This is a genomic window from Neorhizobium sp. T25_13, from assembly GCF_002968675.1.
Taxonomy (GTDB): domain Bacteria; phylum Pseudomonadota; class Alphaproteobacteria; order Rhizobiales; family Rhizobiaceae; genus Neorhizobium; species Neorhizobium tomejilense.
Genome location: NZ_PVBI01000024.1, coordinates 1 through 41,122, shown reverse-complemented (window position 1 = coordinate 41,122; position 41,122 = coordinate 1). Strand labels below are relative to the sequence as shown.

Below are 41,122 nucleotides of genomic sequence, written 5' to 3'. Positions count from 1 at the left end.
GGAGGGGAGCCTGTATATCGCGGCAAACGGGGGAGCAAAGCAGCTATCACCATCTCTCCTCCGCCAAACCCGCAAACCCCGTCATCTTCAGTTCCCTTGCATTCTCAAGCCCCAGCGGCTGATGGGTCGCCGCCAGCACGATACCACCGGTCGCCAGATGCGCGTTGATCAGCCCGGTAAACGCCCCCTCCGCACTGATATCCAGCGCCGCGGTGGGTTCGTCCAATATCCAGACCGGGCGATAAGCGACGAGCAGCTTGGCAAACGCCATGCGGCGCTGCTGGCCGGCGGAGAGATAACCGAAGGGCAGGTGGAGGATGCCGCCGAGGCCGGCGGTTTCGGCGGCCTCGGCCGGAGAGATGCCTTTGCCGCCATCCAGGTCGCCAAAGAAGCTCTTCCAGAAGGCGAGGTTTTCAAACACCGTCAGCTCCGCCTTCATCGCGTTGCGGTGGCCGAGATAATGGCAGGCCTCGGCGGCGCGCATTCCCGAATCGGTACTCTCCGAAACCCAGGCGACGCGGCCGGTTTCCGGATGCAGCAATCCGGCCACGACGCGCAGCAGCGTCGATTTCCCCGATCCGTTGCGGCCGGTCAGGACGAGGCTTTCACCGGCTCCGAGGTCAAAGGAGATATCCGTGAAAATCAGGTCTTCGCCGCGTCTTGCGCTCAGGTTTTCGGCCAAAAGCCGCATGCTGGAGACCTTCATTAAGATTTTAATCATCGCGATCCGAAAATTTATTCGGAATGGGCGCCAAGCGTCTGGAACCCTTCTTAGAAATTATCTATAAGCACTGCAACCACGCCAGCGGCCGGCGTGATTTCAATCTTCCGCCGGACCTGAAGATCCCAAAAAATCTTCTCGTGCGGACAGCGGAAATGGTCGTACCCGCATCCTGATGTGCATGAAGTGCATAGGCGTCCGCACGCGCGTGTTGGCTCTTTAATCAGCGGGGTTTATTCCGTGGCTAAGTCTCTCGACAGTTTCAATTGTCGCTCCATCCTTACCGTAGGCGGTAAGGATTACGTTTACTACAGCCTTCCGAAGGCTGAGCAAAACGGCCTTGCCGGCGTTTCGAAGCTGCCCTTCTCCATGAAGGTGCTGCTCGAAAACCTGCTCCGCTTTGAAGACGGCCAGTCCGTCACCAAGGAACAGATCCTCACTGTTGCCGAATGGCTGAACAACAAGGGCCTCACGGAAGCGGAAATCGCTTACCGTCCGGCCCGCGTGCTGATGCAGGACTTCACCGGCGTTCCCGCCGTCGTCGATCTTGCCGCGATGCGCGACGCGATGGTGTCGCTCGGCGGCGATCCGGAAAAGATCAACCCGCTGGTACCGGTCGACCTCGTCATCGACCACTCGGTCATCGTCGACGAATTCGGCACGCCGACCGCGTTTGCCAAGAACGTCGAGCTCGAATACGAGCGCAACGGCGAGCGTTACCGCTTCCTGAAGTGGGGCCAGCAGGCATTCAAGAATTTTCGCGTGGTTCCCCCGGGCACCGGCATCTGTCACCAGGTGAACCTGGAATATCTCGGCCAGACCGTGTGGACCAAGGAAGAGGATGGCGAAACGATCGCCTATCCGGATACCTGCGTCGGCACGGACTCGCACACCACGATGATCAACGGCCTCGGCGTTCTCGGCTGGGGCGTGGGTGGCATCGAAGCGGAAGCTTCCATGCTCGGCCAGCCGGTCTCGATGCTGCTGCCTGAAGTCATCGGCTTCAAGCTCACCGGCAAGCTGAAGGAAGGCGTCACCGCGACCGACCTGGTGCTGACCGTCGTGCAGATGCTGCGCAAGAAGGGCGTGGTTTCCAAGTTCGTCGAATTCTTCGGCCCGGGCATGGACAACATGCCGCTCGCCGACCGTGCGACGATCGGCAACATGGGTCCGGAATATGGCGCGACCTGCGGCTTCTTCCCCGTAGACGGCGAAACCATCAACTACCTGACGATGTCCGGCCGCACGCTTGAGCGGATCGCACTGGTCGAGGCCTATTCCAAGGTCCAGGGCATGTGGCGCGAAGGCGACGGTTCCGACCTGGTCTTCACCGACACGCTGGAACTCGACCTCAACGACGTCGTGCCGTCGATGGCCGGCCCGAAGCGTCCGGAAGGCCGCATCTCGCTCGACAAGATCGCCTCCGGTTTCGCCGGTTCGCTCGATACCGAATACAAGAAGCCCGGCCAGCTCGACAATCGTTATCCTGTCGAAGGCACGGATTTCGATCTCGGCCATGGCGACGTGGCAATTGCCGCGATCACCTCCTGCACCAACACCTCCAACCCGTCGGTGCTGATCGCTGCCGGCCTTCTTGCCCGCAACGCGGTTGCCAAGGGCCTGAAGTCCAAGCCGTGGGTCAAGACTTCGCTTGCACCGGGATCCCAGGTCGTCGGCGAATACCTTGCCAAGTCCGGCCTGCAGGCCGATCTCGACAAACTCGGCTTCAACCTGGTCGGTTTCGGCTGCACCACCTGCATCGGCAATTCCGGCCCGCTGCCGGCGCCGATCTCGAAGACGATCAACGACAAGGGTCTGATCGCCGCCGGCGTGCTCTCGGGCAACCGTAACTTCGAAGGCCGTATTTCTCCCGACGTCCAGGCGAACTACCTCGCTTCGCCGCCGCTCGTCGTTGCCTATGCGCTCGCCGGTTCGGTCCAGAAGGACCTGACCTCCGAGCCGCTCGGCGAAGACCAGAACGGCAACCCGGTCTTCCTCAAGGACATCTGGCCGACCTCGAAGGAAATCCAGGAATTCATCCTGAAATACGTCACCCGCGAACTCTACGAAACCAAGTATGCGGACGTGTTCAAGGGCGACGAGAACTGGCAGGCGGTCAAGATTCCTCCGGGCCAGACCTATGCCTGGGACGACGATTCGACCTATGTGCAGAACCCGCCCTATTTCGTCGGCATGGGCAAGACAGGCTCGGGTCTCAAGAACATCAAGGGCGCCCGCGTCCTCGGTCTCTTCGGCGACAAGATCACCACCGACCACATCTCGCCTGCCGGTTCGATCAAGGCTGCTTCGCCTGCCGGTGCGTACCTTACGGGGCATGGCGTCGGCGTTGCCGACTTCAACCAGTACGGCACGCGCCGCGGCAATCATGAAGTGATGATGCGCGGCACGTTCGCCAACATCCGCATCCGCAACTACATGCTCGGCCCGAACGGCAAGGAAGGCGGCTACACCTTCCACTATCCGTCCAAGGAAGAGATGTCGATCTACGACGCGGCCATGAAGTACAGGGAAGAGGGCGTACCGCTCGTCATCTTCGCCGGCGTCGAATACGGCAACGGTTCGTCGCGCGACTGGGCTGCGAAGGGCACCAATCTTCTCGGCGTCAAGGCGGTCATCGCCCAGTCCTTCGAGCGTATCCACCGCTCGAACCTGGTCGGCATGGGCGTCGTTCCCTTCGTCTTCGAAGAGGGCACGACCTGGGCCAGCCTCGACCTCAAGGGCGACGAGACCGTCGAGATTCTCGGTCTCGAAGGCGACATCAAGCCGCGCGAATGGAAGATCGCCAAGATCACCTACGGCGACGGCACGGTGAAGGAAATCAACATCCTCTGCCGTATCGATACGCTCGACGAGGTCATCTACATGAACAATGGCGGCATTCTGCAGACAGTTCTGCGCGACCTCGCCGCCTAAGCGATAAAGGCCACCCGCAGGCTTAGCCTGCGGGTGGTTTTTTGCACAATTCCATCGGTCCTCATTCCTGTGCTCGTCACAGGAATCCAGCCAGCCCAAGTCCTTGGGCTGAAAGAGTCTCCCGACCCGATAGACATCGGGTCACTGGATTCCTGTGACAAGCACAGGAATGAGGGAGGTGGAGGCCCTCGATCCCAGCTGTCCCAAGGTCCCGCGCCCTTGACCGTCGTCATCCTCATCGGAATGGCCGTCACCGTTTTCCTGACATCGCTGCTTTCGGGAATTTTCGGCATGGCGGGCGGGCTGATCCTGCTCTGGGTGCTGCTTTTCCTCTTTCCCGTCAGTACCGCGATCGCCATCCACGGCGTCATCCAGATGGTCTCGAACGGGTCGCGTGCCTGGTTCTCGCGCGCCTATATCGACTACCGCATTCTCGGCATTCTGGGCCTGGGCCTGGTCATCTCGAGCATCATCCTGCTGATCGTCGACTATCAGCCGGACCTGATCGTCGTGTCGATCGCCATCGGGCTGATGCCGATCCTGGTCTGGATGCCGGTATCGAAGCTGCGGCTCGATGCTTCGAAGCCGCTGCATGCATTGGCCTGCGGGTTGATCGCCGGCGCGTTGACGGTCGGCGTCGGCGTATCGGGGCCGACGATCGATATCTTCTTCATCCGCACGACGATGGACCGGCGCAAGGTGATCGCCACCAAGGCGGCGGTACAGGTCGCCTCGCATGCCACGAAGGTGGTGTTCTACTGGAATGCGGCCTCGGAACTGCCGACCACCGAATGGATTGCGGTGCTGGTCGCGGCGCCGATCGCGATCCTCGGGGCGCGGGCCGGCAACGACATATTGCAGAAGATGACCGACCAGAATTTCCGCGCCTGGACGCGCTGGATCGTCACCGGCGTGGGTGCCGTTTATTTTACTCAGGGCCTGCTCAAACTGATTTGACCTCGGCGCGTTTTTCGCGAAGTTTGACATCCAGCGAAACGCATTCGGAAACCGATCAATTATCCGGTCTTCACCCCTTCGTGACTTTCTCTTGAGGGTGCCCGGTGGTTACTTTCCGCCATCCCTTGCGTTAGGCCCTTGATCGCCGCGAGCAATCGTGGATAACAGTTACCCTGATAAAAAGGTCTGCCACCCATGCCCTTTCGTTTTCGCTCCGTACTCCTTGTTGCGGGCCTGTTTTATGCGGGCGCTGCATTTGCGGGAGAGGTCAGGGCGCCGAAGGGCGTGATCGAACTTTTTACCTCCCAAGGCTGCTCCTCCTGCCCGCCTGCCGACGGCGCTCTGGGTGAGCTGGTGGCGCAGGGAGACATGGTCGTGCTTTCCTACCACGTCGATTACTGGAACTATCTCGGCTGGACCGACACGCTGAGCTCCAGGGAAAATACCGAGCGGCAATATGGCTATGCCAAGACGCTGGGGCGGAGCGGCGTCTATACCCCGCAGGCCGTCATCAACGGCCGCGATCACGTCAAGGGCACCGACCTCACGATCATCAACGACAAGGTGAAGGCACTCGGCCAAACCGGCAAGGGGCTCGACGTCCCGGTCACCGCGGCGATGCGCGGCGACGAAATCGAGATCGAGATCGGTGGCGGCAAGGGGCAGGCGGACGTCGTCGTCGCCTATTTCACCAAGCGCCAGCTGGTGGATGTTACCAAGGGTGAAAACAGCGGCAAGACGATGGAATATTGGCATGCCGTCTACGACGTGCAGTCGGTCGGCACCTGGAACGGTCAGAGCATGAAGCTGACCCTGCCGGGCAAACTTCTGGGCAAGTCGAAGAAGGATGGTTGCGCGATCCTACTGCAGACATCCGGCCCGGGCGGCGAGCCTGCGGCAATTCTCGGTGCGACCGTGCTGATGGCAGGCCGCAAAAAATACTGACCGCGGTCGCGGTTCCTGGCTTGCCGGATTGAGCGTGAACTGTTGTTGGCGGCCCGATCCAATAACATTGGGGGGCTGGGGGTAAGGGTCAATGCACCAGACCGGGCCATATGGCGCTGAAAACGGCGCCAACCAACGATGCCAATCTCGCTTCGAAATCGGGCACTCTTTTGTTCGAAATGGGGCAAGAATAAAATCGTGCGGTTCGTTTCCGGCAGGATTGCCAGGGTTGATTTTTGCCACCTCTCAGGCACACTGTCATATCTCTGACATTTGACGATTTGGGAGTCTTGATGACAGATCAGCCGGATTTGCCGGGGAGCCAGAGACCCCGGGACGCAGCCGTCGTCGTCGATCTCAGTGAATATCGGCAGAACCGCGATCCCGCGCCGGTCACCTTCCACCGGCGCGAACTGGATGCGATCTTGAGGATCTACGGCCGAATGGTCGGCGAGGGAGAGTGGAAGGACTACGCGATCGACCACCTCAAGGACCGAGCCGTGTTCTCCGTGTTCAAACGCTCCGGCGAAAGCCCGCTCTTCCGAATCGAGAAGAACCCGAAGCTCGCCGGCAAGCAGGGCGCTTACTCCGTGATGAACACCCATGGCATGATCATGAAGCGCGGCCATGAGCTGCCGCAGGTGCTGAAAGTGTTCGACAAGGTGCTGAAACTGATCGACTGAGGCGGCGCCCTATTCGGTAAACAGCGAGCCGGGATAGACGCCTGGATCCGGATCGGTTTCATTGCCTTCGCCGAGCGAGACCTGCATCAGCACCGTATCCTGCCACTTTCCGTGCTTGAAGCCGGTGCCCTTCAGGGTGCCCGTCAGTTCGAAGCCGAGGCCGCGATGGAGCGCCACGGAGGCGGGGCTTGCACCGCCGATGACGGCGACCATCTGGCGGAAACCCAGCGCCTCGCAGCGCACCAGCAGTTCCTTGAGCAGCGCCTTTCCGACGCCCTTGCCGCGCGCTTCCGGCGCCAGGTAGATCGAATCCTCGACCAGCCAGCGATAGGCGGGGCGGGTCCGGAAGGCGGATGCGTAGGCATAACCGAGCAGGGTGCCGTCTTCCTGTTCCGCTGCGATATAGGGGTAACCCTTGACCCGGATCGCCTCGAAACGGGTCGTCATCTCCGCCTGGTCGGGGGCCAGGATCTCATAGCTCGCGGTGCCGTTCAGCACGCTGTCGCGATAGATCTCGGTGATGGCGGGAAGATCGGCGGGGGAGGCGTCGCGGAGATGGAATGTCATTGAGATTTCAGGCCGTTGAAAGGGATCGCCAAGCCTATGCCGTGGCGCGAGGCCGAGCAATAAAAAAGGCGGCCCGGAGGCCGCCTTTTCCTATTCGAATTCCTCGAGATCAGTTGTTCCGGTTGCCCAGGAACTGGAGGAGGAACGTGAAGAGGTTGATGAAGTCGAGGTAGAGGGTCAGAGCGCCCATGATGGCCTTGCGGCCAGCTACCGCGACGTCGTCGCCGTCAAAGTACATTTCCTTGATCTTCTGCGTATCGTAGGCGGTGAGGCCAGCGAAGATCAGCACGCCGATCGCGGAAATCGCGAAACCGAGTGCGGAAGACGCCAGGAAGATGTTGACGATCGAGGCGATGATCAGGCCGAACAGGCCCATGATCAGGAACGAGCCCATGCCCGACAGGCTTCTCTTCGTCGTGTAGCCGTAAAGCGACAGGGCGCCGAAGGAGGCGGCCGTGATGAAGAACGTCTGCACGATGCTTTGCGACGTGTAGATGAGGAAGATCGACGACAGCGAAAGGCCCATCAGGGCTGCGTAGCCCCAGAAAGTGGCCTGTGCCGCGCCGACGCTCATCTTATGAACGCGGAAGCTCAGGAAGAACACCACCGCGAGCGGCGCGAGCATGACGACCCAGCGAAGCGGCGAACCGTAGATCGCAGCGCCGAGGCTGGTCAGCAGGATGCCGTTCGGAAGCCGGGCGACAGCTGCAGCCGCATCCGTCGTCGTTGCGAGGGCCGAGATACCATAGGCGGCGATACCGGTGATAGCCAAGCCGACAGCCATCAGGTTGTAGACCTTGAGCATGTAGGCGCGCAGGCCTTCATCGATCATCGCGCCGGACTGGGCGCGACCCTGCGCCGCCCGGGTCTGGTAGTTGTTAAAGTCAGCCATTGTTTCCTCTTTAAGCTCCGGAATTATTCACGGTGTCGGGCCCCCTTTTTTACGGACCCAGGCGCCGCTGCGGAGCTCCAGCAAGCCTGCGCATAAATATGATGCGAGATCGTTTCACATACAAGAGGTGTGACAAGCGAAAAACGCAAGCTATCGGGGCTCTTTAGCAACCTATGGGACGCTCTGACGGGAATTTGATCAGAGAGTTAACGGGAAATACTACCTGTGGTCGAATTAGAGCTCGCGCAGCACCGGCGCGGCCTTCTGCCCTAATATGCGCCATGTGCCGGCGAGGCCTATTCCGACGGTCAAAACCAGAGAAACGGCGAGCGTCAGCACTGCAATGTCGGGCAGGAAGACCGACTGGAGCCGCATGATCCGGCTGACCACGAACCATGCGGAGAGGCCGCCGGCGAGAAGCGCGAAGAGCGCCGTTGCCGTTCCGAGGATCATGTATTCGTAGCTGAAGGCGCGCATCAGCATGCTGCGCGTGCCGCCGAGCGTCTTCAGGATGACGGCGTCATGGGTACGGGCCCGGTTGCCGGCCGCGAGCGCACCGGCAAGCACCAGCACGGAGGCGATCAGCGCAACGGCCGCCGCGGCCCGGATCGCGGCCGCGAGCTGGCCGACGAGCTGGTCGACGATATCGATCGCGTCCTTGACCCGAACGCTGGTGATGGTCGGATAGGCGTTGGTAACGGCGCGCAGGATCGAGGCTTCCTGCTGGGCGGTGACCTTGGGATCGCTGAGCGTCGCGAGCCAGGCATGCGGTGCACCGCGGAAGGTATTGGGCGAAAAGACCATCACGAAGTTGATCGAGAGTGATTCCCACTGAACCTTGCGGAAATTGGCGATGCGGGCGGTGATATTGCGGCCGAGCACGTTGACGGTGACGGTGTCGCCGATCTTCAGGCCGAGTTCGCCGGCCTCTTCCGCCGAGAAGGAGACCAGCGGTTCGCCGGTATAGTCGGCGGCCCACCATTGTCCCGCCGTCAGCGCGGAGTTGGAAGGAAGTTTCTCCTCGTAGGTGATGCCGCGGTCGCCGCGCAACACCCAGCGGCCGGCGGGCGGCACATTCATCTGCGTCACGTCCTGGCCGTTGAAAGCGAGAATTCTTCCGCGCAGCATCGGCACCTGGGTGATCGCACCTTCCGGCGCCTGTTGTTTCAGGATGTTGACGAAACCGTCGCGCTCCGGTCCCTGGATATCGACGAAGAAGAAATTCGGCGCCTGCTGGGCGATGCTGCCGGTCAGTTGGCGACGCATGTTGCCGTCGATCAGGGCGAGCGTCACGAGGAGCGCAAGGCCGAGGCCGAGCGACAGCACGACCGACGGCGTCAGCGCGCCCGGCCGGTGGATATTGCCGATCGCCAGCCGCAGCGCCGGCGAATTGACCCGCGGGCTTCGTTTGGCAAGCGCGGCGATCAGGGCCGCAACAAGGCGCAGCAGCACGAAGGCGCCGGCGACGGCGGCGAGGAAAACGGAGGCGATGAAGCGCTCTTCCGCAGAGACGATCGCAAGTGCCGCCAGGGCCGCAAGCGCCAGACCGGCCGCAAGAAGATAGGGCCAGGAGGGAAGGCGGGTGTTGTCGAAGCTTTGTTCCCGGAAAAGCGCGGTTGCCGGCACCTCGCGGGCATGGCCGAGCGGCAGAACGGCGAAGGCGAAGGTGATCAGGATGCCGAACAATGCGGCAAGCGCCAGCGCCGAGGGATAGAAGGTGACTTCCTTCGGAACCGGAAGCACGCCTTCGAGGAACTGCAGCGCGACGAAGGGCGAAACCGCGCCGATGACGAGGCCGATCAGGATGCCTATCACCGCGAGCAGCATGATCTGGATGAGATAGATCATCGTCACCACCGAGGCCGGCGCGCCGAGGCACTTGAAGGTGGCGATCGTGGTGCGCTTGGCGTCGAGGAAGGCGCGCACCGCATTGGCGACGCCGACGCCGCCGACGATCAGTGCCGTCAGGCCGACGAGCGTCAGGAACTGCGAGAAGCGGTCGACGTTTTCGGTGAGCGAAGGGGCGGCACGGTCGCTGGTGCGGACCGACCAGCCGGCGCTCGGGAACTCGCGATTGGCGCGGGCGGCGAGCGTCGAGCGGATTGCCGGGTCGTCGAGCCGCACCTTGTAGGCATGTTCGACGAGGCTGCCGGTGGTGATCAGGCCGGAGGCCGCGAGTGCCTCACGGCTAACGATCAGGCGCGGGGCAAAGCCGAAACCGTCGGAAAGCGCGTCGGGCTCGGCGGTGATCGTGCCACGCAATGTCAGCCGGGCATTGCCGAGCAGAAGCTGGTCGCCGTCCTTGAGGCCGAGGCGTTCCAGCAGAAGTGGGGCTGCCAGTGCACCAAACGTCTCTCCCTGCTTGCCAAGCAGGTCGGGCAGCGGCGCGGAAGGTTCAGCGCCGAAACTGCCGTAGAGCGGATAGGCGTCGTCGACCGCCTTGACCTCGACCAGCGCCTGTTCGGAACCGTCAGGCTTGCGGGCCATGGAGCGCAGGCTGGTGGACAGGGAGACCTTGCCGAGGCTGGTGAGGAACGCGCGTTCCTGGTCGGTGGCTTCGCGGTTGTTCAATTCGAAACGGATGTCGCCGGCAAGGATTTCCTGGCCCTGGGAGGCGATGGCGCCGGTGATCGCCCGCGATACCGAATTGACGGCTGCGATCGCCCCGGTGCCGAGCGCGATACAGGCGAGGAAGATGTAGAAGCCGGCCAGGCCGCCGCGCATTTCGCGCAGCGCCAGGCGGAAGGAGATCGAGAGGCGCGGAAAGGCCGGCCTCATGCGGAGACTGCCTGGACGGACGGGTGGGCGCTTTCGCTGTCGCCGACGATCTCGCCGGAACGGACGCGGATCTGGCGGGAGCAGCGAGCGGCAAGCGCATTGTCATGGGTGACGAGCAGCATGGTCATGCCGCGCTCCGCCTGTTTCGAAAATAAGAGGTCGGCGATCTGTCGGCCGGTCTCGGTGTCGAGATTGCCGGTCGGTTCGTCGGCGATCAGCACGGACGGCGAGGGGGCGAGGGCGCGGGCAATCGCCACGCGCTGCTGCTCGCCGCCGGAAAGCTGGCCGGGATAGTGGCTCAGCCGCTCGCCGAGGCCGACGGCGGTCAGTTCCCGCCTGGCGATCTCGAAGGCATCCCTGACATTGGCGAGTTCGAGCGGAACGGCCACGTTTTCGAGCGCCGTCATGTTGGCGATCAGGTGGAAGGACTGGAAGACGATGCCGATATTGCGGCCGCGGAAATCGGCAAGCCTGTCTTCGGAAAGTGCGTGAAGGGGAGCGCCGTTGATGACGATCTCGCCGCTGTCGAGCCGTTCGAGGCCGGCCAGCACCATCAGCAGCGTCGATTTGCCGGAGCCCGAAGGCCCGACGATGCCAACGGCCTCGCCTGCGCGGATTTCGAGGTCGATCTGCTTCAGCACATGCACCGATGCTGCCGCGCTGCCCAGGGTCAGATCGGCTTTCTTCAGTGTGATGATGGTTTTAGTCAAATCGAACCGTCCTATATTAGGCGTGAAGCGTAACCTGAGTACCGCATTGCGGTCGCGCTCAATCTAGGAGACGGATCGTGAGTTTTAAAGCAAGCCTGCTTCACTTCATCGTCATGTCCGTGCTGGGGCTGGCCGCATTGCCGGCCGCCGCGCAGGATAGGGCGATCCAGATCGTCGGTTTCGGCGACAGCCTGATGGCAGGCTACCAGCTTGCGCCTTCCGAATCCTACACGGCACAGCTCGAGGCGGCGTTGAAAGCCGCGGGGCAGAATGTCGTGGTCGCTAATGCCGGCGTGTCCGGGGATACGACGGCCGGCGGGCTTTCGCGCATCGACTGGTCGGTGCCCGACGGCACGGACGGCGTGATCCTCGAACTCGGCGCCAACGACGCGCTGCGCGGCATCTCCCCGGACCAGTCGGAAAAAAATCTCGATGCGATCCTGGCGCGGCTGAAGGAACGGAAGATCCCGGTCTTCCTGATCGGCATCCTGGCGCCGCCGAACATGGGCGGCAATTACGCTGAAAAGTTCAACCCGATCTACAAGCGGCTGGCCGACAAATACGCCGTGCCGCTCTATCCGTTCTTCCTGGATGGGGTCACGACGATTTCCAGCCTGCAGCTCTCGGACGGCATGCATCCGAACGCCAAAGGGGTGGCCGTGATGGTCGAAAAGACTGTTGGACCTGTCAAAAGCTTCCTGGGGGCTATTAAGGATAAGGGAAAATAACACCTTGCGCGGAACTCCGTTGCATGATTCGCTGTTAGCATCTGCAAAAGATTCGAGGAGGTCCCTATGCCGAGACTTTTCACCGCCCTCGAAGTTCCGCGCAATGTAGCGATGAGCCTGTCTCTCCTGCGCGGCGGGATCCCCGGTGCCCGGTGGATCGACGTGGAGAACTATCACATCACGCTGCGCTTCATCGGCGATGTTGACGGCCGCACCGCCGACGAGATCGTCGACCGGCTGGACCGCATCGACCGGCCGGAATTCCAGGCGACGCTGACCGGGATCGGCTCCTTCGGGTCGAAAAAGCCGCATTCCATCTGGGCCGGCGTTTCGCCCTCCCCGGAAATATATGCGCTGCAGGCGGAGATCGAACGGATCTGCCAGCGCATCGGCCTGCCGCCGGATCCCCGCAAGTTCACCCCGCATGTGACGCTGGCACGGCTCAAGAATTGCCGGCTGGACGATGTGGTCCACTACCTTTCCGGCCGCGGCAACTTCTATACAGCGCCCTTCACGGTGCCGCGTTTTGTGCTGCTGTCGTCGAAGGAATCGGTCGGCGGTGGGCCTTATCTGACGGAGGAAATCTTCCCGCTGCAGGAGACGAGCTACGGCACTGCCTATGCTGGCGACATGGAGCCGGCTAAAAGCCTCCTTTGACCTGAAGCAGCCCCTTTTTCCGAAGGAGCGTTGGACGATGAACTACGAAAAGCTGGATACGGCGGGCGTCGAGCGCGAGTTCGCGACGCTTGACGGCTGGGACCTGAAGCCGGAAGGCGATGCGATCTTCAAGAGCTTCAAGTTCAAGACCTTTATCGAGGCCTTCGGTTTCATGGCCGAATGCGCGCTGTCCGCCGAGAAGCTCAACCACCACCCGGAATGGTCGAACGTCTATTCGCGGGTCGACGTGCTGTTGACCACCCATGCGACCAAGGGGCTGACCGACATCGACTTCAAGCTTGCCCGGGCGATGGACAAGGCATCCTCGCGCCGCAATTGAACTTCATGGTCGAGAGCCCAATATTGGATGGGCACACGTTGAGCGAACGGAGCGACCATGGACGACGTGAAGATCGGCGAAATTCTGCTGCCGGGTGACGAGGATACGCAGGGCCGCCGCGAGCGGCAGGTCCGGACAAAGTTTTGGCCGACCCTGAAGCGGGCCGTCCGGCAGGTGCCGTTCAGCCGCGACCTGATCGCCGCCTATTATTGCGCCATCGACCGCCGGACGCCGACCCGTGTGCGGGGAGTGCTGCTTGCGGCGCTCGCCTATTTCGTGATGCCGATCGATTTCCTGCCGGACATGTTCGTTCTTGTCGGCTTCACCGACGATGTCGCGGTGCTCGCGGCAGCTTTCCGGATGATCCAGGGGCACATTGCCGACCGCCATTACGAGGCTGCCGATCTGGCGCTCGCGGACAATCCGGACATCGCCGACGGCGTCCGCGGCAAATAGTCTCAAGAAGCGTTATCCCTCCGAAGGATCGTCGAGAACCCGCCGCAAACGCTCGAAAGCGAGCCGGATTCGCGATTTCACCGTACCGAGCGGAAGACCCGTGGACGAGGCGATTTCCGAATGGGACTGGCCGAGGAAGAATGCCGCCCGCACCAGTTCCATCTGTTCGCCGGGGATATCGGCAAGGGCTGCGCGCACCTGGGCATCGCGTTCCTCGCCTTCGAAAATCGTATCGGCTCCCGGCGCCTCGGTGACGAAGAACAGGGGTTCGTAGACGTCCACCGGCCTGTGCCTCGTCCGGCGTTCCGCGTCGATGCGGCGGTTGCGAGCGATACGGAAAAGCCAGGTGGACAGGGAGGATCGGGTGGGATCGTAGAGGCCGGCGCGGTGCCAGAGAACGGCCATCACCTCCTGGACGAGTTCCTCCGCATCGTCCGGTCGCATCGACCGTTTCACCAGCCAGGATTTCAAACGCGGCGCATAATAATCGAACAGCACGGTAAAGGCTGCCTGATCGCGCTCATCGGCCACTGCCCTTACCAAGCCGGCGAAGTGGTCTCTTTCGTCTACATTCATTTACGCTGCGCAAAGTTTCCGATGAGATTCGCATCATATTCGACCATTCTAATGTCATTGTGAGAGTTAGGAAAAGGACAAACTCTTGCCCCAATCCTTGTGTCACTGATTGACGAAACGCATGGAAATTCTGCTGGTTGGGTCTTTGGAGGCATGGCGGTGAGTGCTATTCCTACCATCCAAGGGCCAGGGCAGGAGATTCAGCAGATTCTAATGGTCTGGTTGACGGTTTGGTAACCAGGATCAAGTCAAAATGCGCCGAATCAGGATCATGCCTGGCAAGGCTTGCCCGCTCGGGCCGTTGAACGAACAAAACCGGCAGGAGACCATGTCTGTAAGAACAATCGCAACCGCATTGGCAATTTTGGCTGCAAGCGCCGGCCTGGCATCGGCTCAGGCGCCGAAGGCCACTGGCCCGGCCAAGCCGCAGCAGGCCCAGGCACCGGCAGCAGCGGCCGCAGGTCCCACCCGCATCCAGCAGTTCAAGGCATGGGGCGCCTATTCCTACAAGTCGGGCGCCAGCAATGTCTGCTACGTGCTTTCGGTGCCGACCACCAAGGAACCGGCCAGCGTCGATCACGGCGATATCTTCTTCATCGTCTCGCAGCGGCCCGGACAGAACATTTCCTACGAACCGCAGGCGATGGTGGGATACGTGCTGCAGCCGAATTCCAAGGTGACCGTGACGATCGACAAGAAGAACTTCACGATGTTCACCAAGGACAAGGCGGCCTGGGTCGAGAACGCCGCGGAGGAGCCGGCGCTCGTCGCAGCGATGAAGACCGGTCAGAACATGAGCGTCAGCGCCGTTTCCGGCCGTGGCACCAAGACCTCCTATGCCTATTCGCTGCAGGGCATCGCGGCAGCGCTGAAGCAGATCGAAACCTGCAAGTAAGCGCCCGCGCGCAGCAAGAGCTCGAAGGCCGGTCCCGTGACCGGCCTTTTGCATTTCCTGAAGAATAGTGACGCGGCGGCTATTTGATGATAAAGCCCGCCTCAACAAAGGTCCGGCACATGTGCCCAATGGGCCGATACAGGTTTCACGCATTCAACATGCCCTGACTTTCCCGCTGATCGAATGTGGGAAAGCTGCATGTGTTCGAACGGGATAAAAGAATGTCAGTCTCAGAGGCTCTGGCGCCGGTCGCCATCAAGAAGCCGCTCGTCGCCAACCCGGATCTCTTCGGCACCAAGCCGTCGCTGATCGGGCTGACGCGCGAGGACATGGCGCAGGCGCTGAAGGAAAAAGGCGTTTCGGAAAAGCAGGTACGCATGCGCGTCAGCCAGCTCTGGCACTGGCTCTACATCCGCGGCGTCTCCGATTTCGACGCGATGACCAATGTCGCCAAGGACATGCGCGAGATGCTGAAGGCGCATTTCACCATCGCGCGTCCGGAGATCGTCGAGGAACAGGTTTCCAATGACGGTACCCGCAAATGGCTGTTGCGCTTTCCGCCGCGCGGCGCCGGCCGTCCGGTCGAAGTCGAGACCGTCTACATTCCCGAAGAGGGTCGCGGCACGCTCTGCATTTCGAGCCAGGTCGGCTGCACGCTGACCTGTTCCTTCTGTCACACCGGCACCCAGAAGCTGGTGCGCAACCTGACCGCCGAGGAAATCCTGTCGCAGTTGCTGCTGGCCCGTGACCGGTTGGGTGACTTTCCGGGCACCGACACGCCGCCCGGCGCCTACGTGCCGACCGGCGACCGTAAGGTCACCAACGTGGTGATGATGGGCATGGGCGAGCCGCTCTACAATTTCGAGAGCGTCAAGACCGCGCTGTTGATCGCGACCGACGGCGACGGGCTGTCGCTGTCGAAGCGTCGGGTCACGTTGTCGACTTCGGGCGTGGTGCCGGAAATCTACCGGACCGGCGACGAGATCGGCGTGATGCTGGCGATCTCGCTGCATGCGGTGCGCGACGAACTGCGCGACATGCTGGTGCCGATCAACAAGAAATATCCGCTGAAGGAGCTGATCGAGGCCTGCCGCAACTATCCGGGGCTTTCGAACGCTCGCCGCATCACCTTCGAATATGTGATGCTGAAGGACGTCAACGACAGCCTGGAGGATGCCAAGGCGCTGATCCAGCTCTTGAAGGGCGTTCCGGCCAAGATCAACCTGATCCCGTTCAACCCCTGGCCGGGCACGAACTATCAGTGTTCGGAATGGGCGCAGATCGAGAAGTTCGCCGACTTCATCAACCAGGCCGGTTACGCCTCGCCGATCCGCACCCCGCGCGGCCGCGACATCCTCGCCGCCTGCGGCCAGCTGAAGTCGGAGTCGGAGCGGATGCGCAAGACCGACCGCCTCGCCTTCGAGGCGATGATGATCGCCGGGCACGGCGAGGACGACTGAGGCTGCCGGAAATATTTCACGGGGCGCATGTCGATCGGCTTGCATCCCGTTCGTTATCGGTCACCATCGCAATGGAGCGGTGGCTGAACCGAGGATACGGACATGAAATATATGGCGCTGATCTACACGAACCCGGCAACGATGACGCCTCCCGATTCTCCGAATTTCGGCCGAATGATGGAGGGCTACAAGCTCGCCAACGAGACCTACAAACGCGACGGCGTCTATGTTTCCGGCGATGCGCTGCAGCCCGCGACGACCGCCACCACCGTGCGCGTGCGGGACGGCAGGACCGAAACGATGGATGGTCCTTTCGCTGAAACCAAGGAGCAGCTTGCCGGCTTCTACATCCTTGATTGCCCTTCGCTCGACGATGCGATCCGCTATGCCGCGATGATTCCCGGCGCGGCTCACGGTGCAGTGGAAGTGCGGCCGATCATGGTCTTCGACCGCTGATGAACGGCCCTGCGGCGAGGGCTCCGATTGCCGAGGCGATCGACAGGATCGCCCGGCAAGACGGCGGCCGCCTTCTTTCCAGTCTCGTCGGATCGCTCCGGGATTTCCAGCTGGCTGAAGACGGCCTGCAGGATCCGCTCGAGTCCGCATTGATCCATTGGAACCGGAACGGTTTGCCGGCATCGCCGAACGCCTGGTTGATGCAGGTTGCTCGACGCAAGGCCATAGACCGGCTGAGGCGCTCGGCCAATTTTCACGCAAAATCGGCGGAGATTGCGCATCTCATCGAACTGGAGAACAGATCTGCCGTAGCAGACGAGCCCGATCCGATCGGCGACGAGCGGCTGAAGCTGATCTTCGCCTGCTGCCATCCGGCGCTCGACAAAAAGACCTGCGTGGCTTTGACCCTGCGTTCGGTCTGCGGGTTGAAGACCGAGGAGATCGCGAATGCCTATCTGGACGGGCACGAGGCCATGGCCCAGCGGCTGGTGCGTGCCCGTCACAAGATTGCCAAGGCCGGCATTGCCTATGAGGTTCCGGGACCAGACGGCTGGGCCGCAAGGCTCGAAAGCGTGCTCGCGGTCGTCTATCTCATCTTCAACGAAGGTTATGCCTCTGGAAGCGGCCATCATATCCGCGCCGATCTCTGCGAGGAGGCGATCCGCCTCGGCCGGCTGCTGACCAGGCTCAAGCCCGACGAACCCGAGATCGAGGGACTGCTGGCGCTGATGTTGCTGCATCATGCCCGGCGGGCGGCGCGGATCGGGGCCAGCGGCGAGATTTTGACACTTGAGGCTCAGGATCGACGTTTATGGGACCGGGCCGAGATTTCGGAAGGCCTTGCTCTCATCGAACAGGCGCTGTGCCGCCGGCGACCCGGGCCCTATCAGATACAGGCGGCGATCATCGCCGTGCATGCCGAAGCGCCGAGTTTTCCCAGGACGGACTGGCAGCAGATCGCCTCGCTCTATGCAGAACTCACCCGTACCGCCGACAATCCCGTCTATGAGCTCAATCGGATCGTTGCCGTGTCTTACGTAGAGGGGCCGGGCGCGGCTCTGGCCTGCCTCAAGCCGATCGCCATGGCGCTGGTGGAGTACCAGCCTTTTTATGCCGTTCAAGCCGACCTTCTGGCCCGGGACGGGCAAATAGATCAAGCAAGGCTAGCCTACCGCCGGGCAATCGAACTTTCCCAATCCGAGGCGGAAAAGCTGTTTCTTTCCGAACGGCTGGATGGTCTTCCTACCGGGCCTGCGTGAAGAAAATCTTCGCCGCGAAGACCGAAAAGACGCCGGCGAACGTGTAGTCGATGCCCCGCAGGACCTTCGGGTTGGCCTGCAGCCAGCCCGAAAGCCAATCGGCGGCCAGAACGACGATCAGGTTTACCGGCATGCCGATGACGATGAAATAGAAGCCGAAAAAGATCAGCTTGCCGGTGACATGCGGATCGCCGGCCGTCACGAACTGCGGCAGAAAGGTCATGAAGAAGATGATGACCTTCGGATTGAGGATATTGACCCAGAAGCCAGTCGATATGTTGGCGAGCGGACTGCTCGCGGTCTTTTCAACCTGCTCGACGGAAAAGTTCGAGCCGAAGCGGATCGCCTGGATCGCCAGCCACAGGAGATAGGCTGCCCCGCCGGTCTTCAGGATGAAGAAGGCGGTCGGCGATGCGGTGATCAGCGCCGAGATGCCGAAGGCGACGAGCAGCGTGTGGCAGACGACGCCAAGGCTGGTGCCGAGCACCACGAACAAAGCCGGGCGGCGGCCGTGGCCGAGCGCGCGGCTGATCGATAGCGTCATGTCAGGCCCGGGCGTCAGGGCCAGAAGCAGGCCGGCGGCGGTGAAGGCAAGCAGGGCGGCAAGGCTCGGCAGGAATTCCATGGGTCACGCTCGAATAGCCGGGTAAAGGAGTGCTCCATTTACCCGGCTTTCGCAGCTATGCCAATCAGGCGCTCAGCGTTTGGAGATGAATTCCTTTGATGCATCCGCAAAGTCCGGATGCCAGCGCGACAGCGGCGGACGGTTTTCGATGATGTCGCCGATCGCCCAGGCCATGCGGCGTTCGTCTGTCGCCCGATCCACGTCGTTGTCTGGGCAGAGGATATAGAAATCGCCGCGCTCGAGGCTGGTGAGCATGAACTCGACCGTCTCTTCCGGCGTCCAGGCGCCGGCTGGCTTTTCGTCGCGGTCGCCTTTCGTCAGGCCGGTAAACACGAAGCCGGGGATGAGCAGATGGGCCGATACCTGGCAGTCGGGCGTGTTGCGAAGCTCGTGCTGGAGCGCTTCGGTGAATGCCTTCACACCGGCCTTGGCGACATTGTAGGCGGGATTGCCCGGCGGGGTCGTGATCCCCTGTTTCGAACCTGTGTTGACGATCAGCGACGGCTCGCCATGGGCGATCATGGCCGGGCCGAACGTTCGCGTGCCGTTGATGACGCCGAGGAGATTGACGGCGAAAATGCTGTCCCAGTTGACCTGAGGCCCGAATATCGAGCTCCCTGGGCCGATGCCGGCATTGTTCATCAGCACATGCACCCGGCCGAAACGCTGGATGACGGCGCGTTCCAGCGCCTCGATCTCGTCCGGCTTCGAAACGTCGGTGCCGATGGCGGCGACATCCGCCTCGCCATCTTCGGCAAGAGCCGCGACCTCGCGGCAAGCTTCCGCGAGTTTGTCGCCCTCCAGATCGGCAAGGACGACCGAAAGGCCCATCCTGGCAAACTCCTTCGCGGCGGCAAGGCCGATGCCCGATGCGGCGCCGGTAATCACGGCGACGTTGTCCTTTTTCAGAGCGGGATGAGTGATGGTCATGGCAGATCTCCTCTGGGGCGCTGCTGTTCAAAGGTCGGGCGGGATATGGTACCCTCATCAAAACCTGTCAACATGACAAGGGCGTCACAAGTGAGGGCGTCGTCATTCGCGTCCTTCACCGGCGAACGAATATCGGCGGCCATCTCTGATCGGCTTTGCCGGGTTTTTCTTGCGTGCCTCAGGAAACTCGCTAAAAGTGCCGCAAATCCCGACTTGGCAGTTTCAACAACCGCTTCCACCCGCAGACGGACGTAAATCGACATGGCACTCCCGAAAGACGTAAAGAAGGTCGTTCTCGCCTATTCCGGCGGTCTCGACACCTCGATCATCCTGAAATGGCTGCAGACCGAACTTAACGCCGAGGTGGTGACCTTCACCGCCGATCTCGGCCAGGGCGAAGAGCTGGAGCCGGCCCGCAAGAAGGCCGAGATGCTCGGCATCAAGGAGATCTACATCGAGGACGTGCGCGAGGAGTTCGTGCGCGATTTCGTCTTCCCGATGTTCCGCGCCAATGCCGTCTATGAAGGCGTCTACCTGCTCGGCACCTCGATTGCCCGCCCGCTGATCTCCAAGCACCTAATCGAGATCGCCAAAAAGACCGGCGCCGACGCGATCGCCCACGGCGCCACCGGCAAGGGGAACGATCAGGTCCGTTTCGAGCTTTCGGCCTATGCGCTGAACCCGGATATCAAAGTCATTGCGCCCTGGCGCGACTGGGCTTTCAAGAGCCGCACCGATCTTCTGAAGTTCGCCGAGGAAAACCAGATCCCGGTCGCCAAGGACAAGATGGGCGAGGCGCCGTTCTCCGTCGACGCCAACCTGCTGCACTCGTCGTCCGAAGGCAAGGTTCTCGAAGATCCGGCCATCGAGGCTCCCGAATACGTGCATATGCGCACGATCTCGCCGGAAGCTGCTCCGGACAAGGCGACCGTCATCAAGGTCGGCTTTAAGAAGGGCGATGCGGTTTCCATCAACGGTGTCGCCATGTCGCCGGCGACCCTGCTCGCCGCGCTCAACAATTACGGCCGCGACAACGGCATCGGCCGTCTCGACCTCGTCGAGAACCGCTATGTCGGCATGAAGTCGCGCGGCGTCTACGAGACCCCCGGCGGCACGATCCTGCTCACCGCCCACCGGGCGATCGAGTCGATCACGCTCGATCGTGGTGCCGCGCATCTCAAGGATGACATCATGCCGCGTTACGCGGAGCTCATCTATTACGGCTTCTGGTTCTCGCCGGAGCGCGAAATGCTGCAGGCACTGATCGACAAGAGCCAGGAGCATGTGGAAGGCGAAGTGACGCTGAAGCTCTACAAGGGCAATGTCATGGTCATCGGCCGCGAGAGCGAAAAGTCGCTCTATTCCGACAAGCTGGTCACCTTCGAGGACGACCAGGGCGCTTACGACCAGAAGGATGCGGCTGGCTTCATCAAGCTCAATGCGCTGCGCCTGCGCACTCTCGCCAAGCGCAATCTGGGCAAGTAATTCCCGATAAACCCGATTAGCGAAACCCGCCTGCCCGAAAGGGGAGGCGGGTTTTTTCATGCCCGGCGGCTGGCGATCCGGAAACCGATGTAACCGAGCACGGCGATCAAGTGCATGGCGGGAATGACGATGCCGAAGGCCGGCAGCGGCGAGCCGATCGAGGCGGCGGCGACGCCGCCCACGAAGCCCGCGCCCATCTGGATGAAGCCCATCATTGCCGATGCGGACCCGGCAATATGCGGGAAGGGAATGAGGCCCGCCGCGGTCATGTAGGGCGACACGAAGGCGATCCCGAAGGCGCACATGGCAACCGGCACCATGACCGACAGAAACGACGGCGGCAGGTAGTGGACCGAAAGGGCCATGACGAGGCCGCCGCTGCCGCTGAAGATCAGCCCGACCAGGGGTGCGCGTTCGGCGGGCAACCACCTCGATATGACCCGGAGGCAGACTGAGCCCATCAGGAAGAAGCCGGATTGCATCAGCATGCTCAGGCCGAACTGGGTCGGCGTCAGCCCGACCTTCTCGATCAGGATGAACGGCAGCACGGCCGCCTGGGCATACATGGAGCCCACGGCGCCGGCGAGAACGACCGCGGTGAACAGGAAGCGCGGCAAGGCGACGATTTCCGCATAGGCCTGGACGAGCCGCAGCGGCTTCAGCCGGCTGCGATCCGGCACGGTCGTCTCCTTGAGGCAGACGGTGGAGAGGAAAACGAGCAGGGCGCCGAAGCCGACCATCAGCAGGAATACCGATCGCCAGCCGAAGGCGGCGAGTGCAAGGCCGCCGATCGTCGGACCTAGGGACGGCCCAATTGCCAGGATGATGCCCATCGTGTTGATGATCCGCGCCGCGTCGCCACCGTTGAACTGGTCTCGCACGATGGCGCGCGACACGGTGATGCCGACCGAAGCGCCGATACCCTGGATCAGGCGGCCGGCGAGCACCCATTCGACCGTCGGAGCAAAGGCCGCAAGCAGCGAACCGGCAAGATAGATGAGGAGGAAGCTCAGCGAGGCAGTCTTGCGGCCGAAGGCATCGGAGACGGGGCCGGCGACCAGCTGCGCCAGCGCAAAGCCCGCGAAATAGAGCGACAGCGACATCTTGATCGCCGCTTCCGTGGTGTCGAAGGCGCGCACCAGTTCCGGCATCGCCGGCGTGTAGATCGCCATGGAAATCGGCCCGATCGCCGTCAGGAGGGCGCCGATGATCGTGGTTCGGCGCTCGCTCATCCGAGCGGGGATAGGCGGCATGTTATCGGCTTTCATCAGGTGCAGTCTGCAGTGCGGCGGAGGGGACGGCGGCTTGCAGGTTGGCGTTGAACAGGGCCAGCGCCTCGCGCAGGATCCGGTTGTTTTCCTCGCTGAGGCCTTCGGTTGCCTGGCCAAGGATGGCGTTCAATTCGTTGCGGATCGAACCGATCATCTCGCCGGAAGTCTCGGTGAGATTGATCCGCTTGGCGCGCCGGTCAGCGGAGCATTGCTGCCTTTCGACCAGCCCGAGCGCCTCCAGCTTGTCGAGATAGGCGCAGAGCGTCATCGGCTCGACGCCCATGCGGGCGGCGATGTCGAGCTGGCGGCTGCCGTCGAGAGCCGCGATGTTGATCAGGGCGCGGGCTTCGCCGGGTGTCAACCCCAGGCCTGCCTGGGCGATGCGGCGCTCGAAGGCGGCACGCAGCAGTCGGGCACTGTCGACGATCAGGAACCCCAGAATGTCCATATGCTTTTCGGCACCCTTTGCCTCGTCGTCGAATTTCATAAGGCACGCTTACTATCTTTCGGGTGAGAGGCAAACGGAAAAGGGGGGCACTGGTTGCATTGACACCGGTAAAACCGGAGGCGAGATTGTCGCAGCCTTCCGACGGAGACCATCATGTCATCATCGCTGCTTGCCGGCGCCTTTTTCGCGGCGCTTGCCTATACGCTCATTCCCGGGCCGGCATTCCTGGCGCTGCTCGGCATCGGTGCCGGACAGGGAAGGCAGGCCGGCGCCTTCTTCATGGGTGGCCATCTGGCGGGGGACATCCTGTGGTCCGGTCTGGCGCTGGTGGCGATCATCGGCGCCAAGACGGTCGGCACCACCCTCTTCGACATACTCGGGGTTTTCTGCGGGCTCTATCTCGGCTGGATCGGCTGGAGCGCATTGCGGGCGAAGCCGAAGAAGGATGGTGGCGCTCTGGTGACGGTCGAAAAGCCGCTGCGGCGCGGGCTGATCTTCGGCCTGACGAACCCCAAGGGGTATCCGGTGGCGCTGGCGACGTTCACCGCGCTGCTCGCAAGTTCTGCCGATGCACTGGATTTCAGCGCGCTGCCGGTGCTTCTCGCCGTGTCGCTGATCGGGTTCCTGACGGCCGATCTGGTGCTGATCGGGATTATCGGCGCCGGCGTGGTGCGGCGGTTCTATCGGAGACACGAGAGGGTGATCGTCCGGCTTTCCGGACTGCTGTTCATCGGCTTTGCGGTGCAGGCGCTCTGGCACTCGGCACCGGGCCTGTTCGGCGACCGGCGGGCCTGAAAGTGGGACGCGGTTAGGTTCGGCCGATCAGACTTCGATGAAAGCCATGACCGCGCGAAGCACGTTGGCGCGGGACGTGTCGCCGAGCGACATGGCGATTTCAAGCTGGTTGCGGTAATAGTCGTGGAAGTTGAAGCCGGTTTCGTCGGTAACCTGCGACAGGTCCATCAACTGTCCCTGAGCATCGACGGCGTGTGTTGGAAGTTCTTCGGACAGCGTTATGTATGTGTCCTGGTCGATCTTGCCAGCCTGATAGTTTTCAAGCGCGAGCGCGCGCAGATCGCGCGGGGTGATCGCCGAAAAATCAATCGGCGATTCATCCGCGTCGGGCACCTGAAAGGTGATCTGGCTCTGCCGACTTCCATGCTCGGAAGATTTCTCGACCTTGTTGTTTCGAGAATGGTCTCTTTGCAGTAAGTTGGTAGACCAGCGCAAGGAACTGATTTCCATGGCTATATCCTGTTTCATCGGATACTGGGCCAAAACTACCTTTGATTACTGCACTGCGTCAAATGGTTAATAACCGTTAATTGTTGTGTATGATTTCTTGCTGAAAAACGAAAATGGACGGGCGCATACCCATTCCCGCCGCCTTCTCCTATATGAATGGCGAAGCATCGTTATGAAGGAATATATTCATGTCTTCTAATCTTCTGGTGAACCCCGCTCTGGTGGACTGGAACGGTCATCACGGCCTGCCGCGCTTCGATCAGGTGAAGGACGAGGACTTCGCCCCCGGCTTCGACGCAGCGCTTGCCGCCCACGAAGCGGAGATCGATGCGATCGCCAACAATCCGGAAGAGCCGACCTTTACCAACACGGTCGTTGCCCTGGAGACCGCAGGCGATGCCCTGTCGCGCGTTTCGGGGCTGTTCTGGGGCAAGGCCGGCGCCCATACCAACGAGAATATTCAGGCACTTGAGCGCGAGATCGCGCCAAAAATGTCCCGCCATTATTCGAAGATCGGCATGAATGCGGCGCTGTTTGCCCGCATCGATACGCTCTGGGACAATCGCAAGGAACTGGGCCTGACGCTCGAGGAAGAGCGGGTGCTGGAACGTCACTGGAAGGGTTTCGTCAAGGCCGGCGCCAAGCTTGCCAAGGCCGAGCAGGAACGGCTTGCCGATATCAACGAGAAACTTGCCGGGCTCGGCGCCAAGTTCGGCCAGAACGTTCTGGGCGACGAGAAAAGCTGGTCGCTGAAATTGTCCGACAAGGGCGAGCTCGACGGCCTGCCGGCGTTCCTGCGCGATGCCATGGCATCCGCGGCCCGCGAACGCGGCGAGGCTGACGGGTATATGGTGACGCTGTCACGCTCGATCATCGAGCCGTTCCTCACCTTCTCGACCCGCCGGGACCTGCGCGAACAGGCTTTCAGGGCCTGGGCGGCGCGCGGGCAAAACGGCGGCGAGACCGACAATCTCGGCATCGTGCGCGAAACGCTGGCGCTGCGGGCGGAAAAGGCAAAACTGCTCGGATACGAAAATTTCGCGGCCTACAAGCTCGACAACACGATGGCGAAGACGTCCGATGCGGTGAATACGCTGCTCCGCCAGGTCTGGGACAAGGCGCGCTCCAAGGCGCTGGAGGAAGAGGCGAGCCTTGGTGGCCTGATCGCCGAGGAAGGCAAGAACCACGAGGTCATGCCGTGGGACTGGCGTTATTATGCCGAGAAGCTGCGGCAGCGGACCTTCGATTTCTCCGAAACGGAGCTGAAGCCCTATCTGCAGCTCGAAAAGATCATCGAGGCCTGCTTCGATGTCGCCGAGCGCCTGTTCGGCGTCAAGGCGGTCGAAGTGAAGGGTGTTTCGGCCTACCATCCGGATGTGCGGGTGTTCGAGATCCGCGACCGGGACGGTTCTCTGAAGGCGCTGTTCCTCGGCGACTATTTCGCCCGGTCCTCGAAGCGCTCCGGCGCCTGGATGAATTCCCTGCAGTCGCAGCATAAGCTGCCGCTGAAGAACGGCGCGACAGGCGAGCTGCCGATCATCTACAACGTCTGCAATTTCGCCAAGCCCGCCGAAGGCAAGCCGGCCTTGCTGTCGATCGACGACGCCCGCACCCTGTTCCACGAATTCGGCCACGCGCTGCATGGCATGCTGTCGGATGTCACCTATCCGTCGGTCTCCGGCACCGGCGTGTCGCGAGATTTCGTCGAACTGCCGTCACAGCTTTACGAGCACTGGCTGACCGTGCCGGAAATCCTGGAAAAATATGCCGTTCATTTCGAAACCGGCAAGCCGATGCCGAAGGCGCTGCTCGACAAGGTGCTGGCGGCCCGCACCTTCAACGCCGGTTTCGCGACGGTGGAATTCACCTCCTCGGCGCTGGTGGACATGGCATTCCATACCCGCGGGGCGGTCGAAGATCCGATGGCGGTGCAGAAGGAAGTGCTCGACGAGATCGGCATGCCGGCCTCCATCGTCATGCGCCACGCGACGCCGCATTTCCAGCACGTGTTTTCGGGCGACGGCTATTCGGCGGGCTACTATTCCTACATGTGGTCGGAAGTGCTCGACGCGGACGCCTTCTCCGCCTTCGAGGAAACCGGCAACGCCTTCGATCCGGTCATGGCGCGCAAGCTCAAGAACAACATCTATTCCGTCGGGGGCTCGATCGATCCGGAAGAGACCTACAAGGCGTTCCGCGGAAAGTTGCCGGACCCGAAGGCGATGCTGAAGAAAAAGGGCCTTGCGATGGTCGAGGAGCTTTCCGGCAGCGACGCCTGAGCGCATTGCGATCCCGGTCTTACGGGAGTAAAACAGGGCCGAAGATTTGCCGATCATCGGCCTGTCATGCGGCGGCCGTAATACCGTAGCGCCGGATCGCAACATCGATCTGGCGGCAGTCGCGCGAGGGGGTCGATCTGGCTCGGCGTGGCCATGGCCTTCATTGTAATCGTGGCGACCGCCTTCCTGCCGCTCCTCTTGGCCACCTCTTGAGGCGCAGCGGGCTGGTGGCGAAACAGCCATCAACCATCATCGCGCTCACCCCTTTCGCAAATGCGAAAAACAGGGTATGAGGCCGCAAAACGAATTGGGTGCCGCCTCCCGATGCCGCGCCAAGAGCTCAGAGATTCAAAACATGAAAATGCGAAATATCGCGATCATCGCACACGTCGACCATGGGAAGACCACTCTTGTCGACGAACTCCTGAAGCAGTCCGGCTCGTTCCGTGACAACCAGCGCACCACCGAGCGCATGATGGACAGCAACGATCTCGAAAAAGAACGTGGCATCACCATCCTTGCCAAGGCGACCTCGATCGAGTGGAAGGGCGTTCGCGTCAACATCGTCGACACCCCCGGCCACGCCGACTTCGGCGGCGAAGTCGAGCGCATCCTGTCGATGGTGGACGGCGCGATCGTTCTCGTCGACTCCTCCGAAGGCCCGATGCCGCAGACCAAGTTCGTGGTCGGCAAGGCGCTGAAGGTCGGCCTTCGCCCGATCGTCGCGATCAACAAGATCGACCGTCCGGACGGCCGCCACGAAGAAGTCATCAACGAAGTCTTCGACCTGTTCGCCAATCTCGACGCCACCGACGAGCAGCTTGATTTCCCGATCCTCTACGGTTCCGGTCGCGATGGCTGGATGAACGTCAATCCCGAAGGCCCGAAGGATGAGGGTCTTGCCCCGCTTCTCGACCTGGTGCTGAAGCACGTTCCCGAGCCGAGCGTCGGTGAAGAAGACGGCGCGTTCCGCATGATCGGCACGCTGCTCGAAGCCAACCCTTTCCTCGGCCGCATCATCACCGGCCGTATCCATTCCGGCTCGATCAAGCCGAACCAGCCCGTCAAGGTGCTCTCCCAGGACGGCAAGACGGTCGAAACCGGCCGTATCTCCAAGATCCTCGCCTTCCGCGGCATCGAACGTACGCCGATCGACGAGGCGCATGCGGGCGATATCGTCGCCATCGCCGGCCTCTCAAAGGGCACTGTCGCCGACACGTTCTGCGATCCCTCGGTCACCGAGGCGCTGCATGCGCAGCCGATCGACCCGCCGACCGTTACCATGTCCTTCCTCGTCAACGACAGCCCGCTTGCCGGTACCGAAGGCGACAAGGTGACGAGCCGCGTCATCCGCGACCGCCTGTTCAAGGAAGCCGAAGGCAATGTCGCGCTGAAGATCGAGGAAGCCGAGGGCAAGGATTCGTTCTACGTTTCCGGCCGTGGCGAATTGCAGCTCGCCGTCCTGATCGAAACCATGCGCCGCGAAGGCTTTGAGCTTGCCGTGTCGCGTCCGCGCGTCGTCATGCACAAGTCCGAGGACGGCACGCTGATGGAGCCGATCGAGGAAGTCGTCATCGACGTCGATGAGGAGCATTCCGGCGTCGTCGTGCAGAAGATGTCCGAGCGCAAGGCCGAAATGGCCGAGCTGCGTCCGTCCGGCGGCAGCCGCGTTCGCCTGGTATTTTTCGCGCCGACCCGCGGCCTGATCGGCTACCAGTCGGAACTTCTGACTGATACCCGCGGCACGGCGATCATGAACCGCCTGTTCCACGACTACCAGCCCTACAAGGGCGAGATCGGCGGCCGCACCAACGGCGTGCTTCTGTCCAACCAGGCCGGCGAGGCCGTTGCCTATGCGATGTTCAACCTGGAAGACCGTGGCCCGATGATCATCGAGCCGGGCGAAAAGGTCTATATGGGCATGATCATCGGCATTCACAGCAGAGACAACGACCTTGAGGTCAATGTCCTCAAGGGCAAGCAGCTGACCAACATCCGTTCGGCCGGCAAGGACGAAGCCGTCAGGCTGACCCCGCCGATCCGCATGACGCTCGATCGTGCGCTGTCCTGGATCCAGGACGACGAGCTGATGGAAGTGACGCCGAAGAACATCCGGCTGCGCAAGACCTATCTCGACGCCAACGACCGCAAGCGCTTCGGCAAGGCGAAAATCGCCTGATTTCGACAGCATGCTCTGAGCCTTTCAAAACCCGGCAGAAATGCCGGGTTTTTTTCTGTGCCTGAGACCCGGCCGCCCTTGTCGCAAAGGTTAAAAACACGTTAACGTTGCCGCGTCGTCCACATGAGAAGTCTGTGGGCAATCCGCTCTACACACATTGGTGGAATGGCGGATTGCCAGCATCAGGGCCTAGAGTAAACGTTATGAAAACGTTATCGATCGATGTCCGGCGGGCCGAACCGCAAGACGCTCGCGCCATTTCCGAGGCGCACCGCCAGGCATGGACCCAAGCCTATGCAGGCCTCATTCCCCACAAGCCGCTGACCCAGATGCTGGAGCGTCGCGGCGAGGCATGGTGGCGCAAGGCGACCCGCGGTCCTGCAACGCTGCTGGTGCTCGATGTCGCCGACCAGGTCGCCGGTTACGCCACGATCGGCCTCAACCGGGCCCGTGCCCTGCCTTATGACGGCGAGGTCTACGAGATCTATCTTCGTCCCGAATTTCAGGGCATCGGCCTTGGCCGCCGCCTGTTCGGCGAAAGCCGCCGGCTCCTGAAGTCGCTCGGCTGCGAAGGTCTCGTCGTCTGGTGCCTGGAGGACAGCGAGCATGCGGCGCGTTTCTTCCGCCGGCACGGCGGTGTGGACCTTGCCGAAGGCATGGAGGATTTTGGCGGCACTCAGCTTCGCAAGATCGGTTTCGTCTGGTCCTGAACGGTCGGCCTTCAACACCCTGAATTTGAACGATTTCTCATGTTGCGGCGCGCAGTGCGGTTCAACATTGGCGTCAAAGCCTTGTTGCCTTGCAGCATGATTCCCGCTATCGACGCTTAACTTTGTTGAACCTCATCGGGGACCAGAATGCGTATCGATGCAATTTCCGTTGGCAAGAATCCGCCTGAAGACGTCAACGTCATCGTTGAAGTGCCGGTCGGCGGCCAGCCGATCAAGTACGAAATGGACAAGGAAGCCGGCGCTCTCGTCGTCGACCGCTTCCTCTACACGCCGATGACCTATCCGGGCAATTACGGCTTCGTACCGCACACGCTCTCGGAAGACGGCGACCCGATCGACGTCCTCATCTGCAACACCCGTCCGCTGGTTCCGGGCTGCGTCATCAACGTGCGCCCGATCGGCGTGATGATCATGGAAGACGACGGCGGCAAGGACGAGAAGATCATCGCCGTGCCGGTTCCGAAGCTGACCCAGCGCTACGACAAGATCAAGAACTACACCGACATGCCCGAGATCACGCTGAAGCAGATCGAGCACTTCTTCGAGCACTACAAGGATCTGGAGCCCGGCAAATGGGTGAAGATCGGCGGCTGGCAGAATGTCGACGTGGCAAAGATGCTGATCATCGAAGCCATCGAGCGCTACAAGGCCCAGAAGTAAGCCGTCAGGCCTTCAGGACCTTTTTGAATTTCTCTTCCAGATCCTCCGGGTCGCCATCGATCCGGAGGATTTTTTTACGCGCGGTTTCGCCCGACAGGATCGAAATGGAGGATTTGGGAAGGCGGAACGTGTCGGCCAGCAGCAGGATCAGCGCCTTGTTGGCCTTGCCGTCCTCCGGCACGGCGGTGACGCGTGCCTTCAGGAACACCTCGCCATCGGCGGCGGTCTCAATGCCCTCGACAGCATTGCGGCCCGAATTCGGCGTAAGCCGGACTGCGAGCCGCAGATGGTCGGAATGTTTGCTGTAGGCGCCGCTCACGCAACCAGCGGATAGATCGACGTCCACATCAGCGAGCGAATGAAGAAGATGATCAGGAGCAGGATGACGGGCGAGATATCGATGCCGCCGAGGTCCGGCATGATGCGACGGATGGGACGCAGCGCCGGTTCGGTGACGGCGAAGAGGAAACGGCCGATCGCATCGACGAACTGGTTTCTCGAATTGATGACGTTGAAGGCATAGAGCCACGAGAAGATGGCGCTGGCGATCAGCACCCAGGTATAGAGGTTCAAGGCCAAGTCGATGGTCTGAAACAGGGCGAGCATTAACGTCTCCATTTCTTTGTTGACAGACATGTAGACATTGGCGAACTAACGGGCAAGTGCCGCGCCCGCGCCTCATCCGATTCATGTTTAACGGGCGACGGGCACGCTGCCGGCCTCCGGCTCCGCTGAAAGTGTTGCCTCATGTCCATTTCTGCCTCGGGCGATCGTTTCGCCGCCTTCCGGCACTCATCTTATACTCGCTTCTTCTTTTCCCGACTTTTCTCGGCTTTTGCGATCCAGATCATCAGCGTCGCGGTCGGCTGGCAGATGTACGACGAGACCAGCAATCCGCTCTATCTCGGCCTGATCGGCCTTTTCCAGTTCCTGCCGTCGCTGCTCCTGATCCTCGTCACCGGTTCGGTCGCCGACCGTTATAACCGACGCGCGATCATGGCGATCTGCATGGTGGTCGGAGCGCTCTGCGCCGGCGCCCTTCTGGCTCTCACCGTCACCCATTCGTTTTCGCCCTGGCCGGTGTTCGGCATCCTGATCGTGTTCGGGATCGAACGGGCCTTCATGGGGCCGGCGGTCCAGTCGCTCGGTCCCAACCTGGTGCCGGAACAGGACCTGCCGAACGCAGTCGCCTGGAATTCCTCGTCCTGGCAGACGGCGGCGATCCTCGGCCCGGTTGCCGGCGGCCTGCTTTACGGCATCAGCGCGATTTCCGCCTATTCGGTCGCACTGGTCTTCCTCATCCTCGCCGCCGCCCTGGTGTTCATGATCCCGAAGCCTCCGCAGCGCAACGCTGCGGAAAAGGTGAGCTGGGGCCAGATCCTGGCTGGTTTCCACTTCATCTCGCGGGAAAAGATCGTGCTCGGAGCGATCTCGCTCGATCTCTTCGCGGTCCTTCTCGGCGGCGCGGTCGCGCTGATGCCGATCTTTGCGCGCGACATTCTCGAACTCGGCCCCTGGGGCCTCGGCATGCTGCGGGCAGCACCGGGCGTCGGGGCGATCGTCGTCGCGATCTACCTCGCCTTCTATCCGATCCGCCACCATGCCGGTCTGGCGATGTTCATCGGCGTCGGGCTGTTCGGCATCGGCACGCTGGTCTTCGGTCTCTCAGTGACGCCATGGCTGTCGATCTCGGCGCTGATGCTGATGGGAGCGTCCGACATGATCTCGGTCTATGTGCGCGAGACGCTGATCGCGCTCTGGACGCCGGACGAGGTGCGCGGCCGGGTCAACGCGGTCAACATGGTGTTCGTCGGAGCGTCCAACGAGCTCGGGGAGTTCCGCGCGGGTACGATGGCGTCGATCTTCGGCGCCGTGCCGGCCGTGGTGATCGGCGGTATCGGCACGCTGGCCGTCGCAGTCATCTGGGCCATGGGCTTCCCGAAGCTGCGCAGGATCGACAGTCTCGATGCGCCGGACCGGGAAGAGAGATCGGTTCAGCCGGCCTGAAGCGCCGGTTGCCGGCCGTATCCGATCTGTTCGCCGCCCGCCTGCTCGCCGCCCGCCTGCGGCTCGAAGACGAGATCGAGGAAATTCCAGAGCCATTCCTTGAGCGGCGCGTCGAAGATCATCCGGCCCTCCAGATGGTCGCGGCCGGCCTGTGCATTCGGCATGGTGAAACGCTCGGCGCCATGCACGACCCAGCGCTGCATCATGGCCCGTGTCAGTTCCGCATGGAATTGCAGGCCCCAGGCATTGTCGCCGTAGCGGATCGCCTGGTTCGGATAGGCGTCGCCTTCGGCAAGCAGTTGCACGCCGCGCGGGATGTCGAAGCCTTCGCGATGGAAGTGATAGGCCATTTTCGGCCATTTCATCAGCAGCCTGCCGTGTTCGGTGGCGCGTAGCGGATACCAGCCGATTTCGGTGAGGCCGTTTTTCTCCGCGGCGACCGTGCCGCCGAGATGGCGCACCATCATCTGCGCGCCGAGGCAGATGCCGAGATAGGGCTTGTTCTCCCTGAGCGGAACGCCGATCCAATCGATCTCCGTCTTGACGAACGGATCCGGATCGTTGGCGCTCATCGGCCCGCCGAAGATCACCGCGCCGGAATGATCGGCCATGGTGTGCGGCAGGGGATCGCCGAGCACGGGGCGGCGGATATCGAGAGGGAAACCCTTGTCGGAAAGCATCTGGCCGACGCGCCCGGGCGACGAGCGCTCCTGGTGCAGCACGATCAGCACGGGAAGTTTTCGGGTATGACGGGAGGGAAACATCAGCATTTCAACAACGTCCTCAGTCTCCTCCCTCATCTCCTCCGGTTGCACGGGCGGCGGCCTGCTGGCGCTCCAGAACCCTGTCGCGCGCCGAGACGCCCAGAAGATCGGCGATCCTCCAGATCACGTGATCTTCGATCTCGCTGCGCTGGCCGTCGGCATAAACGATATCCCAGAGGATGCCGAGAAGCTCGACGCGGTCCTCTTCGTCGACGAGATGTTTTCTAAGATCGGAAGTGAAGCGGTAATAGTCAACCGCCTCGCTGCCGGCCTGATGGCCGACCTCGATCAACGCCTTCAGGCGATCTTCGCTCAAGTCGTAACGTTCGCGCAGCAGGTCGCGAAACTTCTGCTGTTCCCGGGGCGAGACGTTTCCATCCGCCTCCATCACCTGGAAACAGAGCGCGACAAACGCCACCCGGGGGTCATCGGAGGCGAATTCTTGCGTATGGTGGGACCCTGTCAGAGTTTGGAGGAAGGCCTGAATGCGATCTAACATCTATCTCCAGGCCCTCGCCATTCTAGAACAGCCGGAGCCTCGTTGCGGGCTGCGCGGCATCGGGATCTTTCACACCCGGATCATCCGGCGGGCGGCCAAAAAAGGGAACGGGCTCCTCCTCATTTTCAGGGGATTTTCCGTCCTTCGGCGTCACATTCGCCGGGGCTGGTGTTTTTGCTGCAACAGCTAACTCCTTCTGAGGGGGCTTTGCCTCCTGCGGGGCCGGCTTGACCTCGACCAGAATAGGCTTGGGGGGCTCTTCTGTCGCCGTGTCGGTCTTCGCCTCGCTGACCGTGACAGGCGGCAGGCTGGCGATCGCGGTATCGGCCGCAAGCGAACCTTCCTCGACCGGGCCTTCGAGCTGGTCGAACGGCGCCTTCCACTCGAAGGCATCGAGCCGGCCGGTCACCGGGGAGAGCGGCAGCCACTTTTCCGAGACGAAACCATCGGCGACCCAGGCGGGGTCCCGCGGTGCGCGCAACGCCTGCGCCATCCAGTGGCGAACGCGGCCCTGATCGCCGGTTTCGGCTTCCTCGATATCGGCGAGCAGCAGGTAGACGGCCTCGCGCGGCTGCATGCGGGCGGCGGCTTCCGCCTTGGCACGCGCCTTCTTGAACTGCTGGGCATCGAGTGCGGCCTGGGCGACGGCCAGCAGCGATTCGACATTGTTGGGGCGCATCGCCTCGAGCTTTTCGGCGCGTTTCAGCCGGTCCACGGTGCTGTCGCCGCTGCGGGCGCGGATATAGGCGCCGGCGATTTCCGGATGCGGTCCAAGCTTCCAGACACTTTCGAGGGTGGATGCCGCCTTGCGGACATTGTCTTCGCGCAGCCAGGCCTTGGCGGCGATGACGGCGGCGGGCACGAGATCCTTGGCGAGTTTCAAGGCCGCCATGGCATCGTCGCGGGCGCCCTTCGGATCGCCCTCCAGCCGATCATTTGCCTTGGCCGTCAGAAGCACGGCCTTCCAGCGTTCGGCCTGCGGCTTTTCGAGGATATTGGCCATGCGTTGCTGGTCGAGCAGGCGGATCGCATCGTCCCAGCGGCCAGCCTGGCTGCGGGATTCGAGCGTCGCCTGGGCGGCCCAGGGCAGGTAGGGCGCATGCTCGACCGCCTTTTCCGCATATTGGCGGGCGGCCTCGTTGGCACCGAGCCGGCGGGCTTCCATGTAGAGACCGCGCAGGCCCAGTTCACGGGTTTCCGGATCCTCGGCCATCTGCTCGAACTTTTTGCGCGCCTCGTCGTGCTTGCCTTCGATGAGGGCGGCCTGAGCTTCGAGGAGGTGGATCAGGGGTTCCTGATCGGCGCTGATCAGGCCGCGGGTGCGAAGGCTCATCTTGCGGGCGAGAAGCGCATTGCCGGCGCCGGCGGCGATCAGGCCGGTCGACAGCGCCTGGTAACCGCGGTCGCGCTTGCGGGCGCGAAAATAACGGCGGACGGAATAGGGCGAGGTCCAGATCACGCCGACGATCCACCAGAGGAGCATTGCGGCGCCGAGCAGCGCGACCATGGCGGTTGCGGCCACCATCAGGCTCGTTTCGATCAGGTGGTCCTGCCAGGTGATGGAAATCAGGCCGGGGCGATCCGCAAGCCAGGAGAAACCCCAGCCGAGAGCCAGCACCACAACGAGAAAAATGAAAAGTCTGACCATCCGGTTCTTCCGTCCTCAGCCTTGGGTGCCGGCGACGGCGCGCGTCAGCGTTCCGCCCACTAGATTTTCCACCTGAATGCGGGCATCGAGCTTCTGCTTGAAGTCGCGCGAAACCGCCTTTGCCGGTTCCGGGAGCGCATCCCATTCGCGGGCGGAGGCCTGGAGATCGCCGTTGCGCAGCGCATTTTCCATGCGGGCGACGATCGCATCCGGCGTTTCGCCCTGGACGTCACCGACGCGGCGGACCTTGACCACCGACATGGCGGAGGAAAGCAGCCGGCTGGCAATGCCCTCGTTGGGGTCCGACTGGACGGTCGCCTCCAGCATGGCATCGGCAATGCGGGGGAAATCGCGCTGCAGCTCGGCGCGTGCGGGCACGCCGGCGGACGCGAATTTCTGCAGGTCGGCGACCGCGGGATCGTCGCCGGCGACGGTCACGAAGGTCTGCAGTTCGGTTTCGAACGGGCCGCCGCGATCGATGCCGGCCTTGAGGGCGGCGGCTGCGACGGCGCGGGCGACCTGCTGTTCCGGGCCGCGGTCGTTCAGCTTGGCCTCGGCCTGGTCCAGGCGCTGGGCGAGACCGGAATCGGCGGTCGTTGCCGACTGGACGGTGGCGCGGAGCCGGTCGAGATCGGCCTTGAGCGCGCCAAGCGCCTGTTCGCTGGCACCGCCCGACGTGCGAGGCGCTGATTCAAGAGCCGCAACCCGGTTGGCGAGCGCGGCATCGGGGGCCGCTGCTGCGGCAGGCCGATTTTTGAGCGCTGCGATTTCCTGGCGCAGTGCGGCGATCTCGGAGGAGAGGCCGGCCGTGTTGGAGGACGCCGGGGCGGGCGTGGCGCCGGGCAGGTAACCGGCATATTGCATGCTGCCGGCCAGCAGCAACGCGACGATGCCGCCGAAAATGCCGGCCGCGATCAACGTCGACGTGGCAGGGCTCGTGCGATGGTGCGGGGCGGGTGTCGACTCTGGTTCGGGCGCCACGGTTGCGGGTTGCGGTTCGCTCTGGGCGGCGGCAGACCAGGGATCGTCATAACGCGGCTCGTCTGTGGCCGAGGGACTGGATGCCGTTTCTTCCGTGGGCTCGGGCTTGGCCGGCTCTTCGGCTGTTGCGGAAACGTCTTCGGCGGGCTCCGTGGCGCTCACCACGTCGTCGGTGTCGTTGCTGCGGACGGGTTCGGCGACGACATCGGACTGCTCGGCGGTCAAGTCGATCGTGACCGGCTCCTTGTCCGTCTTGGATCGGCGGGGTGGTTGTTCCGGTACCATCTCGACCTCTTTTTGCATGCGCTCACAGGAAACTAGTGGGTGGGTCTTAGGAAAGAAAGGGGCGGGCGGGATTTTGGCGCCACACCTCGACTAAAGGAGTGCCAATACCCCATCCTCGTCAGGGTGGCTGGCGATCTTGATATTTCTATGAAATTCCCGCGGAATGATTTCGGCGACATTGTCGCTGAGGCACAGGAACTGCAGGGACGGGAGTTCCTGAAGGTGCGGCGCAGCGAAATCGGAGAAAAGCCGGGCATTTTCCCGCGAATAGAGAAGCACGGCATCCGCCGGCGGATCGAGGAGAGCGCCGCGGATAAGAGCTTCATCGTAGGCTATGGGTATCATTTCATAGATTTCGGCGGTGACGAACGGCACCCCCGCCGCGCGCAGGCCATCTTCAAATTTTGACGAACGCGGCCTGCCGGCAAGGTAGAGCAGCGGAGCGTCGAACGAAGGTGCATCGCTTGCGATGATTTTCGCGAGTTCGGCGCCTGTGCCGGGCCCGCGGCGAATATTCCGGAAGCCGGCAGCTTCGGCAGCCTTTGCGGTTGTTTCGCCGACGGCGTAGAGGGTTTGGCCGAGAAATGGGATGAGACGCTCGCCCAACGCGGACAGCACGCGCAGGGCTTCGGCGCTGGTGACGGCCAGCGCGGAATGGGGGCTGGCGAGCGCGGCCTCGGCGACTTCCGGATGATGGATCGCCCTGGTCAGCGGCAGCAGGACCGGCTGATGGCCAAGGTCTTGCAGTCGCTCGGCAGTGCGCCGGGCCGAGTTTTCGGGGCGGGTAACGACGACCCGCATCGCTTTACGACCAGCCTTCGAAAAAATCGGCGCCGGCCGCCGCACGGACGGCTTCGCCGGCCTGGCGGCCAAGCTTTTCCGCATTGGCGCGTTTGCCTTCTGTCTCTATCGAATGTTCCTTGCGGCCATCCGGCGTCAGGATCAGCCCTGAGAATTTCAGATGGTCGCCCTCGCAGATGGCGTAACCGCCGATCGGGGTGCGGCAGGAGCCGTCGAGCGCTGCCAGGAAGGCGCGTTCGCAGGAGACCGCGTCATAGGTCGGGCGGTCGTTGATCGGGTCGAGAAGCGCGTCGATGCGGGCGTCACTGACACGGCTTTCGACGCAGATCGCGCCCTGCGCCGGTGCCGGGGGAAAGTCCTGCGGGTCGAGCAGTTCGGTGACGACATCCTGCTTGGCGAGGCGCTTGAGCCCGGCATAGGCAAGCAGGGTCGCATCCACCTGGCCTTCGCTCAGCTTGCGCAGCCGCGTTTCGACGAGGCCGCGGAAGGTGATGACCTCGATGTCCGGACGGATGCGGCGGATCAGCGCCTGGCGGCGCAGCGACGAGGAGCCGACGGTGGCGCCATCGGGAAGGGCGGCAAGCGTATGGGCGGTGCGGCCGATAAACGCATCGCGAAAATCCTCGCGGGGCAGGTAGGCGGCGAGACGCAGGCCATCGGGCAGTTTGGTCGGCATGTCTTTCGAGGAATGGACGGCGAAATCGAGATCGCCGGAGATCAGCCCTTCCTCCAATTCCTGGGTGAACAGGCCCTTGCCGCCGAGCTCGGTCAGCGCCCGGTCGGTGATGCGGTCGCCTGTCGTCGACAGCACGACGATCTCGAACATGTCCTCCGGCAGGCCATGCGCCGTCATCAGCCGTGCGCGCGTTTCGGAAGCCTGTGCGAGCGCCAGCGGGCTGCCGCGCGTGCCGATCCGGAAAGGTTTTGTTTGCATCCGCGTCATTCCATTGTTACCGGAGGCTTTCGTAGACCGGTTTATCCGGCATCGCAATTATCGATAGGCGTATGGCGACCTTTCTTCGCATCCTCGGCATTGAAACTAGCTGCGACGAGACGGCGGCTTCCGTCGTCGCGCGCCATGAGGACGGCCGAGGCGAAATCCTCTCCGACATCGTGCTGTCGCAGCTCGACGAACACAGCGCCTATGGCGGCGTCGTGCCGGAGATTGCCGCGCGCGCGCATGTCGAGGCGCTGGACGGGCTGATCGAGGAAGCGCTCACCCGCGCCAATGTGTCGCTCGACGAGATCGATGCGGTCGCCGCAACCTCCGGCCCGGGCCTGATCGGCGGGCTGATCGTCGGACTGATGACCGCCAAGGCGATCGCGCGGGCCGCCGGCAAGCCGCTGATGGCGATCAATCACCTCGAAGGTCATGCGCTGACGGCGCGGCTGACCGACGGGCTTTCCTTTCCCTACCTGATGCTGCTGGTGTCCGGCGGCCATACCCAGCTGGTTCTGGTGCGCGGCGTCGGGGAATACGAGCGCTGGGGCACGACGATCGACGATGCGCTGGGCGAGGCCTTCGACAAGACGGCAAAACTGCTCGGCCTGCCCTATCCCGGCGGGCCGGCTGTCGAGAAGGCGGCCCTGAAGGGCAATCCGGACCGGTTCTCGCTGCCGCGGCCGCTGGTCGGCGAAGCGCGGCTCGACTTTTCTTTCTCCGGCCTCAAGACGGCGGTGCGCCAGGCGGCGACCGAGATCGCGCCGCTCAGCGAGCAGGATGTCGCAGATATCTGCGCCTCGTTCCAGAAGGCGATTTCCCGGACGCTGCGCGACCGCATCGGCCGCGGGCTGGCGCGCTTCAAACAGGAATTCGCGCATCTCGATGTCGACCGGGCGCTGGTCGTCGCCGGCGGGGTTGCCGCCAACCAGGAAATCCGCCGGACGCTGCAGGCGCTCTGCATCGAAAATGGTTTCCGCTTCATCGCGCCACCACTGCGCCTCTGCACCGACAATGCGGCGATGATCGCCTGGGCGGGGCTCGAAAGGATGGCGGAGGATCTGCCGACCGACGGTCTCGACGTGGCGCCGCGCTCGCGCTGGCCACTCGACAAGGACGCCAAGACCCTGCTCGGGTCCGGCAAGCGAGGAGCCAAGGCATGAGCGGCGCGGAGAAAATCGTCGTCATCGGCGCCGGTGCCTTCGGGACCGCGCTTGCCACCGTGATTTCGCTGGAAGGCCGGCACCCGGTGACCCTGATCGGTCGCGATCCTTCGCTGATGAGCGATCTGCGCGACGACAGGGTGCATGATGCGGCCCTTCCCGGCGTGCCCCTGCCGGATGCGCTGGAATTTTCCGCCGAGCCGGATGCGATCGGCGAGGCGAGCCTCGTGCTCTTCGCCATGCCCTCGCAGGCGCAGGCGGATGCGGCACGGCACTACGGTCCTTATCTGGCCGACGGCGCGGTTGTCGTCACCTGCGCCAAGGGCATCGACAAGTCTTCCGGCCGGTTGCTGACCGAACTGCTGGAGGCGGAATTGCCGCATCATCCGGTCGCGGTGCTTTCGGGGCCGGGTTTTGCGGCCGATATCGCCCGCGGCCTACCGACGGCGATGGCGATTGCGGCGGGGGATGAGGCATTGGCGGAACGGCTCGCCAACGCGCTCTCCAGCCGTACCTTCCGCCTCTATGCTTCCACCGACCGGATCGGGGTGCAGCTCGGAGGCGCGCTAAAGAACGTGCTGGCGATTGCCTGCGGCATCATCGAAGGCGCCGGGCTCGGCGAATCGGCGCGCGCCGCACTGATCTCGCGCGGTCTTGCGGAAATGTCGCGGCTGGTCGAGGCGATGGGCGGCAATGCGGATACGGTGCGGGGCTTATCGGGCCTCGGCGACCTGGTGCTGACCGGCACCAGCCATCAATCGCGCAACCTGCGTTTCGGCATCGCGCTCGGGCAAAGTGGCGGTAGCTGGGGCGAGGGCACTCAGGCCGGCGGACCGCTGGTCGAAGGGGCGTTCGCGGCATCCGTCGCGGCGCGTCTGGGCAAGAAATTTTCGGTCGAACTGCCGGTCACCAACGCGGTGGCCGATATCATCGACGGCAAGCTCGATATCATGACGGCCATGGAACAGCTGATGACCCGGCCGATCACCACCGAATAAGACCGTTTTCCCAATAGGATCATGCAAGGAGAGACTGATGCTGTTTGCGTTTCTGTGCACCGACAAGCCCGGCCATCTGAACGTCCGGATGGAAACCCGCCCCACCCATCTGGAGCATCTGAACAAGCTCAATGCCGAGGGTGTGCTGAAGTTTGCAGGCCCGTTCCTCGATGACGACGGCAAGCCGAACGGCAGCCTCGTGGTCGTCGAAGCCGCCGGCATGGCCGCCGCCCGCCTGATCGCCGAGGCCGATCCCTATTACCTGGCCGGCCTCTTCGAAAAGGTCGAAGTGAAGGCCTGGAACTGGGTCTTCAACAAGCCGGAGTGAGTCGACAGATGGCATATTGGCTTTACAAATCCGAACCGTCGTCCTGGTCCTGGGAACAGCAGAAGGCGGCGGGCGAAAAGGGCACCGAATGGACCGGCGTGCGCAACTACCTGGCGCGCAACAACATGCGGGCCATGAAGATCGGCGACAAGGGCTTCTTCTACCACTCGAATGACGGGCTGGAGATCGTCGGCATCGTCGAGGTCTGTGCGCTGTCGCATCCCGATTCGAGCGCCAAGGGCGATCCGAAGTGGGATTGCGTCGATATCCGCGCCGTGACCGACGTGCCGACGCCGGTGACGCTGAAGGACATCAAGGCGAACCCGAAGTTCGAGAAGATGTCGCTGGTGACGTCGATGCGGCTGTCGGTGCAGCCGGTGACCGACGAGGAATATTTCGAAATCTGCAAGCTCGGCGGTCTCGACAATCCGCCGCGTTAACCTAAAGTGGTGGTTGTGCGGAGTGTTTGCTGCACGCCAAGCGATTTTAGGGGGCTTCAATGGGGTCGTTCAGCATTTGGCATTGGTTGATAGTCATTATTTGGTTGGTAGTGTTTGGTTGGCCAATCGCGAAAATTCTGAGGCGAATGGGCTTTTCAGGCTGGTGGACCGTCATCGCATTTGTTCCGCTGGTCAATATCATTGGCTTGTGGGTCGTTTCTGTCGCCCGTTGGCCCGTCATAGACAGGCAATAAGCGGAAAAATTGAAGACTGATCCCCGGACATTCATCCTTCAAAACACGGATATCGCCGCGCCGCCGCATGTGCCGGAAATCCGGCTGCATCTGGCGAGCGAGGCGCATGACCTCTGGCTGAAGACGGAAGAGGACCTGGAGGAAATC

At 62.4% G+C, this 41,122-nt stretch carries 43 protein-coding genes and 1 pseudogene; 24 read left to right on the top strand and 20 right to left on the bottom strand.

The genetic code is table 11. From position 1 onward, the window contains the following. Window positions 1-46: 46 nt before the first annotated feature. Window positions 47-691 carry a heme ABC exporter ATP-binding protein CcmA gene (gene ccmA / locus C5J22_RS29445; protein ID WP_105441146.1) on the bottom strand — a complete coding sequence of 215 codons (645 nt, stop codon included), beginning with the start codon at window positions 689-691 and terminating at the stop codon, window positions 47-49. A gap of 270 nt (window positions 692-961) precedes the next feature. On the opposite strand from ccmA, the gene acnA reads away from it, so the two are divergent. From acnA to C5J22_RS29420, 4 genes are all read left to right on the top strand, one after another. Next, window positions 962-3,655: an aconitate hydratase AcnA gene (gene acnA, locus C5J22_RS29440; RefSeq protein ID WP_105441142.1), complete on the top strand. Its 2,694-nt coding sequence runs from the start codon at window positions 962-964 to the stop codon at window positions 3,653-3,655. A gap of 219 nt (window positions 3,656-3,874) precedes the next feature. Next, entirely contained in the window at window positions 3,875-4,612 is a 738-nt protein-coding gene (locus C5J22_RS29430; RefSeq protein ID WP_205837242.1) for a sulfite exporter TauE/SafE family protein, read from the top strand. Between the two features lie 195 nt (window positions 4,613-4,807). After that, window positions 4,808-5,557: a thioredoxin family protein gene (locus C5J22_RS29425; RefSeq protein WP_105441140.1), complete on the top strand. Its 750-nt coding sequence runs from the start codon at window positions 4,808-4,810 to the stop codon at window positions 5,555-5,557. Between the two features lie 293 nt (window positions 5,558-5,850). Further along, on the top strand, window positions 5,851-6,240 hold the full coding sequence (locus tag C5J22_RS29420; protein WP_046631850.1) for a DUF2794 domain-containing protein: 390 nt from the start codon (window positions 5,851-5,853) through the stop codon (window positions 6,238-6,240). Window positions 6,241-6,249: 9 nt separating this feature from the next. Here C5J22_RS29420 and C5J22_RS29415 read toward each other — a convergent pair whose 3' ends face one another. The 4 genes from C5J22_RS29415 to C5J22_RS29400 all read right to left on the bottom strand — a co-directional run bounded on the left by C5J22_RS29415 (window position 6,250) and on the right by C5J22_RS29400 (window position 11,187). Further along, on the bottom strand, window positions 6,250-6,807 hold the full coding sequence (locus C5J22_RS29415; protein ID WP_105441139.1) for a GNAT family N-acetyltransferase: 558 nt from the start codon (window positions 6,805-6,807) through the stop codon (window positions 6,250-6,252). 109 nt (window positions 6,808-6,916) lie between these two features. Further along, a complete protein-coding gene (locus tag C5J22_RS29410; RefSeq protein WP_037081483.1) occupies window positions 6,917-7,699 on the bottom strand; it encodes a Bax inhibitor-1/YccA family protein in 783 nt (260 codons plus the stop codon). Between the two features lie 234 nt (window positions 7,700-7,933). Next, window positions 7,934-10,477 carry an ABC transporter permease gene (locus C5J22_RS29405; protein ID WP_105441138.1) on the bottom strand — a complete coding sequence of 848 codons (2,544 nt, stop codon included), beginning with the start codon at window positions 10,475-10,477 and terminating at the stop codon, window positions 7,934-7,936. Beyond that, window positions 10,474-11,187: an ABC transporter ATP-binding protein gene (locus C5J22_RS29400; protein WP_105441137.1), complete on the bottom strand. Its 714-nt coding sequence runs from the start codon at window positions 11,185-11,187 to the stop codon at window positions 10,474-10,476. The genes C5J22_RS29405 and C5J22_RS29400 overlap by 4 nt, the downstream gene beginning before the upstream one ends. Before the next feature lie 77 nt (window positions 11,188-11,264). Between C5J22_RS29400 and C5J22_RS29395 the strand changes: the two genes are divergently transcribed. The 4 genes from C5J22_RS29395 to C5J22_RS29380 all read left to right on the top strand — a co-directional run bounded on the left by C5J22_RS29395 (window position 11,265) and on the right by C5J22_RS29380 (window position 13,368). Then, window positions 11,265-11,915, top strand: coding sequence for an arylesterase (locus tag C5J22_RS29395; RefSeq protein WP_105441136.1), 651 nt, complete (start codon window positions 11,265-11,267; stop codon window positions 11,913-11,915). Window positions 11,916-11,981: 66 nt separating this feature from the next. Then, complete coding sequence (gene thpR, locus C5J22_RS29390; protein ID WP_105404554.1) at window positions 11,982-12,572, top strand: RNA 2',3'-cyclic phosphodiesterase; 591 nt, start codon at window positions 11,982-11,984, stop codon at window positions 12,570-12,572. 37 nt (window positions 12,573-12,609) lie between these two features. Then, window positions 12,610-12,912: a 4a-hydroxytetrahydrobiopterin dehydratase gene (locus C5J22_RS29385; RefSeq protein ID WP_046631864.1), complete on the top strand. Its 303-nt coding sequence runs from the start codon at window positions 12,610-12,612 to the stop codon at window positions 12,910-12,912. 57 nt (window positions 12,913-12,969) lie between these two features. Beyond that, entirely contained in the window at window positions 12,970-13,368 is a 399-nt protein-coding gene (locus tag C5J22_RS29380; protein ID WP_046665105.1) for a YkvA family protein, read from the top strand. Between the two features lie 12 nt (window positions 13,369-13,380). Here C5J22_RS29380 and C5J22_RS29375 read toward each other — a convergent pair whose 3' ends face one another. Beyond that, complete coding sequence (locus C5J22_RS29375) at window positions 13,381-13,944, bottom strand: sigma-70 family RNA polymerase sigma factor (RefSeq protein ID WP_105441135.1); 564 nt, start codon at window positions 13,942-13,944, stop codon at window positions 13,381-13,383. 328 nt (window positions 13,945-14,272) lie between these two features. Between C5J22_RS29375 and C5J22_RS29370 the strand changes: the two genes are divergently transcribed. The 4 genes from C5J22_RS29370 to C5J22_RS29355 all read left to right on the top strand — a co-directional run bounded on the left by C5J22_RS29370 (window position 14,273) and on the right by C5J22_RS29355 (window position 18,014). Further along, window positions 14,273-14,839, top strand: coding sequence for an invasion associated locus B family protein (locus tag C5J22_RS29370; RefSeq protein ID WP_080955221.1), 567 nt, complete (start codon window positions 14,273-14,275; stop codon window positions 14,837-14,839). Between the two features lie 221 nt (window positions 14,840-15,060). Further along, the gene (gene rlmN / locus C5J22_RS29365) at window positions 15,061-16,299 is read left to right on the top strand and encodes a 23S rRNA (adenine(2503)-C(2))-methyltransferase RlmN (protein ID WP_105404556.1); all 1,239 of its coding nucleotides are present in this window, start codon (window positions 15,061-15,063) and stop codon (window positions 16,297-16,299) included. A 102-nt stretch (window positions 16,300-16,401) separates the two neighbouring features. Beyond that, window positions 16,402-16,755: a YciI family protein gene (locus tag C5J22_RS29360; protein ID WP_105423389.1), complete on the top strand. Its 354-nt coding sequence runs from the start codon at window positions 16,402-16,404 to the stop codon at window positions 16,753-16,755. Then, window positions 16,755-18,014, top strand: coding sequence for an RNA polymerase sigma factor (locus tag C5J22_RS29355; RefSeq protein WP_105441134.1), 1,260 nt, complete (start codon window positions 16,755-16,757; stop codon window positions 18,012-18,014). Before C5J22_RS29360 ends, C5J22_RS29355 begins: the two co-directional genes overlap by 1 nt. On the opposite strand, the gene C5J22_RS29350 is transcribed toward C5J22_RS29355, so the two are convergent. The 3 genes from C5J22_RS29350 to C5J22_RS29340 form a co-directional block, all read right to left on the bottom strand. Next, window positions 17,998-18,639, bottom strand: a complete 642-nt coding sequence (locus C5J22_RS29350) for a LysE family translocator (RefSeq protein ID WP_105441133.1) — start codon at window positions 18,637-18,639, stop codon at window positions 17,998-18,000. The two genes, C5J22_RS29355 and C5J22_RS29350, sit on opposite strands and share 17 nt — an antisense overlap. A gap of 72 nt (window positions 18,640-18,711) precedes the next feature. Beyond that, entirely contained in the window at window positions 18,712-19,569 is an 858-nt protein-coding gene (locus C5J22_RS29345; RefSeq protein ID WP_105441132.1) for an SDR family NAD(P)-dependent oxidoreductase, read from the bottom strand. Next, entirely contained in the window at window positions 19,566-19,832 is a 267-nt protein-coding gene (locus tag C5J22_RS29340) for a hypothetical protein (protein ID WP_105441131.1), read from the bottom strand. The genes C5J22_RS29345 and C5J22_RS29340 overlap by 4 nt, the downstream gene beginning before the upstream one ends. Between C5J22_RS29340 and C5J22_RS29335 the strand changes: the two genes are divergently transcribed. Then, a complete protein-coding gene (locus C5J22_RS29335) occupies window positions 19,831-21,054 on the top strand; it encodes an argininosuccinate synthase (protein ID WP_105441130.1) in 1,224 nt (407 codons plus the stop codon). The two genes, C5J22_RS29340 and C5J22_RS29335, sit on opposite strands and share 2 nt — an antisense overlap. A 56-nt stretch (window positions 21,055-21,110) precedes the next feature. Here the strand turns inward: C5J22_RS29335 and C5J22_RS29330 are convergent, their stop codons facing one another. Both C5J22_RS29330 and C5J22_RS29325 read right to left on the bottom strand, forming a co-directional pair. Then, window positions 21,111-22,286 (bottom strand): multidrug effflux MFS transporter, encoded by a 1,176-nt coding sequence (locus C5J22_RS29330; RefSeq protein WP_046637427.1) that lies wholly within the window; start codon window positions 22,284-22,286, stop codon window positions 21,111-21,113. 22 nt (window positions 22,287-22,308) lie between these two features. Continuing rightward, window positions 22,309-22,812: a MarR family winged helix-turn-helix transcriptional regulator gene (locus C5J22_RS29325; protein ID WP_371412684.1), complete on the bottom strand. Its 504-nt coding sequence runs from the start codon at window positions 22,810-22,812 to the stop codon at window positions 22,309-22,311. 114 nt (window positions 22,813-22,926) lie between these two features. Between C5J22_RS29325 and C5J22_RS29320 the strand changes: the two genes are divergently transcribed. Continuing rightward, on the top strand, window positions 22,927-23,568 hold the full coding sequence (locus tag C5J22_RS29320; RefSeq protein WP_105441129.1) for a LysE family translocator: 642 nt from the start codon (window positions 22,927-22,929) through the stop codon (window positions 23,566-23,568). Window positions 23,569-23,595: 27 nt separating this feature from the next. Here C5J22_RS29320 and C5J22_RS29315 read toward each other — a convergent pair whose 3' ends face one another. Further along, window positions 23,596-24,018 carry a hypothetical protein gene (locus tag C5J22_RS29315; protein WP_105404564.1) on the bottom strand — a complete coding sequence of 141 codons (423 nt, stop codon included), beginning with the start codon at window positions 24,016-24,018 and terminating at the stop codon, window positions 23,596-23,598. 188 nt (window positions 24,019-24,206) lie between these two features. Between C5J22_RS29315 and C5J22_RS29310 the strand changes: the two genes are divergently transcribed. The 4 genes from C5J22_RS29310 to ppa all read left to right on the top strand — a co-directional run bounded on the left by C5J22_RS29310 (window position 24,207) and on the right by ppa (window position 29,867). Continuing rightward, window positions 24,207-26,297, top strand: coding sequence for a M3 family metallopeptidase (locus C5J22_RS29310; RefSeq protein ID WP_105441128.1), 2,091 nt, complete (start codon window positions 24,207-24,209; stop codon window positions 26,295-26,297). A gap of 355 nt (window positions 26,298-26,652) precedes the next feature. After that, window positions 26,653-28,476, top strand: a complete 1,824-nt coding sequence (typA, locus tag C5J22_RS29305; protein ID WP_046637467.1) for a translational GTPase TypA — start codon at window positions 26,653-26,655, stop codon at window positions 28,474-28,476. Window positions 28,477-28,679: 203 nt separating this feature from the next. Next, window positions 28,680-29,186, top strand: coding sequence for a GNAT family N-acetyltransferase (locus C5J22_RS29300; RefSeq protein ID WP_037081530.1), 507 nt, complete (start codon window positions 28,680-28,682; stop codon window positions 29,184-29,186). A 147-nt stretch (window positions 29,187-29,333) separates the two neighbouring features. Continuing rightward, window positions 29,334-29,867 carry an inorganic diphosphatase gene (gene ppa / locus C5J22_RS29295; protein WP_105441127.1) on the top strand — a complete coding sequence of 178 codons (534 nt, stop codon included), beginning with the start codon at window positions 29,334-29,336 and terminating at the stop codon, window positions 29,865-29,867. Between the two features lie 4 nt (window positions 29,868-29,871). On the opposite strand, the gene C5J22_RS29290 is transcribed toward ppa, so the two are convergent. Together C5J22_RS29290 and C5J22_RS29285 are read right to left on the bottom strand one after the other, a co-directional pair. Further along, complete coding sequence (locus C5J22_RS29290) at window positions 29,872-30,186, bottom strand: DUF167 domain-containing protein (protein ID WP_105441126.1); 315 nt, start codon at window positions 30,184-30,186, stop codon at window positions 29,872-29,874. Continuing rightward, on the bottom strand, window positions 30,183-30,473 hold the full coding sequence (locus tag C5J22_RS29285) for a YggT family protein (protein ID WP_037081547.1): 291 nt from the start codon (window positions 30,471-30,473) through the stop codon (window positions 30,183-30,185). The genes C5J22_RS29290 and C5J22_RS29285 overlap by 4 nt, the downstream gene beginning before the upstream one ends. 141 nt (window positions 30,474-30,614) lie before the next feature. On the opposite strand from C5J22_RS29285, the gene C5J22_RS29280 reads away from it, so the two are divergent. Further along, the gene (locus C5J22_RS29280) at window positions 30,615-31,874 is read left to right on the top strand and encodes an MFS transporter (protein ID WP_105441125.1); all 1,260 of its coding nucleotides are present in this window, start codon (window positions 30,615-30,617) and stop codon (window positions 31,872-31,874) included. On the opposite strand, the gene C5J22_RS29275 is transcribed toward C5J22_RS29280, so the two are convergent. The 6 genes from C5J22_RS29275 to hemC form a co-directional block, all read right to left on the bottom strand. Next, window positions 31,862-32,644, bottom strand: coding sequence for a glutamine amidotransferase (locus C5J22_RS29275; RefSeq protein ID WP_371412683.1), 783 nt, complete (start codon window positions 32,642-32,644; stop codon window positions 31,862-31,864). The genes C5J22_RS29280 and C5J22_RS29275 overlap by 13 nt on opposite strands. A 13-nt stretch (window positions 32,645-32,657) precedes the next feature. Beyond that, the gene (locus C5J22_RS29270) at window positions 32,658-33,137 is read right to left on the bottom strand and encodes a TerB family tellurite resistance protein (protein WP_105441124.1); all 480 of its coding nucleotides are present in this window, start codon (window positions 33,135-33,137) and stop codon (window positions 32,658-32,660) included. 22 nt (window positions 33,138-33,159) lie between these two features. Beyond that, on the bottom strand, window positions 33,160-34,785 hold the full coding sequence (locus tag C5J22_RS29265) for a heme biosynthesis protein HemY (RefSeq protein WP_105441123.1): 1,626 nt from the start codon (window positions 34,783-34,785) through the stop codon (window positions 33,160-33,162). Window positions 34,786-34,800: 15 nt separating this feature from the next. Next, window positions 34,801-36,051, bottom strand: a complete 1,251-nt coding sequence (locus C5J22_RS29260; RefSeq protein WP_105441122.1) for a COG4223 family protein — start codon at window positions 36,049-36,051, stop codon at window positions 34,801-34,803. A 90-nt stretch (window positions 36,052-36,141) separates the two neighbouring features. Continuing rightward, window positions 36,142-36,852: a uroporphyrinogen-III synthase gene (locus C5J22_RS29255; protein WP_172746819.1), complete on the bottom strand. Its 711-nt coding sequence runs from the start codon at window positions 36,850-36,852 to the stop codon at window positions 36,142-36,144. Window positions 36,853-36,856: 4 nt separating this feature from the next. Then, entirely contained in the window at window positions 36,857-37,786 is a 930-nt protein-coding gene (gene hemC, locus C5J22_RS29250) for a hydroxymethylbilane synthase (protein ID WP_105441143.1), read from the bottom strand. 71 nt (window positions 37,787-37,857) lie between these two features. Here hemC and tsaD point away from each other — a divergent pair, with 71 nt between their 5' ends. The 5 genes and pseudogenes from tsaD to C5J22_RS31835 all read left to right on the top strand — a co-directional run. Continuing rightward, window positions 37,858-38,955, top strand: a complete 1,098-nt coding sequence (gene tsaD / locus C5J22_RS29245; RefSeq protein WP_105441120.1) for a tRNA (adenosine(37)-N6)-threonylcarbamoyltransferase complex transferase subunit TsaD — start codon at window positions 37,858-37,860, stop codon at window positions 38,953-38,955. After that, window positions 38,952-39,953, top strand: coding sequence for an NAD(P)H-dependent glycerol-3-phosphate dehydrogenase (locus C5J22_RS29240; RefSeq protein ID WP_105441119.1), 1,002 nt, complete (start codon window positions 38,952-38,954; stop codon window positions 39,951-39,953). Before tsaD ends, C5J22_RS29240 begins: the two co-directional genes overlap by 4 nt. 37 nt (window positions 39,954-39,990) lie before the next feature. Continuing rightward, window positions 39,991-40,281, top strand: coding sequence for a YciI-like protein (locus C5J22_RS29235; RefSeq protein ID WP_105441118.1), 291 nt, complete (start codon window positions 39,991-39,993; stop codon window positions 40,279-40,281). Window positions 40,282-40,289: 8 nt separating this feature from the next. Then, window positions 40,290-40,721, top strand: a complete 432-nt coding sequence (locus tag C5J22_RS29230) for an EVE domain-containing protein (protein ID WP_105441117.1) — start codon at window positions 40,290-40,292, stop codon at window positions 40,719-40,721. A 263-nt stretch (window positions 40,722-40,984) separates the two neighbouring features. After that, window positions 40,985-41,122, top strand: a pseudogene (locus C5J22_RS31835) (methyltransferase); the annotation flags it as partial.

Coding starts and splice junctions, on each gene's coding strand:
- ccmA (WP_105441146.1), bottom strand. CDS start 691: ATGCGGCTTTTGGCCGAAAACCTGAGCGCAAGACGCGGCGAAGACCTG.
- C5J22_RS29425 (WP_105441140.1), top strand. CDS start 4,808: ATGCCCTTTCGTTTTCGCTCCGTACTCCTTGTTGCGGGCCTGTTTTAT.
- C5J22_RS29420 (WP_046631850.1), top strand. CDS start 5,851: ATGACAGATCAGCCGGATTTGCCGGGGAGCCAGAGACCCCGGGACGCA.
- C5J22_RS29415 (WP_105441139.1), bottom strand. CDS start 6,807: ATGACATTCCATCTCCGCGACGCCTCCCCCGCCGATCTTCCCGCCATC.
- C5J22_RS29410 (WP_037081483.1), bottom strand. CDS start 7,699: ATGGCTGACTTTAACAACTACCAGACCCGGGCGGCGCAGGGTCGCGCC.
- C5J22_RS29405 (WP_105441138.1), bottom strand. CDS start 10,477: ATGAGGCCGGCCTTTCCGCGCCTCTCGATCTCCTTCCGCCTGGCGCTG.
- thpR (WP_105404554.1), top strand. CDS start 11,982: ATGCCGAGACTTTTCACCGCCCTCGAAGTTCCGCGCAATGTAGCGATG.
- C5J22_RS29385 (WP_046631864.1), top strand. CDS start 12,610: ATGAACTACGAAAAGCTGGATACGGCGGGCGTCGAGCGCGAGTTCGCG.
- C5J22_RS29380 (WP_046665105.1), top strand. CDS start 12,970: ATGGACGACGTGAAGATCGGCGAAATTCTGCTGCCGGGTGACGAGGAT.
- C5J22_RS29375 (WP_105441135.1), bottom strand. CDS start 13,944: ATGAATGTAGACGAAAGAGACCACTTCGCCGGCTTGGTAAGGGCAGTG.
- C5J22_RS29370 (WP_080955221.1), top strand. CDS start 14,273: ATGTCTGTAAGAACAATCGCAACCGCATTGGCAATTTTGGCTGCAAGC.
- rlmN (WP_105404556.1), top strand. CDS start 15,061: ATGTCAGTCTCAGAGGCTCTGGCGCCGGTCGCCATCAAGAAGCCGCTC.
- C5J22_RS29360 (WP_105423389.1), top strand. CDS start 16,402: ATGAAATATATGGCGCTGATCTACACGAACCCGGCAACGATGACGCCT.
- C5J22_RS29355 (WP_105441134.1), top strand. CDS start 16,755: ATGAACGGCCCTGCGGCGAGGGCTCCGATTGCCGAGGCGATCGACAGG.
- C5J22_RS29350 (WP_105441133.1), bottom strand. CDS start 18,639: ATGGAATTCCTGCCGAGCCTTGCCGCCCTGCTTGCCTTCACCGCCGCC.
- C5J22_RS29345 (WP_105441132.1), bottom strand. CDS start 19,569: ATGACCATCACTCATCCCGCTCTGAAAAAGGACAACGTCGCCGTGATT.
- C5J22_RS29335 (WP_105441130.1), top strand. CDS start 19,831: ATGGCACTCCCGAAAGACGTAAAGAAGGTCGTTCTCGCCTATTCCGGC.
- C5J22_RS29340 (WP_105441131.1), bottom strand. CDS start 19,832: ATGTCGATTTACGTCCGTCTGCGGGTGGAAGCGGTTGTTGAAACTGCC.
- C5J22_RS29330 (WP_046637427.1), bottom strand. CDS start 22,286: ATGAGCGAGCGCCGAACCACGATCATCGGCGCCCTCCTGACGGCGATC.
- C5J22_RS29325 (WP_371412684.1), bottom strand. CDS start 22,812: ATGAAATTCGACGACGAGGCAAAGGGTGCCGAAAAGCATATGGACATT.
- C5J22_RS29320 (WP_105441129.1), top strand. CDS start 22,927: ATGTCATCATCGCTGCTTGCCGGCGCCTTTTTCGCGGCGCTTGCCTAT.
- C5J22_RS29315 (WP_105404564.1), bottom strand. CDS start 24,018: ATGGAAATCAGTTCCTTGCGCTGGTCTACCAACTTACTGCAAAGAGAC.
- C5J22_RS29310 (WP_105441128.1), top strand. CDS start 24,207: ATGTCTTCTAATCTTCTGGTGAACCCCGCTCTGGTGGACTGGAACGGT.
- typA (WP_046637467.1), top strand. CDS start 26,653: ATGAAAATGCGAAATATCGCGATCATCGCACACGTCGACCATGGGAAG.
- C5J22_RS29300 (WP_037081530.1), top strand. CDS start 28,680: ATGAAAACGTTATCGATCGATGTCCGGCGGGCCGAACCGCAAGACGCT.
- ppa (WP_105441127.1), top strand. CDS start 29,334: ATGCGTATCGATGCAATTTCCGTTGGCAAGAATCCGCCTGAAGACGTC.
- C5J22_RS29285 (WP_037081547.1), bottom strand. CDS start 30,473: ATGCTCGCCCTGTTTCAGACCATCGACTTGGCCTTGAACCTCTATACC.
- C5J22_RS29280 (WP_105441125.1), top strand. CDS start 30,615: ATGTCCATTTCTGCCTCGGGCGATCGTTTCGCCGCCTTCCGGCACTCA.
- C5J22_RS29275 (WP_371412683.1), bottom strand. CDS start 32,644: ATGCTGATGTTTCCCTCCCGTCATACCCGAAAACTTCCCGTGCTGATC.
- C5J22_RS29270 (WP_105441124.1), bottom strand. CDS start 33,137: ATGTTAGATCGCATTCAGGCCTTCCTCCAAACTCTGACAGGGTCCCAC.
- C5J22_RS29265 (WP_105441123.1), bottom strand. CDS start 34,785: ATGGTCAGACTTTTCATTTTTCTCGTTGTGGTGCTGGCTCTCGGCTGG.
- C5J22_RS29260 (WP_105441122.1), bottom strand. CDS start 36,051: ATGGTACCGGAACAACCACCCCGCCGATCCAAGACGGACAAGGAGCCG.
- C5J22_RS29255 (WP_172746819.1), bottom strand. CDS start 36,852: ATGCGGGTCGTCGTTACCCGCCCCGAAAACTCGGCCCGGCGCACTGCC.
- hemC (WP_105441143.1), bottom strand. CDS start 37,786: ATGCAAACAAAACCTTTCCGGATCGGCACGCGCGGCAGCCCGCTGGCG.
- tsaD (WP_105441120.1), top strand. CDS start 37,858: ATGGCGACCTTTCTTCGCATCCTCGGCATTGAAACTAGCTGCGACGAG.
- C5J22_RS29240 (WP_105441119.1), top strand. CDS start 38,952: ATGAGCGGCGCGGAGAAAATCGTCGTCATCGGCGCCGGTGCCTTCGGG.
- C5J22_RS29235 (WP_105441118.1), top strand. CDS start 39,991: ATGCTGTTTGCGTTTCTGTGCACCGACAAGCCCGGCCATCTGAACGTC.
- C5J22_RS29230 (WP_105441117.1), top strand. CDS start 40,290: ATGGCATATTGGCTTTACAAATCCGAACCGTCGTCCTGGTCCTGGGAA.